General features: G+C 71.2%; 77 protein-coding genes (2 of these 77 only partly in view). 11 read left to right on the forward strand and 66 right to left on the reverse strand.

Features of this window, described 5'->3' with window-relative positions; translation table 11 throughout:
* The 4 genes in view from I4I82_RS26465 to I4I82_RS26480 are tightly spaced (at most 50 nt apart) and all read left to right on the forward strand, a layout consistent with a single transcriptional unit that may run on beyond the window.
* A protein-coding gene (locus tag I4I82_RS26465) for an FAD-binding oxidoreductase (protein WP_218591760.1) crosses the window boundary here: on the forward strand, positions 1-257 show its final stretch. 1,138 nt of this gene lie to the left of the window's left edge; only the last 257 of its 1,395 coding nucleotides appear in the window; the start codon falls outside the window, past its left edge; the stop codon is at positions 255-257.
* Positions 257-1,483, forward strand: a complete 1,227-nt coding sequence (locus tag I4I82_RS26470; RefSeq protein WP_218591769.1) for an SAM-dependent methyltransferase — start codon at positions 257-259, stop codon at positions 1,481-1,483. Before I4I82_RS26465 ends, I4I82_RS26470 begins: the two co-directional genes overlap by 1 nt.
* Before the next feature lie 24 nt (positions 1,484-1,507).
* Positions 1,508-2,902, forward strand: coding sequence for a WS/DGAT/MGAT family O-acyltransferase (locus I4I82_RS26475; RefSeq protein ID WP_218591759.1), 1,395 nt, complete (start codon positions 1,508-1,510; stop codon positions 2,900-2,902).
* A gap of 50 nt (positions 2,903-2,952) precedes the next feature.
* Positions 2,953-3,873 carry a GNAT family N-acetyltransferase gene (locus tag I4I82_RS26480; protein WP_218591758.1) on the forward strand — a complete coding sequence of 307 codons (921 nt, stop codon included), beginning with the start codon at positions 2,953-2,955 and terminating at the stop codon, positions 3,871-3,873.
* Positions 3,874-4,011: 138 nt separating this feature from the next.
* On the opposite strand, the gene I4I82_RS26485 is transcribed toward I4I82_RS26480, so the two are convergent.
* From I4I82_RS26485 to I4I82_RS26520, 8 genes are read right to left on the reverse strand one after another with little or no spacing between them, the layout of a single operon-like run.
* Positions 4,012-4,506, reverse strand: coding sequence for a low molecular weight protein-tyrosine-phosphatase (locus tag I4I82_RS26485; protein WP_218596103.1), 495 nt, complete (start codon positions 4,504-4,506; stop codon positions 4,012-4,014).
* A 37-nt stretch (positions 4,507-4,543) separates the two neighbouring features.
* Positions 4,544-4,693: a hypothetical protein gene (locus I4I82_RS26490; protein WP_218596104.1), complete on the reverse strand. Its 150-nt coding sequence runs from the start codon at positions 4,691-4,693 to the stop codon at positions 4,544-4,546.
* Positions 4,694-4,716: 23 nt separating this feature from the next.
* A complete protein-coding gene (locus I4I82_RS26495; protein WP_218596105.1) occupies positions 4,717-5,079 on the reverse strand; it encodes a hypothetical protein in 363 nt (120 codons plus the stop codon).
* The gene (locus tag I4I82_RS26500) at positions 5,076-5,423 is read right to left on the reverse strand and encodes a hypothetical protein (RefSeq protein WP_218596106.1); all 348 of its coding nucleotides are present in this window, start codon (positions 5,421-5,423) and stop codon (positions 5,076-5,078) included. Before I4I82_RS26500 ends, I4I82_RS26495 begins: the two co-directional genes overlap by 4 nt.
* Positions 5,420-5,584, reverse strand: coding sequence for a DUF2283 domain-containing protein (locus tag I4I82_RS26505; protein WP_218596107.1), 165 nt, complete (start codon positions 5,582-5,584; stop codon positions 5,420-5,422). Before I4I82_RS26505 ends, I4I82_RS26500 begins: the two co-directional genes overlap by 4 nt.
* Positions 5,581-5,835: a hypothetical protein gene (locus I4I82_RS26510; RefSeq protein WP_218596108.1), complete on the reverse strand. Its 255-nt coding sequence runs from the start codon at positions 5,833-5,835 to the stop codon at positions 5,581-5,583. Before I4I82_RS26510 ends, I4I82_RS26505 begins: the two co-directional genes overlap by 4 nt.
* Complete coding sequence (locus I4I82_RS26515; protein ID WP_226370259.1) at positions 5,832-6,101, reverse strand: hypothetical protein; 270 nt, start codon at positions 6,099-6,101, stop codon at positions 5,832-5,834. Before I4I82_RS26515 ends, I4I82_RS26510 begins: the two co-directional genes overlap by 4 nt.
* Positions 6,029-6,283, reverse strand: a complete 255-nt coding sequence (locus I4I82_RS26520; protein ID WP_218596109.1) for a hypothetical protein — start codon at positions 6,281-6,283, stop codon at positions 6,029-6,031. The genes I4I82_RS26515 and I4I82_RS26520 overlap by 73 nt, the downstream gene beginning before the upstream one ends.
* 95 nt (positions 6,284-6,378) lie before the next feature.
* Here I4I82_RS26520 and I4I82_RS26525 point away from each other — a divergent pair, with 95 nt between their 5' ends.
* From I4I82_RS26525 to I4I82_RS26555, 7 genes are all read left to right on the forward strand, one after another.
* A complete protein-coding gene (locus I4I82_RS26525; protein ID WP_218596110.1) occupies positions 6,379-6,561 on the forward strand; it encodes a hypothetical protein in 183 nt (60 codons plus the stop codon).
* A complete protein-coding gene (locus I4I82_RS26530; RefSeq protein ID WP_218596111.1) occupies positions 6,561-6,746 on the forward strand; it encodes a DUF4236 domain-containing protein in 186 nt (61 codons plus the stop codon). The genes I4I82_RS26525 and I4I82_RS26530 overlap by 1 nt, the downstream gene beginning before the upstream one ends.
* 499 nt (positions 6,747-7,245) lie before the next feature.
* On the forward strand, positions 7,246-7,860 hold the full coding sequence (locus tag I4I82_RS26535; RefSeq protein WP_218596112.1) for a DUF2637 domain-containing protein: 615 nt from the start codon (positions 7,246-7,248) through the stop codon (positions 7,858-7,860).
* A complete protein-coding gene (locus tag I4I82_RS26540) occupies positions 7,857-9,959 on the forward strand; it encodes a hypothetical protein (protein ID WP_218596113.1) in 2,103 nt (700 codons plus the stop codon). The genes I4I82_RS26535 and I4I82_RS26540 overlap by 4 nt, the downstream gene beginning before the upstream one ends.
* Before the next feature lie 114 nt (positions 9,960-10,073).
* Positions 10,074-10,283 (forward strand): hypothetical protein, encoded by a 210-nt coding sequence (locus I4I82_RS26545; protein WP_218596114.1) that lies wholly within the window; start codon positions 10,074-10,076, stop codon positions 10,281-10,283.
* Between the two features lie 120 nt (positions 10,284-10,403).
* Positions 10,404-10,634 carry a hypothetical protein gene (locus I4I82_RS26550; RefSeq protein WP_218596115.1) on the forward strand — a complete coding sequence of 77 codons (231 nt, stop codon included), beginning with the start codon at positions 10,404-10,406 and terminating at the stop codon, positions 10,632-10,634.
* 140 nt (positions 10,635-10,774) lie between these two features.
* Positions 10,775-11,431 (forward strand): class I SAM-dependent methyltransferase, encoded by a 657-nt coding sequence (locus I4I82_RS26555; RefSeq protein ID WP_225920690.1) that lies wholly within the window; start codon positions 10,775-10,777, stop codon positions 11,429-11,431.
* 7 nt (positions 11,432-11,438) lie between these two features.
* Here I4I82_RS26555 and I4I82_RS26560 read toward each other — a convergent pair whose 3' ends face one another.
* The 58 genes from I4I82_RS26560 to I4I82_RS26845 all read right to left on the reverse strand — a co-directional run.
* Positions 11,439-12,872 (reverse strand): right-handed parallel beta-helix repeat-containing protein, encoded by a 1,434-nt coding sequence (locus I4I82_RS26560; protein WP_218596116.1) that lies wholly within the window; start codon positions 12,870-12,872, stop codon positions 11,439-11,441.
* The gene (locus I4I82_RS26565; RefSeq protein ID WP_226370260.1) at positions 12,869-13,648 is read right to left on the reverse strand and encodes a hypothetical protein; all 780 of its coding nucleotides are present in this window, start codon (positions 13,646-13,648) and stop codon (positions 12,869-12,871) included. The genes I4I82_RS26560 and I4I82_RS26565 overlap by 4 nt, the downstream gene beginning before the upstream one ends.
* A 206-nt stretch (positions 13,649-13,854) precedes the next feature.
* Positions 13,855-14,157 carry a hypothetical protein gene (locus I4I82_RS26570; RefSeq protein WP_218596118.1) on the reverse strand — a complete coding sequence of 101 codons (303 nt, stop codon included), beginning with the start codon at positions 14,155-14,157 and terminating at the stop codon, positions 13,855-13,857.
* Positions 14,158-14,422: 265 nt separating this feature from the next.
* A complete protein-coding gene (locus I4I82_RS26575; RefSeq protein ID WP_218596119.1) occupies positions 14,423-14,773 on the reverse strand; it encodes a hypothetical protein in 351 nt (116 codons plus the stop codon).
* 55 nt (positions 14,774-14,828) lie between these two features.
* Positions 14,829-15,599, reverse strand: a complete 771-nt coding sequence (locus I4I82_RS26580) for a hypothetical protein (RefSeq protein ID WP_218596120.1) — start codon at positions 15,597-15,599, stop codon at positions 14,829-14,831.
* Positions 15,592-15,894, reverse strand: a complete 303-nt coding sequence (locus tag I4I82_RS26585; RefSeq protein ID WP_218596121.1) for a hypothetical protein — start codon at positions 15,892-15,894, stop codon at positions 15,592-15,594. Before I4I82_RS26585 ends, I4I82_RS26580 begins: the two co-directional genes overlap by 8 nt.
* 302 nt (positions 15,895-16,196) lie before the next feature.
* A complete protein-coding gene (locus I4I82_RS26590; protein WP_218596122.1) occupies positions 16,197-16,658 on the reverse strand; it encodes a hypothetical protein in 462 nt (153 codons plus the stop codon).
* Positions 16,659-16,670: 12 nt separating this feature from the next.
* A complete protein-coding gene (locus I4I82_RS26595; protein ID WP_218596123.1) occupies positions 16,671-17,072 on the reverse strand; it encodes a hypothetical protein in 402 nt (133 codons plus the stop codon).
* Positions 17,069-17,656 carry a class F sortase gene (locus I4I82_RS26600; protein WP_218596124.1) on the reverse strand — a complete coding sequence of 196 codons (588 nt, stop codon included), beginning with the start codon at positions 17,654-17,656 and terminating at the stop codon, positions 17,069-17,071. Before I4I82_RS26600 ends, I4I82_RS26595 begins: the two co-directional genes overlap by 4 nt.
* Positions 17,653-17,952: a hypothetical protein gene (locus I4I82_RS26605; RefSeq protein WP_218596125.1), complete on the reverse strand. Its 300-nt coding sequence runs from the start codon at positions 17,950-17,952 to the stop codon at positions 17,653-17,655. The genes I4I82_RS26600 and I4I82_RS26605 overlap by 4 nt, the downstream gene beginning before the upstream one ends.
* Positions 17,945-18,481, reverse strand: coding sequence for a hypothetical protein (locus I4I82_RS26610; RefSeq protein WP_218596126.1), 537 nt, complete (start codon positions 18,479-18,481; stop codon positions 17,945-17,947). Before I4I82_RS26610 ends, I4I82_RS26605 begins: the two co-directional genes overlap by 8 nt.
* Before the next feature lie 178 nt (positions 18,482-18,659).
* Positions 18,660-19,133: a collagen-like triple helix repeat-containing protein gene (locus I4I82_RS26615; protein ID WP_218596127.1), complete on the reverse strand. Its 474-nt coding sequence runs from the start codon at positions 19,131-19,133 to the stop codon at positions 18,660-18,662.
* Positions 19,130-19,783, reverse strand: coding sequence for a collagen-like protein (locus I4I82_RS26620; protein ID WP_218596128.1), 654 nt, complete (start codon positions 19,781-19,783; stop codon positions 19,130-19,132). Before I4I82_RS26620 ends, I4I82_RS26615 begins: the two co-directional genes overlap by 4 nt.
* Positions 19,773-20,093, reverse strand: a complete 321-nt coding sequence (locus I4I82_RS26625) for a hypothetical protein (RefSeq protein WP_218596129.1) — start codon at positions 20,091-20,093, stop codon at positions 19,773-19,775. The genes I4I82_RS26620 and I4I82_RS26625 overlap by 11 nt, the downstream gene beginning before the upstream one ends.
* Before the next feature lie 26 nt (positions 20,094-20,119).
* Positions 20,120-20,398 carry a hypothetical protein gene (locus tag I4I82_RS26630; protein ID WP_218596130.1) on the reverse strand — a complete coding sequence of 93 codons (279 nt, stop codon included), beginning with the start codon at positions 20,396-20,398 and terminating at the stop codon, positions 20,120-20,122.
* 15 nt (positions 20,399-20,413) lie between these two features.
* Positions 20,414-20,731: a hypothetical protein gene (locus I4I82_RS26635; RefSeq protein WP_218597400.1), complete on the reverse strand. Its 318-nt coding sequence runs from the start codon at positions 20,729-20,731 to the stop codon at positions 20,414-20,416.
* 7 nt (positions 20,732-20,738) lie between these two features.
* Positions 20,739-21,431: a tail fiber protein gene (locus I4I82_RS34550; RefSeq protein ID WP_218596132.1), complete on the reverse strand. Its 693-nt coding sequence runs from the start codon at positions 21,429-21,431 to the stop codon at positions 20,739-20,741.
* 8 nt (positions 21,432-21,439) lie between these two features.
* Positions 21,440-23,854, reverse strand: coding sequence for a hypothetical protein (locus I4I82_RS26645; RefSeq protein ID WP_218596133.1), 2,415 nt, complete (start codon positions 23,852-23,854; stop codon positions 21,440-21,442).
* Between the two features lie 3 nt (positions 23,855-23,857).
* Complete coding sequence (locus I4I82_RS26650; protein ID WP_218596134.1) at positions 23,858-24,184, reverse strand: hypothetical protein; 327 nt, start codon at positions 24,182-24,184, stop codon at positions 23,858-23,860.
* On the reverse strand, positions 24,181-24,336 hold the full coding sequence (locus I4I82_RS26655; RefSeq protein WP_218596135.1) for a hypothetical protein: 156 nt from the start codon (positions 24,334-24,336) through the stop codon (positions 24,181-24,183). The genes I4I82_RS26650 and I4I82_RS26655 overlap by 4 nt, the downstream gene beginning before the upstream one ends.
* Positions 24,336-24,743 carry a hypothetical protein gene (locus I4I82_RS26660; RefSeq protein WP_218596136.1) on the reverse strand — a complete coding sequence of 136 codons (408 nt, stop codon included), beginning with the start codon at positions 24,741-24,743 and terminating at the stop codon, positions 24,336-24,338. Before I4I82_RS26660 ends, I4I82_RS26655 begins: the two co-directional genes overlap by 1 nt.
* Before the next feature lie 604 nt (positions 24,744-25,347).
* Positions 25,348-25,674, reverse strand: coding sequence for a hypothetical protein (locus tag I4I82_RS26665; RefSeq protein WP_218596137.1), 327 nt, complete (start codon positions 25,672-25,674; stop codon positions 25,348-25,350).
* A 43-nt stretch (positions 25,675-25,717) separates the two neighbouring features.
* Entirely contained in the window at positions 25,718-27,370 is a 1,653-nt protein-coding gene (locus I4I82_RS26670; protein ID WP_218596138.1) for a hypothetical protein, read from the reverse strand.
* Positions 27,370-27,777, reverse strand: coding sequence for a phage tail fiber protein (locus I4I82_RS26675; RefSeq protein WP_218596139.1), 408 nt, complete (start codon positions 27,775-27,777; stop codon positions 27,370-27,372). Before I4I82_RS26675 ends, I4I82_RS26670 begins: the two co-directional genes overlap by 1 nt.
* Before the next feature lie 22 nt (positions 27,778-27,799).
* Positions 27,800-32,674 carry a VldE C-terminal domain-containing protein gene (locus I4I82_RS26680; protein ID WP_218596140.1) on the reverse strand — a complete coding sequence of 1,625 codons (4,875 nt, stop codon included), beginning with the start codon at positions 32,672-32,674 and terminating at the stop codon, positions 27,800-27,802.
* A 68-nt stretch (positions 32,675-32,742) separates the two neighbouring features.
* On the reverse strand, positions 32,743-33,099 hold the full coding sequence (locus I4I82_RS26685; RefSeq protein ID WP_218596141.1) for a hypothetical protein: 357 nt from the start codon (positions 33,097-33,099) through the stop codon (positions 32,743-32,745).
* A 10-nt stretch (positions 33,100-33,109) separates the two neighbouring features.
* A complete protein-coding gene (locus tag I4I82_RS26690) occupies positions 33,110-33,634 on the reverse strand; it encodes a hypothetical protein (protein ID WP_218596142.1) in 525 nt (174 codons plus the stop codon).
* A 316-nt stretch (positions 33,635-33,950) separates the two neighbouring features.
* The gene (locus I4I82_RS26695; RefSeq protein WP_218596143.1) at positions 33,951-34,325 is read right to left on the reverse strand and encodes a hypothetical protein; all 375 of its coding nucleotides are present in this window, start codon (positions 34,323-34,325) and stop codon (positions 33,951-33,953) included.
* Entirely contained in the window at positions 34,322-34,810 is a 489-nt protein-coding gene (locus tag I4I82_RS26700) for a phage tail tube protein (RefSeq protein ID WP_218596144.1), read from the reverse strand. The genes I4I82_RS26695 and I4I82_RS26700 overlap by 4 nt, the downstream gene beginning before the upstream one ends.
* A gap of 1 nt (position 34,811) precedes the next feature.
* Positions 34,812-34,991, reverse strand: coding sequence for a hypothetical protein (locus tag I4I82_RS26705; RefSeq protein ID WP_218596145.1), 180 nt, complete (start codon positions 34,989-34,991; stop codon positions 34,812-34,814).
* 68 nt (positions 34,992-35,059) lie between these two features.
* Complete coding sequence (locus tag I4I82_RS26710) at positions 35,060-35,503, reverse strand: hypothetical protein (protein ID WP_218596146.1); 444 nt, start codon at positions 35,501-35,503, stop codon at positions 35,060-35,062.
* A complete protein-coding gene (locus tag I4I82_RS26715; RefSeq protein ID WP_218596147.1) occupies positions 35,500-36,036 on the reverse strand; it encodes a head-tail connector protein in 537 nt (178 codons plus the stop codon). Before I4I82_RS26715 ends, I4I82_RS26710 begins: the two co-directional genes overlap by 4 nt.
* A 6-nt stretch (positions 36,037-36,042) precedes the next feature.
* Positions 36,043-36,297 carry a hypothetical protein gene (locus tag I4I82_RS26720; RefSeq protein ID WP_218596148.1) on the reverse strand — a complete coding sequence of 85 codons (255 nt, stop codon included), beginning with the start codon at positions 36,295-36,297 and terminating at the stop codon, positions 36,043-36,045.
* Between the two features lie 171 nt (positions 36,298-36,468).
* Positions 36,469-37,062 (reverse strand): HNH endonuclease signature motif containing protein, encoded by a 594-nt coding sequence (locus I4I82_RS26725; protein WP_218596149.1) that lies wholly within the window; start codon positions 37,060-37,062, stop codon positions 36,469-36,471.
* A 14-nt stretch (positions 37,063-37,076) separates the two neighbouring features.
* Positions 37,077-38,432: a phage major capsid protein gene (locus I4I82_RS26730; RefSeq protein ID WP_218596150.1), complete on the reverse strand. Its 1,356-nt coding sequence runs from the start codon at positions 38,430-38,432 to the stop codon at positions 37,077-37,079.
* Between the two features lie 10 nt (positions 38,433-38,442).
* Complete coding sequence (locus tag I4I82_RS26735) at positions 38,443-39,363, reverse strand: HK97 family phage prohead protease (RefSeq protein ID WP_218596151.1); 921 nt, start codon at positions 39,361-39,363, stop codon at positions 38,443-38,445.
* Positions 39,364-39,452: 89 nt separating this feature from the next.
* On the reverse strand, positions 39,453-40,070 hold the full coding sequence (locus tag I4I82_RS26740) for an HNH endonuclease signature motif containing protein (protein ID WP_226370261.1): 618 nt from the start codon (positions 40,068-40,070) through the stop codon (positions 39,453-39,455).
* 29 nt (positions 40,071-40,099) lie between these two features.
* Positions 40,100-40,426, reverse strand: coding sequence for a helix-turn-helix transcriptional regulator (locus I4I82_RS26745; protein ID WP_218596153.1), 327 nt, complete (start codon positions 40,424-40,426; stop codon positions 40,100-40,102).
* A 51-nt stretch (positions 40,427-40,477) separates the two neighbouring features.
* On the reverse strand, positions 40,478-41,728 hold the full coding sequence (locus I4I82_RS26750) for a phage portal protein (protein ID WP_218596154.1): 1,251 nt from the start codon (positions 41,726-41,728) through the stop codon (positions 40,478-40,480).
* Positions 41,728-42,009 (reverse strand): hypothetical protein, encoded by a 282-nt coding sequence (locus tag I4I82_RS26755; RefSeq protein WP_218596155.1) that lies wholly within the window; start codon positions 42,007-42,009, stop codon positions 41,728-41,730. Before I4I82_RS26755 ends, I4I82_RS26750 begins: the two co-directional genes overlap by 1 nt.
* Positions 42,010-42,020: 11 nt before the next feature.
* Positions 42,021-43,388: a terminase large subunit domain-containing protein gene (locus I4I82_RS26760; protein WP_218596156.1), complete on the reverse strand. Its 1,368-nt coding sequence runs from the start codon at positions 43,386-43,388 to the stop codon at positions 42,021-42,023.
* Between the two features lie 16 nt (positions 43,389-43,404).
* Positions 43,405-43,710, reverse strand: coding sequence for a hypothetical protein (locus I4I82_RS26765; protein ID WP_218596157.1), 306 nt, complete (start codon positions 43,708-43,710; stop codon positions 43,405-43,407).
* Positions 43,710-44,057, reverse strand: a complete 348-nt coding sequence (locus I4I82_RS26770; protein ID WP_225920692.1) for an endonuclease VII domain-containing protein — start codon at positions 44,055-44,057, stop codon at positions 43,710-43,712. The genes I4I82_RS26765 and I4I82_RS26770 overlap by 1 nt, the downstream gene beginning before the upstream one ends.
* 542 nt (positions 44,058-44,599) lie before the next feature.
* The gene (locus tag I4I82_RS26775) at positions 44,600-44,926 is read right to left on the reverse strand and encodes a hypothetical protein (RefSeq protein WP_225920693.1); all 327 of its coding nucleotides are present in this window, start codon (positions 44,924-44,926) and stop codon (positions 44,600-44,602) included.
* Between the two features lie 132 nt (positions 44,927-45,058).
* Positions 45,059-45,451 (reverse strand): hypothetical protein, encoded by a 393-nt coding sequence (locus I4I82_RS26780; RefSeq protein WP_218596159.1) that lies wholly within the window; start codon positions 45,449-45,451, stop codon positions 45,059-45,061.
* 67 nt (positions 45,452-45,518) lie between these two features.
* On the reverse strand, positions 45,519-45,725 hold the full coding sequence (locus I4I82_RS26785) for a hypothetical protein (protein ID WP_218596160.1): 207 nt from the start codon (positions 45,723-45,725) through the stop codon (positions 45,519-45,521).
* A 106-nt stretch (positions 45,726-45,831) separates the two neighbouring features.
* Positions 45,832-46,047 (reverse strand): hypothetical protein, encoded by a 216-nt coding sequence (locus tag I4I82_RS26790; protein ID WP_218596161.1) that lies wholly within the window; start codon positions 46,045-46,047, stop codon positions 45,832-45,834.
* The gene (locus I4I82_RS26795) at positions 46,044-46,865 is read right to left on the reverse strand and encodes a hypothetical protein (protein ID WP_218596162.1); all 822 of its coding nucleotides are present in this window, start codon (positions 46,863-46,865) and stop codon (positions 46,044-46,046) included. The genes I4I82_RS26790 and I4I82_RS26795 overlap by 4 nt, the downstream gene beginning before the upstream one ends.
* A gap of 173 nt (positions 46,866-47,038) precedes the next feature.
* Complete coding sequence (locus I4I82_RS26800; RefSeq protein ID WP_218596163.1) at positions 47,039-47,305, reverse strand: hypothetical protein; 267 nt, start codon at positions 47,303-47,305, stop codon at positions 47,039-47,041.
* Between the two features lie 82 nt (positions 47,306-47,387).
* Positions 47,388-47,564, reverse strand: coding sequence for a hypothetical protein (locus tag I4I82_RS26805; protein ID WP_218596164.1), 177 nt, complete (start codon positions 47,562-47,564; stop codon positions 47,388-47,390).
* An 8-nt stretch (positions 47,565-47,572) separates the two neighbouring features.
* Positions 47,573-48,019 carry a hypothetical protein gene (locus tag I4I82_RS26810; protein ID WP_218596165.1) on the reverse strand — a complete coding sequence of 149 codons (447 nt, stop codon included), beginning with the start codon at positions 48,017-48,019 and terminating at the stop codon, positions 47,573-47,575.
* Positions 48,016-48,243 (reverse strand): hypothetical protein, encoded by a 228-nt coding sequence (locus I4I82_RS26815; RefSeq protein ID WP_218596166.1) that lies wholly within the window; start codon positions 48,241-48,243, stop codon positions 48,016-48,018. The genes I4I82_RS26810 and I4I82_RS26815 overlap by 4 nt, the downstream gene beginning before the upstream one ends.
* Positions 48,236-48,610, reverse strand: coding sequence for a hypothetical protein (locus I4I82_RS26820; protein WP_218596167.1), 375 nt, complete (start codon positions 48,608-48,610; stop codon positions 48,236-48,238). Before I4I82_RS26820 ends, I4I82_RS26815 begins: the two co-directional genes overlap by 8 nt.
* The gene (locus I4I82_RS26825) at positions 48,607-48,840 is read right to left on the reverse strand and encodes a hypothetical protein (protein ID WP_218596168.1); all 234 of its coding nucleotides are present in this window, start codon (positions 48,838-48,840) and stop codon (positions 48,607-48,609) included. The genes I4I82_RS26820 and I4I82_RS26825 overlap by 4 nt, the downstream gene beginning before the upstream one ends.
* Positions 48,837-49,370, reverse strand: a complete 534-nt coding sequence (locus I4I82_RS26830) for a RusA family crossover junction endodeoxyribonuclease (RefSeq protein WP_218596169.1) — start codon at positions 49,368-49,370, stop codon at positions 48,837-48,839. The genes I4I82_RS26825 and I4I82_RS26830 overlap by 4 nt, the downstream gene beginning before the upstream one ends.
* Positions 49,367-50,248 carry an adenine nucleotide alpha hydrolase family protein gene (locus tag I4I82_RS26835; RefSeq protein WP_226370262.1) on the reverse strand — a complete coding sequence of 294 codons (882 nt, stop codon included), beginning with the start codon at positions 50,246-50,248 and terminating at the stop codon, positions 49,367-49,369. The genes I4I82_RS26830 and I4I82_RS26835 overlap by 4 nt, the downstream gene beginning before the upstream one ends.
* Entirely contained in the window at positions 50,245-50,448 is a 204-nt protein-coding gene (locus tag I4I82_RS26840) for a hypothetical protein (protein WP_218596170.1), read from the reverse strand. Before I4I82_RS26840 ends, I4I82_RS26835 begins: the two co-directional genes overlap by 4 nt.
* Positions 50,445-51,223, reverse strand: partial view of an AAA family ATPase gene (locus tag I4I82_RS26845; protein ID WP_218596171.1) — the 3' portion only. Its footprint extends 517 nt past the window's final position; the window shows 779 of its 1,296 coding nt (coding positions 518-1,296); its start codon lies beyond the right edge, outside the window; it ends in the stop codon at positions 50,445-50,447. The genes I4I82_RS26840 and I4I82_RS26845 overlap by 4 nt, the downstream gene beginning before the upstream one ends.

Below are 51,223 nucleotides of genomic sequence, written 5' to 3' on the forward strand. Positions count from 1 at the left end.
CCGGTGAACTCTACGTGAACGTGGGTTTCTGGTCGACTGTCCCGGAGGTTCCGGGGGACCCCGAGGGGCACAACAAGCGCGTGGAGCAGCTGGTCGCCGGACTGGGTGGGCACAAGTCGCTGTACTCCACGGTGCACTACGACGAGCCCGAGTTCTGGGAGCACTACAACGGGCGGGCCTACCGGGAGCTGAAGGGCCGCTACGACCCGGACGGCAGGCTGCCCGATCTCTACAGCAAGGTCACGGGGAGGGCATGATGCAGGTCGCAGAGATCATCTCGAGTGTCATCGGGCCGGACGTACCGGTGCGCATCATCGGGTACGACGGCAGCAAGGCGGGCCCGGACAGCGCCGAGGCCGCCATCCGGATCGCCTCCCCGAGAGCCATGGCCAGACTCGTCACCGCCCCGGGCACGCTCGGCCTGGCGCGGGGGTACGTCACCGGCGAGATCGAGGTCGAGGGCGAGCTGTACGGCGTCCTCGCCGCGATGCCCGACGTGATCCTGCACGACATCCCGCGCGCCCAGCGGCTCAGGCTGGCCCGCCAGCTCGTGCCGGTGTGGGCGCGCCACCGCCAGCCGCCGCCGGAGTTCGAGTACCGCCCGCCTGGCCGCCTGCACTCCAAGGCGCGCGACAGCAGGGCGATCTCGCACCACTACGACGTCTCCAACACCTTCTACGAGTGGGTGCTCGGGCCGTCGATGGCCTACACCTGCGCGGTGTACCCGAGCGCCACGGCCACCCTCGAGGAGGCGCAGGCCGAGAAGTTCGAGCTCGTCGCGCAGAAGCTCGGGCTGCAGCCGGGGCAGCGCCTGCTCGACGTCGGCTGCGGCTGGGGCGGCATGGTCATGCACGCCGCCGCCGAGCACGGCGTCAAGGCGCTCGGGGTGACGCTCTCGGCCAACCAGGCCGCGTGGGCGCAGGCCGAGATCACCCGCCGCGGCCTCGACGGGCTCGCCGAGGTGCGCCACGTCGACTACCGCGACGCACCGGAGTCGGAGTTCGACGCCGTCAGCTCGATCGGGCTCACCGAGCACATCGGACGCGCCCAGCTGCCCGCCTACTTCGCCTCGCTGCACGCGCGGCTGCGGCCCGGCGGCCGGCTGCTCAACCACTGCATCACCGAGTCGCGCACGCCCGCCCGGCGGCTCGACCCGTTCATCGGCCGCTACATCTTCCCCGACGGCGAGCTGCACACCGTCGGGCACGTGATCGGCACGATGAACGACGCCGGGTTCGAGATCCGCCACGAGGAGAACTTCCGCGAGCACTACGCGCGGACGCTCGCGGCGTGGGGCGCCAACCTCGAGGAGCACTGGGACGAGGCCGTGGCGGAGGTCGGGCTGGGCAGGGCGAAGGTCTGGCGGCTCTACATGGCCGCGTGCCGACTGGGGTTCGAGCGCGACAACATCCAGCTCCACCAGGTGCTGGGGGAGCGGGTCCACGGCGACGGCCGTTCCGGGTTCCCGCTGCGGGGGTGGTGACCGCAGGACTGGTAGACCTTCCCCGTGCCTGACCGCCTCTCGCCGCTGGACGCCTCGTTCCTGTTCGCCGAGCACGAGAACGCGGGGATGCACGTCGGGGGCGTCATGACGTTCGAGCCGAGCGAGGGGTTCGACGTCGACGCCCTCGTCGCGCTCATCGGGCACCGCCTCGGGCTGGTGCCGCGCTACCGCCAGAAGGTGCGCGAGGTGCCGGCCCGGCTCGGGTTGCCCGTGTGGGTCGACGACCCGGACTTCGACCTGGAGTACCACGTCCGGCGCTCCGCGCTCGCCGCGCCGGGCACCGAGGAGGTCCTGCACGAGCTGGTCGGCCGGCTGCTCTCGCGCCGGCTCGACCGCTCGCGCCCACTGTGGGAGATCTACCTGGTCGAGGGCCTGGCCGACGGGCGGCTGGCGGTCGTCACCAAGACCCACCACGCGATGGTCGACGGGCTGGCGTCGGTCGACATCGGCTCCGTCCTGCTCGACCTCACGCCCGAGCCGCGCGAGACGCCCGACGACGACTGGGCGCCCGCGCGGGAGCCGTGGGGCCTGGAGCTGGCCGCGTCGGCGGTGCTGGACACGCTGCGCCGCCCCCAGCTCGCCCTCGACGCCACCGGCCGCATCCTCGGCGACATCGGGTACGCGGCGTCGGCGATCGGGCGCACCGCGCAGGCCGCCCTGGACACCGGGCGCAGCGCGGCGGGCACCCGTCCGGTGCACCCGCTCACCGCCGTCACCGGCTCGCAGCGCCGCTACGGCACCGCGCGCACCCCGCTCGCCGACCACCGCGCGGTCCGCAAGGCCCACGGCGGCACCGTCAACGACGTCGTGCTGGCCGTCGTTGCGGGCGGCCTGCGGCGCTGGATGATCACCCGCGGCGAGCCGCTGACGCACGACACGACCGTCCGCGCGCTGGTGCCGGTGTCGGTGCGGGCGCGGTCCGGGGGCCCGGGGTCGGCGGCGGGCAACAGCATCTCCGCGTACTTCGTCGACCTGCCGGTGGCCGAGGAGGACCCGGTCGCCCGGCTCACCGCGGTGCGCGGGGCGATGGAGGCCCACAAGCGCGGCGGCCGAGCGGTGGGCGCGGCCCGGCTGATCGGGCTGGTCGGGCTCGCGCCGCCGGTCGTGCACAGCATCGCCGCCCGTCTCACCAGCCAGTACTCGAGCCGGCTCTACAACGTGCTGATCACCAACGTGCCCGGCCCGCCCCGTCCGCTGTACGCGCTGGGTGCCCGGATGCGTGACATGTTCCCCGTGGTTCCGCTGGCCGGCGGGCAGGCCGTGGCGATCGGCGTCACGTCCTACGACGGCGGGATGCACTACGGGCTCACCGCCGACCGCGACGCGATGCCCGACGTCGCCGTCCTGGCCGACGCGCTGCGTGACTCGCTCGCCGAGCTGGTGGTCACGACCGCCTGAGCCGTCGCGCGTTCTGCCGTTCGGAGCAGTCGGTGCGGCACACTGCGCGCATGGACCTCGACGTTCGCGCGCTGGACGCCGCCGACCTCGACGTCGCCGACGAGATCGTCCGCGACGCCTTCGGCACGTTCCTGGGCACGGACCCCTTCGGCGACACCGAGCTGCTGCGGACCCGCTTCCGCGCCGGCCACACCACGGTCCTGGGCGCCTACTCCGGCAGCGACGTCGTGGGCTCCACGGTCGTGACGCGCTGGGGCGACGTCGGCTGGCTCGGGCCGCTGTCGGTCACCCCGAAGCTGTGGGACGCCGGGGTCGGATCGCGGCTGCTGACCGCCACGCTCGACGTCTTCGCCGGCTGGGGCGTCGGACACCAGGGCCTGTTCACGTTCGCGCACAGCCCGCGCCACCACGGGCTCTACCAGAAGTTCGGCTTCTGGCCGCGCTTCCTCACCGCGATCATGTCCCGGCCGGTGGCGCCGTTCGAGTCGCCGTCGGGGTTGCTGGGCTCGGCCTGGACCGACCGCGCCGCGCTGCGGGCCGCCTGCGCCGCCGTCACCGCCGCGGTGCATCCCGGCCTCGACGTGGGCGGGGAGGTCGACGCCGTGCTCGACCAGTCGCTGGGCGACGTCGTGCTGGTGGGGGAGCCCGATGCGCCGTCGGGGTTCGCCGTCGGCCACACCGGGGCGGGCACCGAGGCCGGTACCGGCGTCGCGTTCGTGAAGTTCGCGGCCGTCGCACCCGGCCCGCACGCCCGCGGCACGTTCGAGCGGCTGCTGCTGGCGTGCGGGGGCTGGGCGGCGGCGGCCGGGGCGCAGCGGCTGGTCGTCGGCGTCAGCACCGCCCGCCACGACGCCTACCGGCACCTGCTCGGCGCCGGGTTCCGCACCGACACCCCCGGCGTGACGATGCACCGCCCGAACACCCCGGGCTACGACCACCCCGACGTGCTGGTGCTCGACGACTGGCGCTGAACCCACGACGTGCCTGTGAGTGGCGATCGTGGCCCCGGCCACGATCGCCACTCACGACCGGTCCCCGGCGGCTACCGGTCCCCGGTGGCTACCGGTCCCCGGTGGCTACCGGTCCCCGGCGGCCACCGGGCCTCGCGGCTACCGGTGCTCGCGGCCACCGGTGCTCGGTGGCTGACGGTGCTCGCGCACCCAGTCGAGAAGGCCGGGCACCGCGGCGCGGACCATGTCCAGCACGCGCTCGAAGCCCTCCTCGTCGCCCCAGTAGGGGTCGGGGACCTCGGCGTCGGCGGGGGCGGCGGGGTCGAACGAGCGCAGCAGCCGCACGCGGGAGGGGTCGGCGACCATCGCGCGCAGCGCGTGGAAGTGGGAGCGGTCCAGCGCCACGACGAGGTCGGCGGCGAGCTGCTCCTCGTCGATCAGGCGGGCGCTGTGGGCGTCGGGGTAGCCGTGCGCGCGCAGCAGCGCCACCGACCGCTCGTCGGCCGGGGAGCCGATGTGCCAGCCCCCGGTGCCGGCGCTGCTGACCGTCACGCCGTCGCCGAGACCGGCCCGCTCCAGCTCCCGGGCGACGACCTTCTCGGCGATGGGCGAGCGGCAGATGTTGCCGGTACACACGAAAACCAGTGACAGCACCACTGGATAGTATGCGGGTGCGCCGTATAGCAGCAGGTCAGGCCTCGTGGATGACGATGCGCGCGGGCTTCGGCGCAGGCTGATCGAGCGCCGTGGCCGGGTCCCCGTCGACGCGCAGGACGCCGTCGGCGAAGTGCGCGTCGATCGAGGTCTGAGAGATCCCGGCCGCGCGGAGTCGGTCGTTCACGGTGGGGACGTGCTCGGGCTCGGTCACTGACACCGGGCATCCACGTCGCCCGCAACAGACACCGAGAGCACCCACGGCTCTTGCCACGGAGGGCAGACCGGGACTTGCTCGGGGTACGGGTAGGACGGGTCGAGCTGGTGCTGCCGCACCTCCCAGTCGACCTGTTCCTGCAGCGCGGACCTGCGCTCCAGTGCTTCGGTGTGCTCAACGACGACGCGCCACTGTTCCTCCTGGCGCTGCTCCACCCACTCATTCCCCCAGGCCAGAACCAGCCACAGCCCTCCCAGTAGTAGGCCCGCGACGATGAGGGGATGCGTCATGGCGGAGATCGTCCTGCAGGCGGTGCGTATCAGCAGGGGGATGCCGAGTGCCTTGAGCGTGCTCATCCGCGGAACGCCTCCACGTCGAGGTCCCCGCGCTCGTGCGCGGGCGTGGCCGGCGCGGGCTGTGCGGCGGCGAGTGTCCAGGGCGCGGACACGGCGTAGGCGGGGACGACGGGCCAGCTCGCCACCTCGTCGTCGTAGAACCAGGTGATGTCGCGGGCTCCTGAGATGAGGACCCACCGCTGCCCCGCCGGCCTCGTCTGCGCCGTCTTCACGGCACGGCGCGCGTCGCGGTCGAACAGGTGCGCGTGCTGGTCCGTGGGGTCGGCGTCGACGCGGACGGTGCCGGGCGGGTCGGCGGCGGGGTCGCCGAGGTCGCGGACGGGCGCCGCGTAGAACCCACTCACTGGGCCACCTCGACCCCGTCGACCTCGACAGCGGACGCTGCGAGCAGCTCGACGCCTACGACCTCACCGTCCTCGTCCAGGTCCACGGTGATGCCTGCGCGGGTGTCCTCCAAGGTGCGGGCTACCGGCTTGTCCTGATAGCGCACGTAGACGTCGCTCATCGGTCCTCCCCGTAGGCGGCGGCGAGCCGGTCGAGAGCGGCGGTCAGATCGCGCGGGTCGTTCTTGTCGGCCGCGACCCACAGCCGGGCCACTTCGCGGGCGAGGTCGTCGCGCACCGCCATGTCCGCGGCCGCCCGGTCGAGCGCGGCCTGGTCGTCGCTGACGGGCACGGGTAGGCACACGCACCGGTCGACGAACACGAGCCCAGTAGCGTCGTACTGGCAGCCGCATCCAGCGGTGGTGTCGGTCATCGTTCCTCCAGGCTGCGCAGCTTCACGACGGCGGGGGTGCCGGTGGCGTACAGCCGCACCACCACCTCGTCGTAGGGCACCGCATCCCCGACACCGGGGGCGGCGAGGACGGTGACGGTTTGGCGCCACGGCCGGTGCCAGTAGGTGCGGCCGATGACGGGGGCGTGGTAGTCGGGGGCGTAGGGGTCGAACGCTACGGCGCCTTGCTCGCGCGCCGGTCGAGCGTCGCCTTCGGGACGCCTGTCGCCTCTTCGACCTTCGACCACGAGACGTTCGGCCTCCGTCGCACCTCGGCCACGAGCCGCCCCGTCCAGACCTGTGCCTGGTCGAACACCAGCTCGGATTCCTTGATCCCTTGGTACAGCTCGTCGAGGGACACCTTCGACAGGTCGCGGGCGAGGAGTTCCTGCAGATTCATCAACGCTTCGCTCTCCTCGCGGCTGGTCACAGCGGGTCAGGTTAGTGCTCGGTCTTCCCACATGTAGGAAGGTATCGTAGGCTCCCACTTCTGGGAAGCGCGAAACCGACCACGAGGAGACCCCGATGGGACTGTTCAGCAGCAAGAGCGACCGCGACGTACCGCGGCGCGCGCTCGACCCGCAGCCCGACGTCAAGGTGAAGCACACCGCCGGGTGCGAACTCGACGGCCGCACCGACCAGCACACCCACCCGCAGGCCGAGTGGCGGGCGCACATCGACAAGCAGGACCCGTGGGGTGGTCGGTGATGGGCTTCCGCCTACGCAAGACCATCCCCCTCGGCCCGCTCCGGCTGCACCTCAACCAGGCGGGCCGGATCACCTGGGGCCTCAAGATCGGGCCGTGGACCTGGTCGGCGACGACCCGCCGCCACACCCTCAACACCCCAGGACCGGGATCCGTGAGCTGGCCGGGACGACGAGGTGAGCGGTGAGCGTGGCCATCTGCTGCGTTGACGGATGCCTGCGGCCACTGAGGGCGCACGGGTACTGCGGCGGGCACTGGAGACGGTGGCGCAAGCACGGAGACCCAGGTCCGGCAACCTTCCGGGCCAAGGCCCCCGGCCGCACCTGCTCCGTGAACGACTGCGGCCGACCCCACAGTGGACGCGGCCTGTGCGGCGCCCACCTCCAGCGGGTGCTGGCCGGCAAAGCTGTCGGCGACGCGACAGTTCAGGCCACACGAGGGCACCGAAGTGGAGTGCCCAGCTACAGCACCACGCACCGCTGGCTCAGGCAGGCGCGGGGACGTCCGAGCACGCACACCTGTGTGGAGTGCGGGGGCTGCGCCGAGGAGTGGGCGTACGACCATGCCGACCCCAACGAACTGACCTCCTCCAAGGGGCCATACAGCCCGCAGTACGGGCACTACCAGCCGATGTGCAGGCGGTGCCACCGCCTGTTCGACGCGTCGCATGCGAAGAAGGGCGAGGCATGAGGCCTCAGCGGTTCCTACTGTTTGGGCTTCTCCTGATCGTGGCTGGCGCTGCGGCCGTGCTGTCGTTCGCGGCCCTCCGCGATCTCGCGCTGCTGTGCGGTTTCGCCCCTTCGCTGGCGTGGCTCCTGCCGGTCGTCGTTGACGCTGGCGCAGCCGCCGGGTCACTGGTGTGGCTGGGCCAGTGGTCGCCACCCGACGCCGATCGGTACGCCCGCGCGCTCGCCCTGCTGCTGCTAGGCGGCTCGGTTGCGGGTAACGCGCTCGGTCACGGCCTGGAGGCGTATGGAGTCCAGCCCCACTGGCTCGTCGTAGTTGCGGTGTCGGCGATCGCCCCGACGGTGCTGGGTGCCCTCGTCCACTTGATGGTGCTCGTCGGCCGGCCGGAGGCAGCACCGGCGGAACCTCCAACCGAGCTGCCAGTTGCTCCAGCCCTTGGAGATGAGCAGGAGCCGAATCTCCAAGGGCTGGAGGGCGAGCCGGAGACGGTGGAGGAGCGGGCCGCCCGACTGATCGCAGAGGGGGCTGGGCGCAAGCGGCTTGTTGACGAGCTGGAGATCAGCGAGTGGAAGGCCCGCCAGCTTCTCGCCACCACCAACGGAGCGACAGCGTGACGATCGACATGCGCAAGAGGCCCGACCCCGACGAGCCGGGCACCGAACTCGCGCTGCACGACGCGCTCGACGGGGAGGTCGTGTCGCTGCCTGCGCGGCCCGAGCCTGAGCTGGCGCTGCGACCGTCGCCAGCGGTGGCGATGCCGTGGGAGGCCGAGCCACCGGAGCGGCGGCCGATCATCGCGCCGTGGCTGCGTCAGGCCGAGCAGCGCCGGGCCGCCGCCTGGTGGGTGGCGCGCCGGGCGGGCTACCACCTGGCGTGGCACGCCGTGCGCCTGCACCTCTACGTCGCGCTCACGCTGTGGTGGGCGCCGCGGGGGCTGGTGCGCGTGCTCGGGCAGGTGCGCGACTTCGTCGACGACGGGGACGCCCGCCCGCTGCGCAAAGCCGCGAAGACCCGGGGCGATGACGCGCTGTACTTGCGGTACCGCTCGGAGCAGAAGTTCGTGCGCGCCGCGCACCAGCGCCACGTCATCGCGCTCGGCGTGCTCGTCGCGGCGGCCAGCGCCGCGGTGTGGTGGTGGTTCGCCTGGCTGTGGCCGGTCGCCGTCGTGGTGGTCGCGCTGCTGGGCTGGCGCGGGCAGTCGCCCGACAGGCCCATCTTCACCCCGGCCGTCGTGCCGGGCCGCTTCCGCAAGCTGTCCCCGGGCGTGGTGGTCCGGGCGTTCGAGGCGGCGAAGCTGTGCACCGAGGCCGACCCGCTCACCTTCGCCACCCCGATCCACCGCGACGCCAACGGCTGGCGGGCGGTGCTCGACCTGCCCTACGGCAAGACCGCCGACGAGGCGATCCGCCGCCGCGACGAGATCGCCTCGGGCATCGACGTCGACGAGCGGCAGGTCTTCCTCTCCCGCGTCCGCGGGTCGGCCGGGTCGATCCGCCGCGTCGACATGTGGGTCTGCGAGGTCGACCCGCTGTCGATCGCAGCCGGGCCGTCCGAGCTGCTGACCAGGCCCAACGTGAACTTCTGGCACCCGTGGCCGTTCGGGAAGAACGAGCGCGGCGAGACCGTGTGGCTGTGCGTGCTGTGGGCGGCCATGCTCATCGGCGCCATCCCGCGGCGGGGCAAGACGTTCGTGCTGCGCCTGGTCGCGCTGGCCGCCGCGCTCGACCCGCACGTGCGCATCATCGTGTTCGACCTCAAGGGCGGGCCGGACTGGACACCGTTCGAGCACGTCGCCGAACGGATCTTCTACGGGGACCGCGCCGACCCGGACACGGGTGTGCACCCGCTCGCGGCGCTGCGCGACACCATCGACGACCTGCTCGCCGAGGTCGACCGCCGCAACCGCCTGCTCCGCACCCTGCCCAAGGCGGTGTGCCCCGAGGGGAAGCTCACCGAGGAGCTCTCCCGCACCAAGCACCTCGGCCTGCAGCTCATCGTGCTGGTCATCGACGAGGTGCAACGGGCGTTCCTGAGCAAGGAGTACGGGCCCGACATGGAGGACAAGCTCACCGACCTGGCGAAGGTCGGCCCGTCGGCCGGCATCATCACCCTCGCCGCGACGCAGAAGCCCGACGCGAAGTCGACGCCCACCGGGTTCCGCGACCAGTTCGGTATCCGCTTCGCCCTGTACGTAACGACGCGCGACGCCTCCGAGGCGGTGCTCGGTGCAGGCGCAGGCGGCGAGGGGATGCACGCGCACAAGCTGCCGCCCGACGCGCTCGGCGCGGGGATCCTGCGCGGCACCGGCGACGCGAAGGTCAACGGCGGGACCGTGCGCACCGGCTACGCCGACGCCGTCGCGGCCGAGGCCATCTGCCTGCGCGGCCGCGCGCTGCGCGAGAAGGCCGGCACGCTCGAGGGGATGGCGCTCGGGCACACGGTGTCGGCGACGCCGGTGAGCTACTCGGTCACCGAGGATCTGGCGGTCGTGTTCGGCTCCGACGAGAAGGCGCACAGCGACGTCCTCTGCTCGCGCCTGGCGGACCGCTGGCCCGACCGGTACGCCGGCTGGACACCGATCCAGCTGGCCGCCGCGCTCAAGCCGAGCGACGTCCGGCCGCGCCAGGTCTGGGCGGTGAGCCTCGAGGACGAGGTGCCGCGCAACAGGCAGGGCATCCTCCGCAGCGACCTTCTCGGGGCCCTCGATGGCTGAGCTCCTAGACCCTAAGCCGCAGGTCAACGCGGGGGTTCGGCCCCTAGGGCTAGTCCTAGGATCTAGGCGCCGGGCCTGCGCGGCGGCGTCTCCTCCTAGCGCGGGAGGCCGGTGATGGACTCGCTCATGCTGGTCGGTCTGGTCCTCGCCGCGCTCTACCTCGGGTCGTGCTGGCTGTTCCCGTTCCGCGCCTGCTGGGCGTGCTCGGGCCGCACGAAGACGGGCGACGGGCGCGGCAACTTCCGGATGCGGCGGGCGTGCTGGCTGTGCGGTGGCCAGCCCTACCGGAGGTTCGGCGCGCGCCTGCTCGGGCGCGGCCGCTGACCGTCGTGGCATCATCGCCGGGCCGTGCTTCCCCCGCGGCGGACCGCAAACCCCAACAGAGCTGCCGGTTGCTCCAGAACTTGGAGATTAGGCCTGTCGTCCGAGCGAGGGAGCACGCCCATGAACGTCGGTCGCCCGGGTTGCCCGGTCGCGGTGATCCGGTGGAAGCAGCGCCGGGCCTGGGTGCGGGTCTACCCGTGCGTCTTGCATCACGGCGAGGTGCCGGGTGCGGAGCCGATGACCGACCGGCACCGGGAGCTGCTCGCCGCCCGCCGCGCCGACTGGGAGTCCGGCCTGGCCGGGCGCGGGTACGTGGGCCCGCCGACGAGCTCGAGCCGCGACGGGGTGTGAACGACGAAGAAGCTCCCCCGCCCCTGCCGTGAGGCAAGGACGGGGGTGCGGCGTTGTGAAGTGGAAGGGCGCGTCATCAGAGTTGATGAGATGCCGTCGCCACCTGTAACCGTGCGACGGCCCAGCTCGGATGAGCAGGCATGCCGAAGTCGAACGAGCTCACCCACCGCATCACCTACGCACTGAACAACCCGTACAGCACCCGCTCCATCGGCGGACGCGCACGACAGAAGCGCTGGGGCAAGCTCCTCGACACGTTCCCCGACCTTGACCGGATGCGGGTCCTCGACCTCGGCGGCACCGTCGAGTTCTGGCAGAGCGCGCCAGCACAGCCCAAGGACCTCACCGTGGTGAACCTCGAGCCCGCTCGTGACGGGCAGGTCCACGGCGACGCCTGCGCCCCGCCCGCCGAGATCCGCGCCGGCAGCTACGACATCGTGATCTCCAACAGCCTGATCGAGCACGTCGGCGGGCACCTGCGCCGGCAGGCCCTTGCGGAGGTCATCGCCGACCGGGCGCCGCGGCACTGGGTGCAGACTCCGTACCGGTACTTCCCGGTGGAGCCGCACTGGATGTTCCCCGGCATGCAGTTCCTGCCGTTCCGGGCGCGGCTGGCGATCACCCAGCATTGGCCGCTCGGCCACTACTGGACCGACGACCCCGCCCTGGCCATGGAGCGCACCCACGAGGTGGAGCTGGTGTCGGCGACGGAGATGCGCTCCTACTTCCCCGACTCGGACATCTGGTTCGAGCGGATGGCCGGCCTCCCGAAGTCGCTGGTAGCGATCCGGGCCTGACCGCAGGTCAGCCGGGTTCGGGCCATTCGACGGACGGACCGGGGATGACTCGGACACCGCCAGTGGTGGCGATGACGCGGCCGGACCAGGCGAGGTCGGCAAGATATGTCTCCGCCGCCGTGCGGTCGGTGAACCATGTGGTGCCCTGCTCGTGCCCGGTCGCCGCCACGTACGCGGCGGCCTCCTCGATCGTCTCCGGACGCTTCCCTGCTGGAATCAACGAATCCTGAATCAGTGTGCCCGGTTCCAGGTACACGTGGTTGTTCCGCACGGTCACCCCCACCGGGATACCGTCCAAGGCGAAAATGTGGTTGGTCGTCGCCCCGAAGAACACGTTGCGTTCACACACGAGATCCGTTGGCAACGCGTACCGGTAGAACAGCAGGTGGCAGCCGCGACCGGCCGGATCGGGACGGTACTGCCAACCCCACCCGTTGCCCGCACCGAAGCAGAAGTTGTCGGTGAACGAGCAGTCGACGAACCCAACACCGTCACCCGCGACCTCGGAACCGCCGAGCTCGAACGACTGCGAGTTGTTGAAGATGATATTCCGGCGCGCATGCAACCGGCGGTAGCCCTGATTGGTCGGAACCTGCACGCCAGGGGAGCCCTGGTAGGTGACGGCTACGTCGTAGCAGTGCCAAATGCGGTTGCCTTCGATCAGCCAATCCTCGCACCCGATCCACGCCTGGATACCGTTCCCGGCGCGGGTCGGCACGGTGTAGACGTAGTCGCCCCACGTGTAGGAACCGCCGAGGTCGTGGATGTCGCAGTTCAGGATTTGGATGTTGCTCGGTGACCAGTAGGCGGATGCGACGACCCCAGCGTCGGCACCGCAAATGTCGAGGTCGCGAATCGTCCAGTGGTCTCGGGCGAGGTGGAAAACGTCGGCGTTGACCGCGATCTCCACGGTGCGACCCGTCGACGGGTTCCCCACGTGGTAGACGTGCAGAAACTCGCTCACATCGGTTCGGGCGTAGTCGCCGGAGTAGAAGTCCCACGGCTGAGCCAAGGCGGCGGAAGAGTCCTTCTTGGCGCCGTACACGGTCCCGTCGACCCGCAGGTGCCCGACCTCGGTTGCGCCGAGCATCGTGGCGCCGGTGTGCCCGGCCGCGCCGGCGGCAAGGTTGATTCGCCACACGTTGCCGCCAACGTTAGTCCACCCACCGACAGCGGCGATCTTGTAGCAGGAGATCCGTGGTTTCGCCCCGGCCCCGTACGCGCCGAATGTGACGGGGTTGGCGTTCGGGTACGGATGCCAACCCTCCTGCGCCGGCTGGCCATAGAAGGTGTCCCCTCGCCGGAACAGCACGAAGTCCCCCCCGACGATCTGCTGGGCGGCGAGGGCGTCGTTGAGCCGCGCGATCGTGGCCCACGGCGCAGCCTCGGATGTGCCCGTGTTCCCGTCGCTGCCCGTGCTGGCGAGGTAGTAGCTGGTCACACCACTCGCTGCGCGATCATCGAAGTTCCGGGGCCGGACTGATAGTTCCCCGCTCCGGTCATGTAGGCGGCTAGCTCAAGGGTGTAGTTGCCCGGGCTGAGCCCGGTCAGCACCCACGCCATCGGAACCGACAGCCGGATGCCGTTGTCGACCAGCTTGATCGGGTAGGTGATGGGGTTGCCTGCCCCGTTCACGACCAGGTTCCAAATCATGGTCGCAGTGTTGGCGAAGTAGGACGCTAGGTCGACGAGCACGTCGACGCGGAACACGTCCGCCGTCGAGGTTGAGGCGATAGTGATGGCGAGGCCGCCAACAACGGTCCAGTTCGTTGTGGTGAAGTTTGTTTCCGATCCCGTGTCCTGGACCGGCGCCCACGGACCGTTGCCGCCGCCGACACCGGCGAGGAGACCGTCGACCTCGTCCTGGGTGTAGGCGGGGGGGGACAGCTCGCCGGGCGCGACCGGCGAGCTGTCGAGGTTGTAGGCGCTGACCGGGGTGCCGTCAACCGAGAGGGCCGTCTTGGCGTCGAGCGCGGTCTGCAGCCCGGTCGTTTTCGCGATGGTGAAGCTGCCGTTGGGAACGACGGGCGCATCGGAGAAGGTCTTGATCCCGGCGATCGTCTCCGCGCCGGACTTCGACACCTTCCCTGATAGCGCCGAGGTGACCGATGCGGCGAAGGATGCGTCGTCGTTGACCGCGGCGGCCAGTTCGTTGAGGGTGTCGAGCGCGCCGGGGGCGCCGTCGAGCAGCGCGTCGATCGCCGCGGTGATGGCCACGGCCAGCTCGGAGTCGCGGGTGATCCCGGCGGGGATGCGGGCGTCGGCGATCGTCCCGGTCAACGCTGCGGCGGGGACGGTCGGGTTGTCGGCAGTGCCCCCCAGCAGTCGGGCGACACCCTTGGTGTCAGTGGTGGCGTCGACAACCTCCCCCCCGCCGCCTCCGGCGCCGCTGGGTCGGATCGGGTACCGGATGACTCCCATGGTCAGCCCCTCCCAACCGACACGACAGCCGACGCGGCCGAGATCAGCCGAACCACCGTGTCACCCGCAGTCGGCACATCCACCCCCACCGCTGTCCCCGGCTGCACCGACCAGCAGTCCGTGCCCTTCACTGTCGCCGCCCCCGACGGCCCGAACCGGAAGTACACCGGCGCAGTCCCCTCGAGCACCTGCACCTCGACACGGGCCAGGTCGTACTGCGACGGGAGATCCCCGCCGAACGTCACCGTCGACTCGGTGTTCGCGGCGAGCTCGATCTCGTGGATTCCGATGTGCCCGGTCGGCACGTCATGCGCTGCCATGGCGCTGCCCTTCAGTTGCGGTCGAAGACGAGGAACGAGGTTTGGGTGGGCGCCGGGAGCCGAGCGTGATGGCGCGGCCGACGTAGCGGGCCACCACCACCGAGGCGGCGACCCAGGCTGCGGCGGCGGCCCACGCCCACCCCGGCATCAGCTGCTCACCGCACGAACCCGAACAGGCAGAACGCCCACACCCGCGCGGTCACCGCAGTCGCATAGCGCCACGGGATGAGCGCCACAGCGAGGGCCGATGTCACGCGTGAACCTGCACGGGCGGGGCAGCGGCGGTGACCCGGTCCCGCACGACCACGGCGGCGATCGCACCGAGGGCGACGACGAGGCTGGCCTGCTGCGCGGAGTCGAGCTGCAGCCCCAGCGCCGCACCGACCGACACCACCGCGGAGATGGCGCCGACGATGGCCGGGAGAAGGTTGTCCGACTTCACCACGAACGCGGTGATCGCGCCGGCCACAGCAAGAGCGGCAGCGTTGACGACGGTCTGCGTCTCGGGGTTGGCGGCGAAGACGAACGCGGCGAGGCAGGCGACGACGGGGGCGATGAGGCCGATGTAGAGGGCGGCCGGTTCGCGACTGGCGGGGTTCACGGTGACTCCTGGTGGTTGGTCGGGGTGGTCGTCGGGGAGCCGGTGCCGGCCCACATCAGGCGGCGGTGCGCTTGGACAGCAGGTCGAGGACGCGAGCAGCGATCCGGTCCACGTCGGCGTCGGCGAGCGCGAACGTCCCACCGGACGGGGCGGCGACCGTCCCGCTGCCGAGGCGGGCGGTGAGCGCTTCGACCGCGGCGCGGGCGTCGGCGGCTTCGGCCCACGCGTTGAGCGACGACCCGTACTCGTCGTCGGTGGCGGGCCGGCAGTTCTTGGACCGGGCCGGCAGGACCAGGCCGGGCTTCATCTTGCGGATGCCTTCGAGCACTTCGCGCTGCTCGGCGTCGGTCAAGGCCATGAGAAACCCCTCCTGCGGGCGGGCGACGGTGGTGGCGGTGGTGATGCCCCAGGGCGCGGTCGAGTCGAACGCGCCGGGGTCCCGGGTGAACGACACGTGCCCGTGGGAGGTGTGCGGGTTCGTGCCGGTGTAGACGCGCCACCCGGTGAAGTCGGGGGTGGTGATGCGCCGGTTGAAGATGAGGTAGCCGCCGCCGTTGAGGCGGACGTCGCCGCGCTGCCCGAGCTGGCGCAGGTGTTCCATGAGCCAGGCCATGTCGACGCCGTCGACGTCGATGTCACGGGCGCGGACGATGCCCATGTTCGGCGGCGGCGGCTTCTTCACAAACGGGTTGTGATCGCTCGTGCGCGCAGCGTGAGCAGTGTCCCCCACGGTGCCATCGGATGCCTTGTCACGGCGCGGCCAGCGGGCGTTGATCTCGGCGACCAGCGTCAGGGAGCAGGCGCAGTTGCGCCACGGGTCACTCATCGGCCGGCCTGCCGGTGTCGGCGGGCGGGTCTGCGTCCTCGCCGGCGTAGCGCCACGGGTCGGAGTGGTCCTCCTGCCCGGCGGTCATCGACGGCGGGTCAGGCTGCGGCGTCGGTCGCGGGTTCGCGTAGTCGACGTGGCCGGCGTACTCGACCCGGCCGGCGGTGACGACGGGGATGTCGACGCGGGTCGCGGACGGGTCGTAGTCGGCCACGGTGATCGGGGTCGGCGCCGTCTCGTCGTAAAGCCACCGGTCGGGGCTGGACGGGTCGGGGTTCTCGCGCCAGTCGCCCATGCCGGTCTCCTGTCTGCAGGTTGGGACGGGAGGGTGTGACGTGCTGCCACACTCAGGGCATGACGGACTTGATCCGCCCAGGTGGGGCACCGCACCGCTGCGACCATCCGGACCTGAATCTCCGGATTCGGCACGGGGCTCGGTGGCGCTGCGAGTGCGGTCGCCGGTGGCAGCTGCACGTGAATCAGTTGAGCCGGACCTCGTGGAGCGGGCAGTGGAAGCGCTACGGCTGGCGCTGGCCGCTCTGAGACGGGGCGGCCCCGTGTCCCGGGGAGCTGGACACGGGGCCGCGTGCGACCTCGTCAGGCCGCGGGCGGGGGCGTGTTGTCGTCGTCCTGGACGGGCTCGGCCGGGGCCGGCTCGGCGGGGGTCTCGGGGTCGGCGGGCGCCTCGGGCTCGGGCAGCGGCTCCACGTCCGGGGCCTCGGGCTCGGTGCGGAACATCTCCGCGACGTCGTCGAACGCGTCCTTCACCAGGGACGCGGCCTCGAGGTCACCGGCCTCGTCGGCGGCGGCCGCACCCTTGAGGTCGGCGACCTCCGCCCGGAGGGCGGCCTCGGAGGCGATCAGGTCGGACACGGGGGTGGCGAGAGCGGTGAGGCCCTCGGCGATCTTGGCGAGCAGTTCGCGGTCGGCGGCCATGTTCTTCTCCATTCGGGTCAGGCGGGTGGGGATCTGCAGCACGGCCATACGCACAGCCAGGAGGTCGCGCTGCAGATCCGAGAGGGCCGTCAACGGCCAGGTGAAGCGGTCATGCCAGGCCATGCGGACCTCCGGTCAGGGGACGGGCGGGTAACGGCGATGGCGGCGCGCGTAGGCCGCGACAGTTGCGGGCCGACCTGCGGCTTCGCGGCGGCGGGCTTCGGCAGTGATGTCGTCGAGCCGCTTCTCGTCGGGGCTGGCGCGTCGCTGCGACGGCACCACCGGCCGGGTCTTCGCGGACCTCGACGAAACCAGGAAGGGGCGCATGTGCGTGATGAGCCGTGCCACCCGGACTTCTTCCACGAGTGCGTCGAACCGCTCGGACACCGAGGACACCAGGTAGGGCTGCATGTGCGCGATGAGCCGCGCCACCCGCACTTCTTCCATCATCGCGTCGAGCCGTTCGGACATCGACAAGCCGCATACCGCGGTGAGCAGAAGTCGAGCCTGCGCTTCACTCGTGTCCGGCCCGTTCATGCCGGCACCGCGTAGGCGACGACGTTCGACTCGTAGCTGCGGGCGGCCGCGTCGAACCGGCCACCGCAGGTGACCAGGCGCAGTTCGGGGCCGTCGGTGTCGCCATAGACAGATGCCGACGGGAACCGGGACTTGTCATAAGTCTCCACCACGGTCACCTCCCATCGCAGAGTCACGCCGTCGGAGCGGTCGGTCTCGATCAGGTCGCCCGGCCCGAGCCCGGCGAGGCGAGCGAACACCCCGGGCACCGAAGCACCGCCGTCCCGGCCGGAGACGTGGCCGTAGATGACGGCCGGCCCGACGTCGCCGGGTTCGACCCCGGGCTCGAACCACGACGCCTGCCTGGGCTGGTCCACCGGCGGCACCTCCGCGGTCCCGTCCGGGTTGAAACCGGTCGCGACGAGGGAGCTCTCCGCGGCGATGGACGGGACGCGTACCGCGATCGGGGTGAGAGTGGGCACGGCCGGGGTCGAGGTGCGCGGCGGGTAGGTGACCGTCACCGTGGGTGGCGCTGTCGGCGGCACCGGCGCACCGCACCCGACCAGCGCAGCCAGGAGAACGGCCGCGGCGAGCGCGCGGATCATCGCGTGTCGGCCTGGTCGAGCAGCTCGGTGACCAGCCGGGCCGGGAGGCTGCCCTGGTTGACTCGGTAGCCGTTGCTCATGTGGAACTGGAGCTCCCCGATCAGGAGGTCCCGGACGGCGCCGGAGTAGAGCCGGCGGGCCACGGCCATCGCGTCCCGGATCCGGGCGGCCTCGGTGAGCTCCCGGCGCTGCGGGGGCAGCGGCACCGGTTCGGGCTGGGCGTCGGCGAGGTAGGTGGCCTGGAAGTCACGGGCCTCCGCCGCCCGCACCGGCCCCATCAGCTGCTGCTCACCCACCGGTCGCGACCCCCCCGACGGGGGCCCGGCCCACCTGGTCGAAGTCGTCGTCGTCGGGGGTCGGCGCGGGAGCGGAGGTGGTCGGCGGCGCCGTCGTCTCCGTTGTTGCCGGCGGGGTGGTCGGCGGCGTGGTGACGTCGACGGGCGGCTCACAGTCGGTGTCGACCAAACCGAGGTCGAGGAACGCCTGCCGGTGCGTGTTCGGGCCGTACGACACCCCGAGCGTGACGAACCCCTGCCCGTCGAACGAGTCCTCCGGCAGCCGCACCGTGTGCGTCACCGTCTCCCCGGCGGGGACGACGATGAGACCCTGCGCCCCGATGGGGCCGCCCGCGAACGGGCCGGTGGAGAACGTGAACCCGTACTCGCCCACGTCGGCGTTGACGAGGTTGAACGTCACCGTCCCGCACGCCTTCTGCGGGGTGATCGCGACGACCTGCGGGTCCGGGGCCGGGTCCTGGGCCAGCGCGTACGGCGCGGACAGGGTCAGTGCTGCCAGGACGAGCCCGGGCAGGACGTAGCGCTTCACAAGTTCTCCTCGGCAGAGCGAAGTAGGGGTCTGTCCAGCCAAGCCCACGCGAAGTTCGCGCAGCTGCAGCGCAGCGCGTTGCAGACGCGCCAGCCGGCGATGTCACCGGTGTGGATCGAACGGGGATGTGCGCAGGTGCACTGCCGTTCCCGCCACCGGCGCAGGATGCGGAGCGGCATCAGCACGTCCTGGCCGGCAGGACGGGGGTGGCGGCGCGGTCAGCTTCGCCGTCGGCGAGGAGCTGCAGGTACTTCTCCAGGTCGGCGGAACGTTGAGCCCCGGTCCGTTCCGGGTCGGTCAGCGACTCCAGCAACGTCTTGAGCCCGCCCCGGTCGCGCGCCGCTGCGGCGACCGTGACCACGAGAGCACGGTTCGTCTCCTCGAAGGCCTGCCGGTAGCACTCCGACAGCAGCCGCTGCTCCTGCACGTAGGTGACCAGGTAGAAGATGAGGAACGCGACGACGATGACCAGGAGGCCGAGGACGGACAGCGTCAGCTTCCGGATGAAGTCCATGGCCAGCGGCCCGGAGACGTCGGCGGGTTCGCTACCCAGGGTGTCGATCCCCCGCGGGCCGCGCATGCCTGTGGACCCGGCTTCGCCCCGGGCGCCGGTGTCCCCCTTCGGCCCCTGCTCGCCGGTCGGACCGGTCATGTTCCGTCCTCCGGGATAGTCGGGGCCGGCTGTTCGTCGAGGACGCAGCCGAGCCCGGTGCGGCCGTCGCCGTAGGTGACCTGCTGCTGTGTGGATCCGGGGGGGCACGGGGCCCCGTCGCGTCCGGGCGTGCCCGGTGCACCATCGGCGCCGTCTTCGCCGTCCTGCCCGTCGACGCCGTCGACGCCTGCAGGGCCTGTCTTGCCCGGCTCGCCCGGCTCGCCCGGTACGCCCGGTACGCCCGGCTCACCCGGGGTACCTGGGGAGCCAGCGGGACCGCGCGGGCCCACCACAGACGCACCAGGGGCGCCCGCCGGACCAGCCGGGCCGGGGGGACCGGCGATCGGGGACGACTGCACCTGCGCGGCACGGTCACAGGCGCCGGCAGCGGCCAGCGCAGCGGCGGTGTCGTCACCGGCCGCGCACAACGCGGCGACCGGGTCGGCGAGCTCGGTGGCCTGGTCGGCAGTGGCGTTGCGCTGCTGCTCCAAGATCCCGTTGTCGACCGTGAGCCCGGTGTTCGCCGCCTGCGTGTCCGCGGTGGTCCGCCCGATACCGAGACCGAGCACGACGGCGGCAACAGCGGCCGCGACGATCGCCAGCGGCACCCAGCGGGGGATACCCGCGTCGGCGCGACGCTTACCCGGCATCGGGTCCACCCCCACGGGGGGCAGGTGCGGGAGAAGCCGGACGGGGGAAGTCATCGTCGTCGTCGTCCTCCAGGATCCGGGGACGTGGGGGGATGGCGAGGCCACGCTCGGCGAGTTCCTCACGGAGCAGCCAGGTGTAGGCGAGGAGCGCCTCGTAGCGGTCGCGGTAGTGGCGCAGCTGCTGCTTGCGTAGCCGCTGGTCCTCCGCCATCCGGCGCGATCGGTTCGCCGTGTAGGTCGACAGCGCCGCGATGAGCGCGGCCAACCCGACGAACACCGCACTCACGAACTCCGGGGAGATCGCACTCACCCCCGTCGGTCATCGTGCACAGTGACTCATCGCTCGAGAGCACGCCGACGGTCCTTCACCAGGAACCGGACAGCCCCGATCGTGAAGAGGACGAGCGCGACGAGCAGCACCGGCATCCGCCAGTTCCCCGGGCCGCCGAGGGTGTCGAGCTGGCCGGCGACCACGACCAGCGCGATCAGCGCGGTCGACCCGAACCGCAGACGCTGGTCGGCGTCCCGGGAGCGGAACATCGCGTAGATGCAAGCCGCCATCAGCATGATCGCCACGGCGGCGCAGGCGATACGCAGCAGGTCAGGTACGGGCATGGCAGGGCCCTTCGATCAGGCCTTACCGGCGGGAGCATGCGCTGGCGACTCGCTGCGCACCGGCCGCCGGCCGATGCGCAGGTCGGCCGGGTCCTTGAACCGCTTGCTCACCCGCTGCACCGCGTCGTCGTAGCCGTCGCCCGCGTCCTCGATGACCAGCCACACCTTGCCGCAACGGCGGCAGTTGAGGTGCGGCTGCAGGTCGCCGGGCCCGGCGACCTGCGCGGTCCGGCCTTCGATAGAGATGACGCTTTCAGTGGCCAGCATGTGACCGAGCTGTTCGCAGTCTTCTTCGTGCACGGCCCTGCGCATCTCATCGGTGATGATCACCATCAGCTCCTCAGGTCCAGACGGCGACGTTGACGCCGAGGTAGGGCGGTCGGTTGTCGAACGCTTCGCCAGAGCCGGTGTTGTTGATCGTCACGGTGTGGGTGTGCGCGCCGCCGGAGGTGATGTCGAAGGTGAAGAAGTGGCCGTGGTCGCCGCGCGTCGCGCCACCGGACTGCCAGTCCGAAAGGCCGAAGTCGGCGCCGGCCGCTGCGTTGTACCGGGTGCCGGGGAAGTGGCCGCTGTGCCCGCCGTTGTTGTCGAGCTGGCCGTTGGTCGAGTCGTGGTTGTGCGTGCCGGCCGACGCCGCCGTGCCGGTGTGCCCGTGCGCCGGCAGATTCGCCACGGTCAGCGTGCGGGTCGCCGAACCGCCAGTGCCGCCGAGGGTGACGGTGCCGCCCGCACCGACGAGGGCCCGGTCGCGGGCGTCGGGCAGCGTGAACGTGGTCGACCCGTCACCCACACCGAACCCCGCCGCGGCCGTGTCCTGCACCCACTGCCACAACCGCGCATACGTGGTCCGCGACACCACCTGCCCCTGCAGCAGCAACGTCCCCACCGGCGGGACCGAAGCCAGCGTCGGGAGCATCGTGCCCGTCGGTAGAGCAGCGACCCGCGCGAGCATCGTCGACTTGAAGTCCTCCAGGTCGGCGGACAAACGGGCGATGACCTGTCCAGGTTCCTCGAACGCGCGATCCTCAGACACCGGGCCTCCTACACGAACTCGAGGTCAACAGATTCCGGTTCGTTCTTCACGACCTCCACGAACCGGGACCGCAACCGGTAGGGCCCGCCCACCCCCAGCAGGGTGTCGAGCTCGTAGCTGACGGTGTCCCCGACGTCGTAGCGGTCCAGGTCGGTGTCAGGGGTGACGCGGATCTTCCGTCCGGGAGCGCGCAGCGGCTGGTCCTTCGCATCGCGCAGCGCCGCGACGTGATCGTCGAGAGTGCCCTGCTCGGACACGTCCGACCACGATCCCCAGGTGGCGGTGCGCCCGTACACCGCGCGCAAATCCACGTTGGGCTGCTCCGACCACAGCGCCGCCTGCCCACCCGACGCCGACCCCACCCCGAACGCGTCGGAGGCGAAATCGTCCGGGGACAGGCTGAACACCCCGTCGAGGCCGTCGACGGCGCGACCACCGAACACGACCGCGTCCTCGCCGCTGCTGCGGTCCACACCCTTCGCCGGGTACGTCAGCTGCAGCCGCCGGGTGACCGGGTCGATCTCGGCGTCGAACCCGTCGCGGCGCGCCCCGAGTTCCTCCAGGCGCCGCGACACCTGATGGATCTCGTTTCGCTCGTAGGTCTGATCCCGCAGCCGCCCCGACACCCCGACCGCGGTGGTGTCGATGCCGAAGTGGCCGAAGTTGCTGGCCTGCCACTGGTCGATCAGCCACGCCGCGATCGTGAACTGGTCGACCTGGTCGAACCGCTTGTCGGCCAGCACGATCATCCACCGCAGATAGGCCATGAGCCCGCCCGCTTCGACGGTGAGTTCCCCGCCGCGCTTCGCCCCGCCCAGCAGCGGCCCAGCGCACACCGTCTTCCCGTTGCGCAGCACGTGCAGCTCGGCGGGGTTGCGGTCCGGTGCGCGCAGCAGCTGCTTCACCGGCTCGGTCAGCGACGCGATGCTGCACGTGACGCTGGACGACTGCCCCTTCGACAGCACCGTTCCCCACCGGACCCGCGACCACGGGATGCGGTCGGCGATGAAGAACGACGGCGGCCCGGCCGGTTGCGGCACCCGGCGGACGGCGAGGACCTCGTAGAGCGGGACGAGCCGCACGATCGGGCGCAACGTCCGGACCGCGGAGTCCAGCGTGGTCGTGAGCGCGGGCGTGCCGACCGCCTCACCGGACGGAACACCGGTCAGGAAGATCGCGACGGCGCCCACCGTGAGCATCGGCGCCCCGACCGCCTCACCGGAGGCGACACCGACGGCGAACAGGCTCATCGACACCCGCGGAACACCGACCGCCTCCGCCGACGGGACACCCACCGTGGACAACCCGACCGGCCCGGCGGTGACCGCGGGGGCCGGGACGACCTCCCCCGACACAACACCGGCAGTCGACACCGCCGCCGCACCCAACGTCAGGGTGGGCGTGCCGACGGTTTCCGCGGTGGGCACCCCTGCCGGGGCGACCGTCAGCGACAGCGTCGGCGCGCCGACTGCCTCACCGGAGGCGACACCGGTGGCGGTGACCGACGCCGGCCCGGGTGCCACCGTGGGGGTGCCTACCGCTTCCGCGGTCGGCACGGCGGCGGCCACGACGACGCCGCCGATGGTGATCGTGGGCGCGCCGACCGCCTCACCGGAGGCGACACCGGTGGCTGTGACACCCACGGACGCGGTGACCTGCGGTGTGCCGACGGCCTCGGTCGACGCGACCCCGGCAGGAGCCGCGGCGACAGCGCCCGCGGTCAGGGTGGGCGTGCCGACGGCCTCGGCCGACGCGACACCGGGCGGGGTGACCGTCAGGGCCAGCTCGGCGACGATCTCCACACCGACGTAGTGCCAGTCGCACACGGTCGTGCCGGCGGCGTCGATCGTGTACGTCGTCTCGGCGGCGACCGCGCCCATCGGTTTGTGACCCGAACCGCCCGCGACCTGCGCGGAGATGAACACCGGGTCGAACGCGGACTCGCCGCTGGTCGGGGTGGCCGACGAAGACTCGTCCTGCGCTGCGGCGTAGAACCCGAGCGAGGCCGCGCGAGTAGCAACAAGCCCGGGAACTGCGACCGTGTTCGTGCTGACGTTCCCGGACGTCACATCACCGACCGGGCCGGCCGGGTCGGCGCCCTGCACCACGTAGACCTTCAGCGACTTGTTGTCGCTGTTCGACGTCGTGAACGTGACCGTCCGGGCCGCCGACGTCGGGGCCGCCGCCACGAACAGCGCGGACCCGACCGCGCCGCCGGTGACGCGCTCGGCGACCTTCGTCCACGTCAGCGCGGTCCCGCTGTTGCTCACCGTCAGCGTCGGCGCCGGGGCCGGGCCGGCGTCGATGACCACCGCCGCGACCAGCACCGACCCGGCCGGGGCGGTGAACGACGCCGTCGTGACAGACGCCGCCGCCGAAGCCGCCTCGACCCGGGCCGGGCTACTGGAGTGGACGGTGGGCATCGGCTACGGGCCAGCGGTGATCTGCAGAGCGGTGACGACCTCGATGGTGCGCAGCCCGTTGCGGCGCAGCTGGTTGGCGCTGACGCTCGTCGTCCCGGCCGGGACCGGGACCACGTCGGGTGTCGAGTCGGGTGCGCCGTCGGGGCCGAGCCCGATGTACACGCGCCGGTACTGGCAGTCCGCGTCCCGGAACGCGACCGCGCCGGTGAGGGCGCGGGTCGCCTCGTTGAAGTTCACCGTGAGCCGGATGACCTTGCCCACGTAGTCGCGGAACTCCACGACGAACGGGTTCGGCGGAACGTAGGGCTCCTCGATCTCAGGTGTGGTCATCGGCTGCGGATCCCTCCGAGGTTGGCGCACACGCAGCAGTCTCCCGACGCGGTGCGGTGGATGTTGCCGGCGGTGATGGGCACGAACACCGAGAAGCAGGTGCGGCAGCGCCACGGGATGAACAAGGCGAGGAAGTCGAGCAGGGCGCGCATCACAAGCGGTAGATCTTGTTACTGCCGTTGTCGAAGATCAGATTCACGTCGCCTGTGTTCGGAGTGACTGGCAGCCCGGTCGCCGTGTCGATGTAGACGATGAGCTGCGATGTGGCCGCCGAACCCGTGTCCTTGTAGATCACGATCGCTTCGGCCTGATCACCCGTCGCGCCGACGAACGTCGGGTCCGCGGCGTCGGCGACGCCCGCGACCGTGGTCTTCCCGGTGAACGCCGCCGTGGTCGCAACCCGCGCGGCGACCGGGATGTCGGACAGGAACGCGTGCGTCGACAGCGACGGCGTGTAGTCGGCGAGGTCGACCAGCACCGCCCTGATGGCGTCGGTCTGCCACGCGATCTCGCCGCGCAGGTGCGCGTTCCTGCCGGAATCGAACAGGCTATTCACCATAACTAACGCTCCTCTTTACTATAGGATGGCGAGGTGGAGAAACCATGCGAGCGGTGCGGGAAGCTACTGATCACGACAGCGAAGCGGCTCGCGGCGGGCCGCGGCCGTTTCTGCTCGCAGTCCTGCGCGAAGACCGCTCAGTGGGCAGCCACGCCCCGCACAACACCGCGGTACCGGTACATCCGGGCAGTCGGTCATCCGCTGGCCAACGCCAACGGCACGGCGCTGGAGCACCGCCTTGCGCTGTACGGCCGGATCGGCCCCGGCCCTCACCGTTGCCACTGGTGTTCGATTCCCGTGGACTGGGCGCCCGGCAGGCGCACCGCACCTGGAGCGTTGGTGGTCGACCACCTCGATGGGGACGGCCGGAACAACCAGCCCACGAACCTGCTGCCGTCCTGCCACCGGTGCAACGCGGCTCGTGGACGGAAGGACCTCGTCGGCGATGACGAGCCATACGTTCTGATGACGGGGAGCCGAGGGCGCCACCGGGCCGTGCAGCGGGTCTGTCCGTGCGGCAAGGAGTTCCTCGCGCTGGCTGCCGACAAGCGACTGAACGGGGGCCGGTTCTGCTCCCGCTCCTGCGCTCGTCGGAAGCACCCCGTCAGGACGTAGGGGGCGGAGACCAGTCGAACCCGGCACCCTCGCCCTCGTGCTCCTTGGGCTGGTACTCCGCCTGCCGACCGGCCATCCGGAACCCGGCCTTGCGCCGGGCCTCCCGCTCGGCCAACGACTTCTTCGCCGTCGTCGGGCCGTGGCCGTCACCGGCGTGCTGGGCCTGGAAACCGGCCAGCTGCGGCAGCACGTGCGACACGGGGTCGACGAACCTGCGCACGTCGCCGCACTCGCAGTACATCTCCAGGAGCACGGTCGGGTTGTCGTCGGGTGTGTGGACCGCCGGGTCATACGGCGGGGGCAGGGCATCGCTCACGGCGACCTCTCTCTGTTGGGATGGTGCTCCGGCGCAGGGGGGCCTATCCGGCCCACGTATCGCGGTACTCCAGGGCACACGTCACCGCGGCCCCGGCAGGTGTGGTCCGCAGGTACAGCGCGTTCACACCGCCCACGGCGTCGGGGGCCGGGGAGAGGAAGAACGGCTCGCGGGGCGGAACCCACGCCCCTAGCTTCGACTGGCCGCCGATCGTGATCGTGGAACGCGGCTGCGCGGTCACCTCGGCCGGCATGTCCGCGACCAGCTGCGCACCAGCGGGGAGGACACCGGCCATCTCGAAGGAGCAGTTGCCGGTGATGTTGACCAGCTCCAGGCCGGTCACGTCGACGTCCGGTGCGCCCGTCACCCGGATCACCGGGAAGGCCTGCGCGTTCCCCGCGTTGATCGCCGACACGGCCGTGACGACCGTGCCCGTGCTCGGCGACGCCGGTACCAGAACCTCCCGGGCGCGGGCCGAGTAGATCCGCGGGTCCGCCGCGCGCAACAGGAACGCCTGCTTCGTGAGGATCATCTGCTCGGCGGTCATCTCCCGGATCAGGGACCCCGGGCGGCACCGGATGGTCCGTAGCGGCATCCCCGGCAGCCGGAAGTACAGGTCGAAGTCCTCCGAGCGGCGCGGCCGCAACGCCATCAGCAGCCGCTGCGCCGCCTGCTCCAACTCCACCGGCGGGCCGTCCCAGTTGACCCGCCCCAGGATCGTGCGGGCGTTCTGCCGGTCCACCCCGCGCTGGTCGCCGTCGAACCGCGGGAACGGCGTGTCGGACGACTCGACGTCCCACCCGCCGAGCCCCTCGAGCGACTCGATGCGGTAGTCGGTTCCGGCGCCGATCATCAGACCGTTCGCGCCGCGGCCGCCGAGGAGCAGCTGGTGGTTCGCCGGCCCGATCCATCCGCTGCCGCTGAACGTCATCACCGGCGAGGCGTTGAGACTGGAGAACCGGCCGAACACCGTCAGCGCCCCGCGCCCGCCGAAGGTCATCAGCGGCGGCGCGGACAGCGACGTCATCTTCAGCGGCCCGAGGGTGCCGCCCCGGAACGACAGCAGCACCCCGATCCAGTCGCGCGGGGTGGAGAGCCGGCCGCCGAGCTGGTAGGACCCGACGGTGTTCGTGATGGCGGCGTGCACCGTGAGGCGGTGCCGTTCCCCGTCGAGGTCGCTGCTCGGACTGGTCGTGTCGCTCAGCTTCGCCAGGCCGCCGGTGAAGCTGCCCTGCGTGGTCGACGCGTTCTGGTTGACGATCGCGCCGATCAGCAGCTCGTCGGCCTGCGCGATCGTCCCGGTCGCACCGGTGGACACGGTGCTGGGCTCCCCACCGAGGATCGCGACCCGGTCCAGCGCCGCCGCCTGCGCTAGACCGCGGGTCTCCAGTACCCGCACCTGCAGCGACTCGTGTACCGCCTGCACGGTCACCGACGAGATCGGTGTGGCGTTGGGCTTCTCCCACACCGCGATCGCGATGTCGTCGCGCAGGCTCTGCGAGCCGAGCGCGACCCGGAACCCGGAGAACCCTGCCGGGTCCGACGGGAACGGGTTCTTGTGCCCGCGGGGGATACGGGCGGTGGCGATGACGGTGAGGTGGCTGCCCTGCTGCGTCGCCCGGTCCAGGGTGACCCGGCAGGACGACGAGTCCGATGCGGTGGTGTTGCCCGCGTGCTGGGCGATCACCGGGGGCATCAGGCCACCTGCAGCTCAGCGGTGTTCGCGTCGATCTGCACCGGGGACAGCCCGGCCTTCGGGTTGAACGTGTCGTCGAGCTTGTTCCAGTAGTCCGGTACGCCACCGGTGGAGGCCTGGAACAGCACGTACCAGCCGCACGCGCCCCAGTCCCCGGTCGGGTTGGGCCAGGTCACGTCGGTGCCGTTGCGCTTCACGGTCCGCCCGCCCGCCGTGACCGCCGCCGGGAAGTTCGTGGCGTTGTTCGTCTTCAGCACCCGGGCGTACCCGGCGCCGACGGGCTCGCTCACCCCGGACCCGTCCTCGTTCGGCTCGGTCCGGGACAGCCCCCAGTACCAGTTCGTGGGCGTGCCGGACCCGAAGTCCTGGTCGAGCTTGGTTCGCTTCCGAGCATCGCTCAGCCCCATCGTGGCTCCTCCTTCTGAGCGCTCACCCGAGCGCGAGCTTGATCCCGAGCGCCGCGTCGCGGCTCCCGCTCGTCGTGCCCTGGCCGCCGGGGAACGTCTGGTTCACCACGACCGGCGGGCGACCGCGAGATTCCGCGCGCATCTGCGCCAGCTCCCGCACCACCACACCGAGGTCGATCCGCGGGCCGCCGCCGGTCATCACCGGGCGGGGCGCCAGCATCGCGGCCTGCAGCTGCGTCGCCATCGGGTTGCTGCCGATCGGTGTCGCGACCGGCAGCGGCCCGAGACGCGCCTCGAAGTTCCCGCGGCGACTGCTGATCGCCGCGACGAGCCGCTCGAACACCTCGGTCTGGCGGGGCGACAGCATCCGCTCCGCGCGGCCGGACAGGTTCAGCGCGGCGGTGCCGGACGGGATCATCCCACCGCGGTCGGCGAGCGAGGTGCGCGGGGGGCGCGACAGATCCGACGGCAGAACTCCGCCGCGGGCCCGAGCGACGAACGAGACGTGCGGATGGTCCATGTGGTTTGCGGTCGGCGATCCGCGGTCTTCCATGCCTCGCCAGCCGCCACCAGAGTTGATCCTCTGACGCCAGATGACGTACTTGGTTGCGAGACGCCCGAAGTTGCTCAGGAAGTGATCGCTGACCCGGTTGCCGAGCCCGACGTTGGACATCGTCATGAAGTCGAGCGCGAGTCCCACCGGGTGATCCGACGCGTTCGCACGCGCACCCACACCGCCGATGCCGCCGGGCATCGGGCCGAACAGCCGGAGGATTTCATGCCCGGCTGCCGCGACGTGCGGCTTCACGCCGCCGAAGTTGGACCCACCCGGCGTCAAGGCGGGACCCGCCGCCGCTGCTGCCGCCGCTTCCTCGTACCGCTTGATCGCGGCCGCGACCACGGGCGCCATACGGCGGGCCGCTTCCTCGGCGGTGCCGCGATGGTCCTGCGACACCCTGGTGCTGTACGGGGGCGGCGGGCGGACGATCCCGCCGAACGCGAAACGCTGCACCGGGCCCGTGTAGCGGGTCGGGATGATGCCGCCGGACGCGAACCGATAGGCCGGGTCAGGGATGCCTTCCCCGGCGGCGAGCGCCGCCGGATCGGTGCGCGAGGTGACGAATCGACGCACCCCTGCGGTCCCGCCCTCTCGGGCTGCCCTGTTCGCCTGCGCGACATAGGCCGGGCCGACAGCGCGGGTCCACTCGGGGCGCATGACGGCCTCGCCGCCGGACAGTTCGAGCCGGCCACCGGTGGGGGAGGCGAACGAGTGGACGTCCCGGCCTGGGGTGTAGCCGGGGAGCACCGCGCCGGTCGCGGCGCGGATCACCTTCCCGGGGCCGGCCCACACGCCGCCGGTCGCCATGCGGCCTGCGGAGCCCTTGAATGACCCGTCCGGGTTGAACATGGGCCCGAGCTGGCCGTTCGCGGTGACGTTGAACGACCCGGACGGAAGGTTCCGGATCTGGTCGGCCATCCGGTTGAGCTCGGTGCGGAGGGTGCCCGATGCGGTCGCGGCCATGTCCCGCAGCGCCTTCTCCTGCAGGCGGGCCTTCTCCTCGGCCGACGCCGACGCACCACCGAGGGTGTCGAAGTTCCCGGCCAGGGTCCGCATCGCGTCGGCGGTCCGCCCGGTGGCGGTGTCGGCGAGCCGGCCCAGCTCGTCCTTCTGCTGCCGGGCCAGGATTTCCGCGCGCGAGGACGCACCCGCGGAGATGTCGATCGCAGCGGCCGCGGCGAGCAGCGAGTCCCGCACCGGTCCGGTGTTGGCGTCGGCCAGGCGGAGCAGCTCCTCCTTCTGCGCGCGCGCTGCGAGCTCGTCGACGTTCGCCGCCTCCGACGCGATCCCGTCGGCGCGGGCCTTCTCACCGGCGGCCGTAGCCGTGGCGAGCAGCTGACCCTCGAGCGCGAAGTTCGCTTCCCGCGCCTCCAGGCTGCCGGCGCCGTGGTCCCGGGTCGCCTCCGCGGCCCGGATCTGCGCGCGCTCCAGGTTGAGCAGCGCGCCCTCGTAGCCGCGGCCTGCGTTCGTCGCGGCCATCGCCTGGTCGGACTGCTGGATCATGGCCGCGGTGTGCAGGTCTGTCGCGTTCCGGGCGGCGATCTGCTCGATCTGCACCCGACGGGTCGCATCGGCCAGCGCGGACGCCGCAGCCTGTACCCGTGGCGAGCTGGCAGGGAAGCGGTCGAGCGCCGCTTGGTATTCGCCCTGCGCGATCGTGACGTCCTGCTGCGCCCGCTGCAGCGCGGTCATCTCCGACCGCTGCCGCGACATCGCCTCGGTCGTCGACTCGACCGAGGCCATGCCGAAGACGTTGCTGTTCACCCAGCCGTTGATGCTGGTCGCCCAGTCGTCGAACCCGGACCGGCCGGCCTGCGATGCGCCCTGCTGCTCGAGCAGCGCGGCTCGCATGTTGTCCGCGGCGACGCCACCGGCGGCCATCGCGGTGACCGCACTGTCCGTTGACGTGGACATCGAGGACAGCGCGAGGCCCAGCCCGACCGCGGCGACGCCGACGATCGGGAGAGCGCGACCCACCGCGGCCACCGCGGTGCCGAGGGCCAGCGTCGAGGTGCCGGCGGCGAGGGCCACCGGGGCGAGGCCTGTCATTCGGCCGGCGAACGCGGCAGCCGACGCTGCAGCGACCTGCGTCGACACACCGAGGGCGGCGACCGAGGGCGCCACCAATCCGAGGCCCTTGAACGCGATGACCGCGGCCAGGACGGCCGGGGCGACCGGGCCCAGGACGTCGATCAGCCCGCCGGTCAGGGAGATGACCGGCGTCAGTGCGGTGACCGCGAGCTCCGCACCACCAGCGAGCGCGCCGAGTGTTCCGCCCGCGAGCTCTCCCAGCTCCGAGATGAGCGGGGACACCGCCGACGCGGTCTGCGACACCAGGGAAGCGAACCGCTCTAGCCCGTCGGTGCGGGCGAACGCGCCGGTGGTCTCGAGTGTGGCTCCAGCGAGTTCCTTCACTCCGGGCAGGAGCGTGTTGATGGCGTCGCGGGACTCCGCGAACGTGTCGACCAGCGCCCGACGACCCGACTGCGACGACATCAGAATGTCGATCTCGGCGGTGAGTCGCTCGACCGTCCCGAGGAAGCTGAACCCAGCCTCGTCCGCGGCCGAGAACAGCGATCCGAGGGCGCTGCCGGTGTTGATCGCGATGCGCCCGAGGGACTCGACGGCGTCGATGCCGCCGCGAATCCACTCCGCAAGCTCTCCCGACTTCCGAGCCTCGGCGATGAACTCGCGGAACTGCTCCGTCGCGCGGGTGGCGCCAGTGGCGAGCTCCGGCATCACGGCGGCGCCGACGACCGCGATGTCGGTCAGCGCGGCGGCGACGTTCGTGCCGGCCGGCGCCAGCTCGCGCATCGTCGTGCGCGTCAGCCCCAAGATGGTGTTGACGTCGGTGATCGTGCGGCCCTGCTGGATCCAGTCGACGAACCCCTTCGCGCCGAGGTTGAGCTCCTCGGCGATGCCGGACAGCCCCGTCTTCATCACCGGCAGGTAGGTGCCGGCGACTGTCTTGATCTCCTCGCCGACCCCGCGGAACAGCTGCTGCTGCACCTCGAGGCGCATGTCGGAGAAGGCGGGCCCTAGCCCGCGGATCGTGGCGACGGCCTCGCGCGCGTTCGGCGACAGCGCCGCGACCGCCTCGTTCACCTTCTTGACCTGCGCGGCCGTACCTGTCGGGCCGAGCGCGTCTGCGACGTGCGACAAGCCTAGGGCGAACGTCGCCATCGCGGCGCCGCCGGCCGCGCCAGCCGCCGGGACCAGGCCGAGCACGCCGGTCAGATCGAGGACAGCGCTACCGACCGCGGCGATCTGGCCCGCCGCGGCGAACGCGCCGGGGATGGCCAGCGGGACGGCGGCGATCTTGCCGAGCGTCTCGAGGGCGTCCCACGTGCCTTCGATGGCGTCGGTCAGGCCTTCGAGGGCGGATGCGGCGACGCTGGTCTCGACGTGCAGGTTCGCGATGTGCTGGCGCCCGGCGACCTGCGCGAGGTGGTTCTCGAGGTCGCGGATCTGCCGGCGGGCGGTCTCGGTTTCGGCCCGTACCTCGACGGTCTGCTCGGACGCCTGCAGCTCGGCCAGCTGCACGCGCAGCGCCGCGAGCTCCATCATCGCCTGGCGGGTGTCGGCACTAACCTCGAACTTGCCGCCGGACAGGGTGCTCAGCTCGGTCTGGATCCGCGACAGCTGCGACAGGACCGAAGTCTCTTCGAGCCGGATCCTGATCTGGTGCTCAGGCTCCGAAAGGCGGCGCACCGACGCGAGTAGCGCCGTCATCTGCGCGAGCGCGCCAGCGGTGTCGGCGGTGACCCGGACGTTCGGGCGTTCGGTGGCCAGCCCGCGCGCGGCGACCACCAACGCGCGGATGCGGTTGAGCGCGACGTCGTCGTGGTCGACGCGGACCTCGATCTTGACCGGCGACATCATCTTCAACGCCATGAGGCGTGTGTCGATGCTCTCGACGCGCGTCTCGGCCTGCCCGGTCGTGACGTTCAGCGTGACATTCTTGTCACCGAGCGTGGCGAACTTCGCGGCGATCGTCGTGAGGTCGGCCTTGGCGGTGCCGGTCTGGATGTCGAGCTTGGCTCGGGTGTCGCGGACCTTCCGCATCTCCACGACCAGCGCGGTGACCTCGCCGCGAGCCTCGGCGGCGCCGACGACCTCGACCGTGGCCCGCACGTTGCGCAGCGCGTCGAGCCGGGTCTTGAGCTGGTTGGCCTTGAGCGTGGCCGGGGTGATGTTGAGGTCGACCTTGGGCTCGACCTTGAGCCGGTCGAGGTCCTTGAGCTTGGTCTCCAGGCGCTCCGCCGCAGCGGCGATCGCACGGAACTCCTGCTCCGCCGTCGCGTTCGCGGTGACGTCAAAGTTCATGGATCGGGACACGGCGAATCACCCCCGTCTCCCGTGAGTACTTCCGTGCAGGTGGACGAGGTGCGGGGGGGTACTGCAGGTCAGGCGGGGGCAGGCTCCTCCGCGGGCGCGGGCGCCGCGGCGGTCTTGCGGGTGCGGGTCTTCGCCGGCTTCGCGTCACTGGCGTCGGCCGCTCGAGTGGCGCTCAGGATCGACATGAGGTCGAACTCGTCGAGGTCGAGCTTGGCCGCATCCTCGGTGCTCATCCCGATGCGCGTGCGCGCGATCACCAGTGCCGCGATCCACGCGTCGCCGTCGAGATCGTCGAGGCGGGCCCGCTCGGCGGCGTTGGGCGACAGGCCGGCGGTGAGACGCTTCTGCAGCCGGGCCTCCGTCGCCGTCAGCCGGGCGTCGTCGAACTCGTACACCTCGCCCGCATAAGGGATCTTCCACTTCATAGGTCGCTCCTCAGCGCATGATCTGGCGGGCGGTCCGATCCATGGCGGCCTCGACGGCGGCACGGAACCGCGGCTCGCCGTCGTTGATCGCCTGGTCGAACCAGGGGTCAGGCATCTGGTTGAACCACGACCTGGGGTTGCTGGGGTCGTGGCCGAAGGCCCGGTGGCGCCAGCGGCGCCGGTGTGACCCGTCGGAGTACAGCGCCACCCGGTGGCCTTGTGACGGGTTCGCCGGGAGCACCACCGCGCCGTCGACGGTGAACCGCACCCCCGCCGGGGTGGCGAGCGCCTGGGTCTTCGTCGCTGCGGCGAGCCGGGCACGGAACCCGGTGGTCTGCCGGGCGCCGCCCTTCGGGATCTGTGCGGGGAAGTTCGCGCGCGCCACTCGGGCCCGCACCTGCGACAGCACCGGGGGGGCGGCCATCTGGATGCCCTGCCCCAGTTCGCGGCGCAGGCCGCCGTCGGCGGCCGCGCGGAGCCTGTCCGCGAGCCGGCCGAACTGGCGGTAGTTGGACACCCGAACGCGGATCTTCACATGGCACCCCCCGCTACCTGCCGTCGCAACGTCACCGACGTACCGGGCGGCGCCTCCCGCATCAGTTGCTCCCTACGGGTTTCCACGACACCGCAGCCCCTGCAGGTGTGCGTCGCGGCCACGTACGCCCGCGGGTGTCCGCCGTGCTTCTCGTCCCAGTCGTGCGGGTGGGTCCCGCAGCTCGGGCACTTCTCGTTCTCGCGGAGCTGCCACAGGATCGCGGCGTCCCGACTGACCTTCGACCACGCCAGGAACTCCTCCCAGGCGATGCCCCTCGGCCCGCAGTACGCCATCTCTGCGGCGAACTGGGCATCCCCTAAGAGTCTTTTCCCAGCTCGGCCGCCGGGGCGCGGTCGTTGAGCGCGAGCGCGGTGTCGAACAGTTCCCGCACCTCACCGAACGGCAGCAGCGTCATCAGCTGCGCCCAATCCTCCCAGCTCAGCGACTCCTCGCCGTCGAGCGGCACCTCTGACCGGGACAGCAGCGCCGGCCGGAACGTGGCCTCGTTCCAGATGGCGCCATCTTCGCGCTGCTGGTCGGTCGGCGGGTGCTCGGCCATGAGCTGCTCGAACTCGTCGGCCGGCAGCGCCCGGAGCTTGAGCTCCTCCGGGTCGCCGTCGGCGTCGGTCGAGGCCAGCAGCACCGTCGCCGACGGGAGCTGCCGCGCGAGCAGCCGCTCCCGCCGGGTCACGTCGCGGCGGGGATGACGAGGTCGTACGTCGGGATGCGGGTCATCGAGCAGTCGACCCGCAGCATCGTTGCGGCGTCCATCGACCGCACCTTCTCGCAGGACAGCACCTGGATCGGGTAGAGGTCCATCTTGGAGGTCGGGGTGTCGCCCTCGTCCATGAACGCCAGGAAGCCGAGCGTGTCGCGGGGCAGGACGTCGCGGACGTCGTCACCGCCGCGGTCGGCGTAGATGTTGAGCGAGGAGTCCTCCGCCGACACCCGGCCGGCGATCTTCCCGACGAACCGGGTGAGGTCCGGCGTCTCGATCGTCTCCGAGGTGGTGGTGAAACCCGACCAGCTCTCGATCTCGGTCGTGAGGTCGGTGCCGGCGTCGATCTCGATGCGGGTCGGCGCGTCCGGGTAGGCGGCCACGACGGGGATGAACACGACCTCGAGGCCGTTCAGAGCGGAGAACCGCTCGGCGGCGTTCAGGGGGGTGGCAGCCATGTCAGCTCTCCGATCCAGCGGCGCGGGTCTGCGCCGGCTTCTTCGTCACGGGCTTCCACCCGCGCGTCTCCCAGTGCGCGACCGCGCGCGGCGACACCCGGTGGGTGCCGTCGATGTCCTTGTGCTCGAGCTCCACCCACTCCTCGGGGACGGCGCGAACACGGGGGGTCTGCTGAGCCACGGGGCTCCTCCTAGACATGCGAACGAGCCCCGCGGCAGGTGCCGGGAGCGAGGGGGGAACTGAGGGGGTCAGGCGAGGTGGGTGATCTCGACCGGGAACATCACGTCGACGATCAGCTGACCCTGTTCGTTGACCGTCGCCGAGTACGTGTAGCCGGCGCATCGCGCCGCCAGCACCAGCCCGCCCAGGGTCCGATCAGCCCGAAGGGCGTCACGGGCGCTGGTGAGGATGGCGAAGGTGTCTCGGCGCTGCGCCGCGACGTCTGCCGAGCCCGACCATGACCGGGCCACGCACGGAACCTGCGCGATGGCCTCGCGCTCCACGCGGAGCCCGGCCGTGGTGAACGTGCCCTGCGTCTGCTCGACGAGCGGGGTCCACCCGACCAGCAGCGCCGCGCCGCGGACATCCACCGTCGGGGGACCATCGACGACCTGCACCTGCGGCGGCAACCCGGCCCGCCACAGCACGACCAGTGCGTCGATGACGTCCGGGAGGACGCAGCCGCCGCTCACGGGCAGTTAGGGGCGCGCGCCCCCAGGAGCTCGGCGGCGCGGTTGGGTAGGGCGTAACCCATCCCCATCACTGCCGGCACATCGGAAGATCCGTACGCCGGCGCCGAGGTGAAGCCGTTGGCGCGCTGGGTCGACCACAGGTGCTGGCAGATGATCAGCGTCGCCTCTTGGTAGGCCGAGGGCACCTCGTTGACACCGGCCACGTACGTGACCACCGCGGTGCCCGCCAGGCCGTACAGCAGGCCCGTCACGGGGTTGAGCGCCAGCGAGGTGACGTCCGAGGCGGTTCCGCCGACCGAGACCGAGACCAACTCCGTCACCGGAGTGCGCAGCAGCGCCGGATGCCCCGAGGTGACGACGTGGGTCTCGACGATCGTGCGGCGCACCAGCACCTCGCCGACGTGACGCTCGACGACCTCTGTGGCCGCCTCGGCGAACCGCATCAACTCGGCGTCGTCGGTGTTGTCCCCGTCGCGCGCGTTGATGAACTGCCGGGCCTCCTGCAACGACACCAGCGAGTAACCGCCCGGCACAGCGCGCTACTTCTGCGAGGTGGAGGCGGTGCGGGCCTTGTTGCGCGGGGCCGGGGCCTGCTTCTCCGCCGGGACCGGCTCGGCGTCGTCCGAGTCGTCCGTGGCGTACGGCGGGCGCGGCACCGGCTGCGGCTCCACCTGGGCGGCCGGGCCGACCCTCTTCGCGCGGTCGCCGTAGAGCGCCTCCGCCTCGTCCTCGGACAGCTTGAGGGTGGCGGTGTGCCCGCGGTGGGGCACCTCGTACAGGTCCAGCTTGGCCATGGAGAGCCTCCGAGCGGTGGGTGGCACATCGACGATGTGCTGCGGGTTCGACGGCACACACGCGGTGTGCGCGGCATTGCAGATCGGGCAGACGAGCACTAGCGCCTCCAGACATGCCGAACCCCCGCAATGGGGAGCTGTGCGGGGGTTCGGACAAGCAGGGGACGTGGGTTAGAGCAGCGGCCAACGATCACGCTTGCGCGTGTTGCACGGAGTGCAGACCGGCCGAAGGTTCGCCAGCATGTGTGGCCCCTGCTTCGCAAGGGGCTTCACGTGATCGATCGCGTCATACGGCGCCGAGCACATCCAGCACCGGGCGCCCCAGTACGCGACCTTCGCCTCGAGCTGAGCCGAGGTGAAGGGGTACACCGAGCAACCGCGCTTGATGGCTGCGTGGCGACGGCGCCAGACTTCGCGCTTCCGCTCCGGATCGATGGCGTAGCGACGAGCCTGCGACTCCAGGCGGATCTGACGCCGACGCTCCGGGTTGTCCTCAGCCCACTCGCGAGCTCGTCGTTTCACGACATTGCGATCCGCGTGGTACGCCGCCGTTGCCCGCGCGATGTAGGCGGAGCGGTTCGCAAGGTAGTGCTCGTGGCGGACGGGTTTGCGACGGTCTCTGTGCTTCGCGTAAGACCGATTGTCGGATGCTCGCTTGCAAGGGCGGCAGTAGCGGAACAAGCCATCGGCGGTCTGCTTGCTCGGGCCGAACTGGTCAATCGGCTTCGGCTCTTGGCAGCGCGAGCAGGTCTTACACTGGGTCACAGTCGGGCTCCTGATTACAGCAGGGTCAGGTCGATTTCCACGAAGGCGCTCGGCTGGAGCACTCCGAAGGCTGCACGCATCTCTGCCAGGATGGCCACGAGGTTTCTCACGAAGAAGTCCGCGTGACTGTCCGTAGTCGTGATGGTGCTCTGCTGGCGGTCCCACAGCACTGCCTTGGTGAAATCGCCGACGTAGGCGGTGCCCGCGGCGACGGCCTCGGACTCGACGACCGGCAGGCCCCACAGCGTGGTGGCGCCGCCCGCGGCGGCCGGGCCGCCGAACATGAACGCACCGGTGGCGCCGTCCTCACGGATGAGGTCGATCGTCTCCAGGTCCGCCGGGTTGATGACGTAGGCGTTGGGGACCGAGCGGCCGGTGGTCCGGACCTTGGTCTTCGCCATGCGGGTCGTGGTGAGCAGGTCGGTGGTGTAGGCCTGCGCCTGGACACCGGAGACGTTGCCCAGGCCCTCGAAGTTCTCGCCGGTGCCGTCACCGGCGATCATCTGGTCTTCGAGTTCCTCCTCGAGGCCGTACTCGAGGAACCCGTCGATCAGGGTGACCATCTGCGCGGCGTCGGCCAGGGCCCGCTTGGTGACGGGGATCCAGTGCGCGATCGTGCGGACCGGGGTCGTCACCCGTGCCACGGCCAGGCCGGACTCGGGCTTGTACCCGCCGCCGGCCGCGTTGACCAGCGGGCCGGTGGTGGCGCTCTGCGTCGGCGCCGCCGAGGTCGTGGCCTCCGCGACGGGCGCGGCGTTGTTGGTGATCGAGGTGACGCGCACGTACTCGATCGAGTCCGACGTGGTCGTGCCGGACGTGACCAGGTCGCGCAGGGTCAGCGGCCGCTGGAACGGCTCCGTGCCGACCTGCAGGCCGAGGTCGTCGCCACGGACGAACGCGCCGCCGGAGGTGTCCGAGGCGCCGGTGACCAGCGCCTTCTCGCCCCGCTTGGGGGCGACGAGCCGCTCGAACCCGACCGGGTTGGCCTGCACGCGGTGCTGCTTGGTGAACTGGCCACCGGGGACCGAGTCCAGCATGGCCTTGTACTCGGGCGAGCCGACGTAGTGCTGGCCGATGGACTTGCGCCCGCCGGGGACGATCAGGCCGGCGGGGGTACGGCGCTCGCCCGACTTCTCGTTGAGGCCGATGCCGTCGCCGAGGTCGACGATGGCGGCCTTGATCGCGGCGTCGCCCTTGGCCTTGGCCGCGCGGTTCTTGGCGTCGGAGGCCTTGCCGAGCAGCTCGGTGAGCTGGGTGCGCTCGTCGTCGGTGTACTCGCGGTCCGCGGCGTCGACGGTGGCGGCGATGGCGCGGGCGGCCTTGAGATGCGTCTGCATCTCCTCGACCGGGTCGATGGTGGTGCTACTCATGGTGATCTCCTCAGATCGTGTACGAATCGGCCTCGAGCTCGAGCAGCTCCAGGTCGGTGCGCAGACGCTCGGAGGCGGTTCCGGGCCGGGCGGGCTCGGCACCCTTCGACTCCGCGGCGGCCTCGGGGGCGACCTGGGTGTCGGGGGTGTCGGCGGGCTGGGCTGGCGTGGCCTTCTCGGCGTTGCTCAGGTCGTTCTTGCTGGTGTCCGGCTCGACGGCGTCGAGCAGGGCCTGCGCAGCCGCGACGAGCTTGCGGATGCGCGCGATGATGGGCTTCGGGGTGAAGCCGGGAGGGGCTGCCTTGACCTCGACGACGGCGTACTCGGCGTCGAGCTGGTCGAGGGTCTTCGCCAGGCGGTCCAGCGCCTTCGCCTGCAGGTCGTCGTCGCCACCGGTGGGGTGGCCGACGTTGACGGTCACCGCGGGCTGGTCCGACTTCACGTCGAGGGTGGCGGTGTTCTGGTTGCAGCCGATCGGAGTGGGGCCGACCTCGTAGACCTTGAGGCGGTGCAGCTCCTTGCGGGCGCCGCTCAGGGCCTTCTCGCCGGGGGGGCGGGCGTCGGTCTCGTCGTACGCGAAGCTGTACTGACGCACTCGGCGGCCCTTGAGGAGCTTGTAGATCCGCCGGGGGCCGGGCTCGTCCATGTCGATGCGAGCCTTGACCCAGAGGCCGACGCCGGGGCGCTCCTCTGCTTCTTCCACGACGCCGATGTGGGCGTTCGGGTCGTTGCTCTGGTGCGACCACAGGAACGGCAGCGGGTCGCCCGACGCCTTCCACTCAGCGAGGGTGTCGGCGAAAGCGCCAGGGATGATCTGGTCGCCGACACTGTCGACGTCGTACGTGGCGACGATGGCCTCGACTACGCCCTCTTCCAGGCCGTCTTCCGGCCCTGCGGCCTTGACTGTGACCGAGCAAGTCTTGGTCTGCATCCGCTGTATCCCTTCGTGTGGCTGGCATGCGAAAGGCCCCCGTCGAATCGACGAGGGCCTTCGCGCGTCTAGCCACCAGGGGCGACTAGTTAGGTATGGGGACTGGCCTTGGGCTGGAACGGCCACCGGCCAGCCTTACCGCTGTTGCACGGAGGGCAGGCCGGTCTGAGGTTGGCCAGCATGTTCGGGCCACCGGCCACGATCGGCTTGACGTGGTCGACCGTGCCGGCAGGTGCACCACACATCCAGCATCGGTTGCCGTAGTAGGCGAGTCGCTGCGCGAGCTGAGCCGCAGTGAACGGCACCTGCTGGACCTTGCGGAACCGGGCGCGCCGGACGGTCGTGGACGCAGCGCTGACCAGTCGGTAGTACTCGGGCTTCTTAGCCTTCGCCCTGGCGATGATGTCCAGGCAGCGACGCGGGTCGCGGCGGTAGTAGTCCGCCATGTAGGCGGCATGCCTACCGCGGTTCTCCTGGTAGTAGCGCCGCTTGTTCGCTCGAACCATCTGCGCGTTGCGCTTCGTGTACTGGCGGACGCGCTTGCGGGCTGGTTCGGGATCAGCGGCGTACTGCGCCTTGCGCTTCGCGCTGATCGCTTCGCGGTTGGCCTGGCCGTGACGGCGGGCGTTCGCGGCGTTGCATGCCTTGCACCAGGGGTTCAGGCCGTCTCGACGGTTCTTGTCGCGCCCGAACCGGTCGAGCGGCATGGTCTCGGCGCACTTGGGGCAAGTCTTGTTCACTTCTCATCGCTCACGTCAGCCAGTGCTTGGTCGAGACGACGCAGCTCAGTGCGGAGGAGTTGCACCTGCGCGCGCAGGCCTCGACCAAGGCCGGATGATGCGCCCGAGGGGAAGTCTTCGACGAGGTCAGAAACTGTCACGTTGAGGACCGTCGCCATCTCTACCAGCTCGGCTACGCCGAACGCGCGCTGACCCTTCTCTGCGCTCGATACGGCCTGTCGCGACCAGTTGCCAGGGAGTAGTTGGCCAAGCTGCGCCTGCGTCAGACCTGCGGAATCACGCAACGCTCGGATTCGAGCGCCGACCTTCTTCTCGATATGCATAACCTAGTATGACATGTAACGCTACAGCGTGACAAAGCCGCGCGGCGTGGGTCAGCCCTCGACGGCTCGCAACGCGCGTGCGCTGCCGGCTTCGATCGGGGGCGGTGCGGAATCGGTCGGCGAGGCCTGCCCGCCCGCGGTGACGTTCAGCGGGGTGACGAGCTCGTCGCCGCCGTCGACCTGGGGCAGGTTCACCCGGGCGCGAGCCTCGTTGCGGGTCATCCACGGCGACCCGACCGCGGTCTGTAGCTGCGCAGCCTGCTCCTCGAAGCTGCCGCGCAGCTTCTCCGACAGGTTGAACTCGATGTAGAGATCGTCGGAGTCGGGGAAGTCGGGCATCAGCTGCAGCGCCAGCTCCTGCTGGATCATCTGCAGATACGGCCCGAGGCAGTCCTGATACAGCATCTTGTGCTGCTCGACGATGTTGGAGTAGGTGGCGTGGTCGAGGATCCCGACCAGCGGCAGCGGCACGTGGTAGGCCGCGGTCACTTCCTCGCGGGTCAGCTTCCGCGACTCGATGTACTGCGCGTCGCGCGGTGAGGTAGCGGCCGGGACATAGGTCATGCCGTCCTCGAGGATCGGCGTCCCACCCGGCCGGGACCCGTCGCCGGAGTACTGGGCCTGCCACTGCGAGCGGAACCGTTCCTTGGCTGGTGAGGTCCACGACGGCGCGTCGGCGGGACGCTGCAGGTACCCGGAGATGCGGGCGCCGTTGCGCCACAACTGCTCGCGGTACAGCGTCGCCTGGTGCTCCTCGGACAGGAGGTTGCGCAGCGTCTCCATCGGCGACATCCCCCAGCGGGCGTCGACGGGGGAGTAGCCGCGGAAGTGGATGATGTCCTCGGGCTTGAACGACTGCTTGCCCAGCAGGTAGCCGGTCGGGACAAACGGGTTGGTGCCCGTCGGCGTGACCCGCGCCGGGTCCAGGCGCAGCAGCGCCATCGGCTGCTCGGGCAGCTTCACCTTGAGCAGGATCGCGTTGTCGTAGATCGCGAGGTCGGACACGAGCGCCTCGGTGAACCGGTACGGGGTGGTGTACGGGTTCGGCTGGGCCAGCAGCTGCGCGAGCGGGTGGTCGGTGACGCGCTCGCGGTCGAGATCCGACACCCGCCGGTAGGTGTGCAGGCCGAGCTGGGCGACATTGCGGGCCAGGAACGACACGACCGTGCGGATGTGCGGCTGGGTCTTCCACAGATCCTGGTACGCCACCGTCGCGGTGTCGGTCAGCCGCAGCGACGTCGACACCGCACCAGTGGGCTTGTAGGCGTCGTTGACGCGGCCACCCGAGATCGCGAACGCCATCAGATGACCACCTGAACGTATTCGACCTGGGCCCGATCGAGCACCACGTCACCGTCGACGACGACCGCCTGCGCGCCGGGCTCGAGGAGTTCCGCGGACTTGAGAACCAGCTGCCGGCCGCGGCGGGCCCACAGCAGGCCGGTGAACGCCCGACCCGAGGACAGCGACACCAGAACCTGGCGGCGCACCATCAGCCGGCGGGCCCACAGCGTGTCGATGGCGTGCCACACCACGCCGGCCGCGACGACCAGCACGCCGAGCGAGAGGACGACGAGCTCCATGTACGTCCTCCTCACACGACCATCAGGTCGCCATCGTCTTCTTCGTAAGCGGACTGCTTCGGGGAGCCGAACTGGGCGAACCCGTGCCAGGCCAGCGTCGCCGCGACCAGGGGGCTGATGTCGACCTCGGAGTTGCGGCGGTGCCACGCCCACGCGTCACCGAGCGGACGCTTCTTCGCCCCAGTGAGGGCGGCGTTGAGCGGAGACTGGTTGAGGTGGCGCAGCGACCCGGCCTCGACGACCGACTCGTACAGCGACCCGCACGCCTGCGCGAGCTCGCGGCCGGTCACCAGCACCGGCTCGATCCCGGCGTTCTGCATGCCGTTGATGAACGAACCGGCGGTCGACGCGGGGTCGACCAGCCACGCCGCGGCCTGGTGACGCTGCTGCAGCTCAACCATCCGGGACAGCACCCAACCGGTGCCCGGGCGCGACTCGACGATCTCGACGTGACCGACCCCGTCGGCGCGCCGGCCGGCCACCGCGATCGCGGCGGCGGTGCGCTCCGGGGTCGCGTCGATCGCGAACACCTTCGGGCCGACGATGCGCGAGGCCTCGTCGGCGAGCGCCGACCACTTCTTGCCGTCGATGACCATCTGCGTGGCTGGGTCGAACCACACGCCGAGACGCTCGCGGGCGAACCCCTCGTCGTCCATCGCGTCCCGCTCGGACTCGACGAACTCCTCGGTTATGCGCCGGCCCAGCGCCGGGTTGGCCTGCGCCCACGCCTCACGGTCGTCCAGCGACGCATCCGAGGGGGCGGACCACTCGAAGAACGCCAGCCGCTTCGACGTGCCCGCCACACCGCGCTCACGGACCCGCCGCAGCTGGTCCGACGACGACATGCCCGCCGAGCTCGTGTACCAGATCTGCGGGTTCGGGCGGGCCGACAGCGTCGGCAGCAGCGCCGCCATGCCCTCCGACGCCAGGTTGTAGGCCTCGTCGAGGATCACCGTGTCACCGGAGAAGCCACGACCCGACCCGGTCGAGCGGGCCACGAACCGCAGCCGCGCACCCGACTTGAGCTCGATGCCCTCCTCGCCGTGCGAGGTCCGGACCCGCGCCACGCGCTTCTCCAGCGACGGCGAGTTCTGCACGTGCATCAGCACGCGGCGGAACGCCTCCTGCGCGGTCTTGAACTCGTGCGCGCTGTGCAGGATCAGCTGCTCGCCGAACAGGAACAGCCCGGCCAGCTCGCGCGCCTCAAGCAGTGCGCCCTTGCCGTTCTGCCGGGGCACCAGCGCCGCCACCTCGAACGCGGCCCACCGGCCGTCTGCGCGCTCGCCCAGGGCCTCGGTGAGCACGTACTGCTGCCACGGGTCGAGGTGCAGCCCGAACGAGGCGCAGAAGTCGACGGCCTCCTCGCCGGCCGAGGACACGTAGGAGGGGAGGCTGCTAACCCGTGGACGCTGCGCGCCGACGAGCGGCCCTGCGTGCGTTGAGGTCGTCAACGGAGTCTCCCTCCGCCTTCGGCGGCGCCATCTCGCGCAGCTCCGACATGCAGGACATGAGCTGCCCGACGAGCGCGGACTGGAACCGGTAGGTCTCCGGGCCGACATCGATCGACTCCGCCAGCGCACGAGCTGCCAGCGCGGTCGCTGAGTGCTGCATGCGCTCGGGCAGGTCGGCGAGGTCACGCAGCACGGCGTCGAGCACGGTGGTGGGGACGGCAGGAGCGGGAGGATTGACGCGGCGAGCCATCAGTGGCCTTCCCCTTTCCATCGCTGCAGGTACAGGACCGCGTTGATGAGGCGATCCACGTCGTCCGCGAGCAAGCCGATTCCGGTGTTACAGCCCTGGCACAGCAATCCACGCAGCGCGCCTGTCGAGTGGCAGTGGTCGATGGCAAGCCGCTTGGGCGCGCCCGACTTCCCCCGGGCGATCTCCGGCTGCTCACAGATGGCACAGCGACCGCCTTGCGCGATCAGCATTGCCTCGTACTCGCGCTCAGTTACCGCAGGAGGCGGTGGCGACGCTTCCGGACGACACGCATCCGAGCAATAGACGGGTCGGCGGCCCCTGCGGTAGTAGGACGGCCGCTGCGGCATTGGACCCTTGCAGCGCCTGCACGCCTCGGGGCTTGGGATCACGCTCGGGCTCGCCTGTCGACATTCTGTGCACCGGACGCGCCAGCGACCCCGCGTTCCTGGCGGCCGCGGCGGCAGCTCTACCCCGCAGCAATCGCACGCAATTGGCCGAGGCTTAGGCGGCTGCCCTTTTCGACTTCGACATTCGGCAGAACAGTATTTCGGATTGCGCCCTCTCGCTGAGGGTGCTTTGTGGATAGTGGCGCCACACGGACATTGAAGTACCGGAGAGGTTTTCAACGCCCCTCCAAGAATCTTTGCTAAAAACCTTGCATTTGTGGTCAAAACCCGTCAAAAACGGTCATTTCGGCCCGAAACGGGACTCATTTGCCACTTTCAATGCCCCAAACGGCCCAGCCGTGGGGAGGGAAGGCCCGGAGGGGTCGGGGTGACCGTGCCGGCGGCGGCGGCGACGGCGACGCCCCTACCCCCCTGGCGGGGCTGCGGAGAGGCCATCCGGGCCTGATCGGAGCGGCTCCTGTCAAGGGGCGGAGCCGACCTCGTCACCACTGCTGGGAGGTGCGGAAGTCGCGGGCCGGGCGTTGGCCGGCGGCGAGCTTGGCGCGCAGGGTGTTGGATCGGCCTGCATTGCACCTGTTGTGCGCCAGGTGCAGCACGGCGCCGTCGCGGACGAGCTCGGGGCCGCCGAGCATGAGCGGCACCTCGTGGTCGGCGGTCGGCCCCCAGGGGTGGGTGCCGGGCAGGTCGCGGTCGACGGGGCGACGGCAGAGCCAGCAGTCGCGCTCGTGGGTGGAGGCGAGGAAGCGGGCGCGGTCGACGCGCCATGCTCGGCCGCCGACTCGGGCTCGGGCGGGCGAGCCGACCTTCACTGGACCGGCGACCTGAGCGGGGGCAGCGACCGCAGTGGGACGGAGGCGTGGCCGGTGACGAACTCATGCGCGATGTAGTGGCTGGCCTGAGTGTCATCGCGGGGAGCGGTCACCGGAGTCGCGCTCCTCCCGTTACTGCTCGGCTGTCGCCACCTCGCGCACCAACTGCTCGAGCTCGTCGGTGCCGTAGAGAGTCAGGCTGAACGCCTCGTCGCAGCTCATGCCGGCCGAGGGCGAGCGGTCGCCGCTGGGGTAGCACTCGTCCTCCCAGTGGGTGTACGCGAGGTTGGCCCGGTCAGCGAGGGATGCAACGCCGCGGTAGCGGTCGCCGCCTTCGCGGGCGTCGGCGGCGAGTTCGGCGGTGAGCTCGGCTCGGCGTTCGCTGGTGTCGCACACGCTCTGCTGGCAGATGAACGCGTTCTCTTCCATCAAGCGGGGGAGCCACTTCTCGGCGACGGTGCCGTTGTTGCCGGCACAGGCGGCGAGCGCGAGGAGCAGGGCTGCGAGAGCGAGGGGGCGGCGCATACCCGGATCATCGTCGGGTTGGTGCGGGGTGTTGCGACCCGTCATCTGATCGTGGCCAACCCGCCGGTCAGCCGTGGCGGATCTCGTGGCGGCAGTCGAGGAGGTCGTCGACGTCGAGCCGCATCAGCTCGTACTGGTGCGCAGTCGTCGTGCTGGCCGCCATCTTGCGGCGCAGGTCGGCGAGCGCCTTGTCGATCTGGGGGACGGTGGCGGCGAGCCACGAGCCGGTGCGGCCGACGTGGTAGTGGCCGCGGGTGCGCTGCGGTGCCGTCATGCGCGCCTCCCCGAAGGGGTTCCGGTGAGGTGTGATCGCAGAGGTGGGAGGCGGAGCCTCGACCGACAGCTAGTGCGATCTTGACAGAAGATACGTTCGCCGCTGGTCAAGCGCAAGCTGCCTTCTCCTCGGCGCGTCGGCGCCGTTCCTCGCGTTCGTCGACGGACTGCTGCGCCTGGGCGAGGGACCACAGCCGGTGCCGGCGGGTGCCGTAGCGGTGCCAGCCCTCCTCGCTGGCCCAGCGTCGGACGGTGCCGGGCGCGACGGAGTAGTGGAAGGCGATCGCCTCGGTGTCGAGCAGGCACAGGCGTGGCTTGTTCACGACGCCTCCTTGAGCATCGAGCCCAGGCGAAGCCACTCGGACCGCGGCCACACCCGCTTGCACACCCGGCACGAGATCGAATCTCCGCGCACTGGAGCGAACAGCGTCGCCTTGCACACCCGCGTGGTGGGGCCTTCGTCGATGACGTTGGGGCAGACCCCGACGCGGCGGCGGGGGTCGGTGACGCCGCGGATCTGGGAGGCGAGGCGGTGGAGCTCGCCGGCTGGTTCGGCGACCCAGTCCTGCCGGGTCAGCCAGTCAAGCTGCGCGTCGAGCCAGCGGATCAGGTCGGCGACGCTACCGCCGGGCGGGGGCAGGTCGCGCATCCCGGCGATGCCAGCAGCGATGCCGGCGAGGGTGGCGGGGACGGATAGGACGCCGTGGTCGGACTCCTGGTGTGGGCGGCCATCGGCGCCGTACCAGACGTCGCGCTTCTCGACGTACTCGCCGCGGGCCGGGCCCAGCTGGCCGGGTTGGAGGTTGTGGTCGGCGGTGGGGTCGAAGACGTAGACGGCGGCGTCGCGGGCGAGGGCGTAGGGGAGGGTGCGGCGGTCGCGCATGGCGACGACGTTGAGGGCGGCGGCGGGCTTGGACCCGAACCCGGGTGCGCCTCGGCCGCCGTGTTCGCCGCCTGACATGGGGGTGGCGTCCAGGGCCGCGTAGAGGTTGGCGACGTCCTGGAGCGTCGAGCGCAACCTATTCAGGCAGCCGGAGCAGGTCCGATACCCCTGGTCGGCGGGGGCCCACTGCTTCCCCTCGGCGGGCGGGGAATGCAGGTGACAGGCCCAGGACGGGTAGTCGATGGCAGTGAATGACATGGGTGTCAGTCCTTCCGGCTACGCTGTGTGAGCCGTACCGGTTGCGCTCCCCGACAGAGGCTCGCGGGTGCTGGCACATGTGGCGTCCCTCCGGCGATGGGGGACGCCACAGCCATGTCAGGAGCTCGGCTCGCGCGCGCAGGAGCCGCAGCTGGCGTCCGAGCATCGGCGGGTCACAGTGGCCACTCGATCGGCGGGAGCTGCGCCCGCATCTCCCGGCAGCGTTTCGCGGTGTGCGGCGTCCATGACCTGCAATGGCCGCCGCCAGCCGTAGAGCAGCCGCGGACGAGGTTGTCCTCCACGCAGCGGCCGTGTGAGAAGCCGACGCGGGTACCGCAGCACTCGCACGGCTCGTAAGGCTCGGCCTCGTCGGGGCAGTCGCAGTGCATGGTGAAGCCGTGCGCCGCGAACAGCGCTTCAAGCTCGGCCTTGGTGGTCACGTCTCCTCCTCCGTGGCCAGGCATGAGCCGTCGCACAGCTCGGCCTGCCCGGTGTAGATGCAGGCCAGGGAGTGCCGCGCGGTCACGGCTGCCTCACGGTGTGCATCCGTGTCGTCTCCTCGGGGAGCCACTGCGGGCCCTCGGCGACGAGTTGGCGGGTGCGGGCGTACGCGGCCCGCCAGGTGACGGCGGCGCCGTGGACGAGGTCGAACGCGAACGGGACGCTGTAGCGCCACAGGCCGACGTGGTCGCGCCACACGCGGGCCTTCACTGCTTCCGCCCGGTGACGGCGAGGAAGTGGTGTTCGACGGCGGTCTTCGCGTCCTCGACCTGGTCGGGGGTGAGCGCGGGCAACCGGGTCCGGAAGTCGGCGCGGATGGCTTCCCGCATGCCGACGAGGTGGCCGTGGGCGACGTGTTCGCGGGCGATGACGACGGCGGTGTCTGCGTCGGGGCCGGCGAACGGGACCCCGGCTTCGGCGAGCTCGGCGAGGTAGATCCGTTCGGCGTTGGTCAGCGGCAGCGTGGGCGCGGCGGGGGCTGCGGCAACGGTGATCGCGGTCGCCGGTGGCGGGCCGGTGGTGGCGGCGGCGCCGATGCCGGCGATGAGGGCAGCCCCGATGACGGCGGTGACGAGGTGGGCGGGTCGGCGGCGTCGGAGGGTGCGGGCGCGGTGCCGGCCCCGGGCGGGTTGTGGGCGGTAGCTGCCGGTCATCGGGTCTCCTCGGTGGCGGTCGAGTGGGTGGCGGTGGCGAGCCAGTAGCGGCGGCGCGCGGACGGCTGCGGATCCCACCCCTCGTCGGCCCGGACCGACGCTCGCCGGGTCCACCCCGCGTGCATCGGGTCGGCGTCGTCGTGCGGGATGAGGAAGGTGGCGAACACGTCGTCGATCAGCGCGAGCGCGGCGTCGACCTGCTCTCGGTCTGAAGCGTCAGCCATGGAAGTCCCTGTTCGTTCGGACCGCTGCGATCAGCGCGGCCAGCTCAACGGAAGTGCTTGGGTTGCCGCAGAGTCCCGCCATCACGTAGGCCGCAGCGGCCTTCTCGACTGCGCCTCGGCGGTCGTACTCGGCGAGAAGTCGCTGGTCCTGGTTGATCTCGACGGTGACGTGCTCGTTGTCCCAGGCGAGCTGGATACCGCTGTACTCGTGGCGGAGGGCGGAGTGCATCCGGTCCAGCTCGTCACGCAGGGCGCGCACCTCGGCGGCGAAGGTCCGCTCGTCTTCAGTGGCGTAGCGCAGTTCGGCTCGGTGCAGCGCGGCGTCGACCTGCTCTCCGGTGGGTCGGCCCGTGTCTGTGTCGCTCATCGGGTGTTCCTCTCGGTCGGGGTGGAGCTGGCGAACCCGGCACGCCGCAGCTCCGGCGCGTCCGGGTCGGTCGCGGACGCGGGCGGGGGCGGGGTCCAGTTCGCCCAGTCCGTCGTCGACGGATGCGGGATGCCGCCGAGCGTCCGGTAGGAGTGGGCCTGGTCGAGCTCGGCGCGCACCGACGCCAGCTCGTCGGCGAGGCGGGCGCAGCCGGGACACGAGGCGGTCACGTCCGGGCCCCCTGTCGGGCCGTAGGCGGCCGATCAGCGGCCCGGGGGTGGACGGTGCGCCTTGCGTCGGCAGCGGGGCTCACAGAGGCGCTGAGCGGGTCGAGGCGGAACCGGAGGCCGACGTCGAGCCACATCCCCGCCGCCGTGGGTGGCGGCTCGATCCGCGGCGCGCGCTTCTCCATCCACGTCGGGGTGTCGTCCGGGACGAGGTCGAGCCCGACCCAGTCCTGCCTGCCCCGGGCGAGCGCGTCGCAGCACGCCTTGAGCAGGGGCCACAGGTTGTCGGCGTCGCGGCGGCGGCGATCCCCGGGCGCCCAGGTGAGCGTCACGGTCACGTGCTCGACGGGCCGGTCGAGGCGATGCAGGCCAGCCGCCTGGGCGAGGCGCAGCACGTCGGCCCGGACCTGCTTCGTATCGGCGGAGCGGCGACGCCAGTGGGCCCGGCTGTTCCCGACCAGCGCGGCCGGCGGGCGCTTGTAGGGCAGGTCGAGGCGGACCAGCGCGCCCTCGGCAACGATCGGGCCGGTCATGCCGCAGTCCCCGATCGGCACCCGTACGGCGAGCAGCCGTCGGGGTCGCCGTCCTCGACGAGGTCGAACAGGTCGCCCTGCACCTCGGCCTGGGCTTCGGCCTTGTCGCCGCGAGTCCACCGGTCGATCGGTGCGATGGACAGCGGGATCCGGGAGCGGTGCAGGAACGCCTCACCGCGGAGGTGTTCACCTCGCGCGCCGCCCTTGCGGATGGCCGCGTCGAACGCGACGGCGTCGGCCCACTCGGCGGGGTGCTCGTCGCGAAGTTCTCGCCACGCCCGGTTGCCGTGGTACGGGCAGCCGATGCAGGCGCTCTTGGCGGTGTCGCCCCACCCGGCCTGCTCGAGGTAGCGGCCGCAGTCGCGGCGGGACATGCCGAGATCGAGCAGCGGGTGCCGGGCGGTGAGGTACTGGACGCGGGACGGGCTGACGCGGCCGACCTCGTCGGTGGAGAACCCGATCCACTGCTCCGCCCGACGACCCTTCGGGACCCGGCGGAACTTCGGGGCGGCCGCGCCCAGCAGCTCGCGGACCTTCCGGTTGATCGGGGCGAGCTTGTACTCGCTGGTGCACTGGCGGCGGCCCATGCCGTCGGAGCCGTCGGGGTTGCGCACGAAGTACGGCACGGACGCGAACCGGTGCTCGGGGTCGATGGCGTCGGCGCGGAGGTTGCCCTGCGACACGCGGTGCAACGGGATGCCGAGCTCGTCGAACAGGACGGCGAGGCGATCCACCTGCGCGTAGACGCTGGCCGGCTCCCACCCGGTGTCGGCGAAGATGACGTGGTCGACGAGCGGGAGCGTGCCGTCGCGCATGAGCAGGGCGATCGCCGTCGACTGCACGCCGGCGCCGCAGGAGAAGATCCGGAGGTCGCTCACGTCGCCGGCCATTCCTGCTCGGGCTCGGAGCCGTGCGGGCCGCTGTGCCCGTCGAGGTGGCGGCACAGGATTGCGTCGTCGAGCGGGTGGACCTCGGCGCAGAACACGGCGAGCGGCAGCCGCTCGCGGGCCGGAGCTGCCCAGGTGTCGAGCGCGGCGCAGAGACCGTCGAGCAGCCGCTGCGGTTCGGTGGTGGTCATGCGACGCCTCTCTCAGCGAGCATCTGGAAGTAGTCCCCGGTGGGCTCCCACGGCAGGTGCGCGCCGTGACGGAGCACCTGCGGCCAGGCGCGCTCGTCGCGCGAACCTCGCCAGTGCTTGACCTCGACCATCGAGGGGTGTTCCTCGGTGGCGCAGTCGCGGTGCGGTGCGATGCCGAACCCGAACTCGGGCCAGCGCAGGAACAGCGACGAGCCGATAGGCCGGACGCGGCGGGCGCCGCCGCCGTCGTTGGAGTGGCCGGCGTGCGCCTCGGCGATGAGCGTGAACTGGTGCCGGACGCGGAGCAGGTCGAGCGTGTCGGTGAGCTCCTTCGCGGCCTGCTCGTCCTTCACGTCGAGCTTGGACATCTTGTAGAGCGGGCCGGCGACGACGAGGTCGGGCGCGGACAGCGAGACGTTCTGCTCGATGCGGGCGAGTTCGCGCGGCTCGGTGAGCGCGACGCCCTCGGGCCGGGACACGATGCGCACGGCCCGGTGCCAGTCCACCGGGCCCATGTCGTGCTTGCGTCGCAGCGCGTCGACCTGGGCGGCGATCCGCCGGTAGCGGCGCTTCATCTGCCGCTTCGAGTTCTCGCAGTCGAACACGAGCGTGCGGTACTCGCGCTCGGGCAGCGGGTCGCCGGTGAACGGGTGCAGGCCGGCCGCGACGCAGAGGGCGAACTGCGCCAGGAGGAACGACTTCCCGGTGCCCTCGAAGCCGGTGAGGATGAGCCGGTCGGTGCGCTCGAGCAGGCCGGGCACCAGCCAGTCGTAGG

The sequence above is a fragment of the Pseudonocardia oceani genome, assembly GCF_019263585.2.
Classification (GTDB): domain Bacteria; phylum Actinomycetota; class Actinomycetes; order Mycobacteriales; family Pseudonocardiaceae; genus Pseudonocardia; species Pseudonocardia oceani.

What these genes read in the sequence shown, in the direction of transcription:
- I4I82_RS26470 (WP_218591769.1), top strand. Translation starts at nt 257, where the DNA reads ATGCAGGTCGCAGAGATCATCTCGAGTGTCATCGGGCCGGACGTACCG.
- I4I82_RS26480 (WP_218591758.1), top strand. Translation starts at nt 2,953, where the DNA reads ATGGACCTCGACGTTCGCGCGCTGGACGCCGCCGACCTCGACGTCGCC.
- I4I82_RS26495 (WP_218596105.1), bottom strand. Translation starts at nt 5,079, where the DNA reads ATGAGCACGCTCAAGGCACTCGGCATCCCCCTGCTGATACGCACCGCC.
- I4I82_RS26505 (WP_218596107.1), bottom strand. Translation starts at nt 5,584, where the DNA reads ATGAGCGACGTCTACGTGCGCTATCAGGACAAGCCGGTAGCCCGCACC.
- I4I82_RS26510 (WP_218596108.1), bottom strand. Translation starts at nt 5,835, where the DNA reads ATGACCGACACCACCGCTGGATGCGGCTGCCAGTACGACGCTACTGGG.
- I4I82_RS26525 (WP_218596110.1), top strand. Translation starts at nt 6,379, where the DNA reads ATGGGACTGTTCAGCAGCAAGAGCGACCGCGACGTACCGCGGCGCGCG.
- I4I82_RS26530 (WP_218596111.1), top strand. Translation starts at nt 6,561, where the DNA reads ATGGGCTTCCGCCTACGCAAGACCATCCCCCTCGGCCCGCTCCGGCTG.
- I4I82_RS26535 (WP_218596112.1), top strand. Translation starts at nt 7,246, where the DNA reads ATGAGGCCTCAGCGGTTCCTACTGTTTGGGCTTCTCCTGATCGTGGCT.
- I4I82_RS26545 (WP_218596114.1), top strand. Translation starts at nt 10,074, where the DNA reads ATGGACTCGCTCATGCTGGTCGGTCTGGTCCTCGCCGCGCTCTACCTC.
- I4I82_RS26550 (WP_218596115.1), top strand. Translation starts at nt 10,404, where the DNA reads ATGAACGTCGGTCGCCCGGGTTGCCCGGTCGCGGTGATCCGGTGGAAG.
- I4I82_RS26555 (WP_225920690.1), top strand. Translation starts at nt 10,775, where the DNA reads ATGCCGAAGTCGAACGAGCTCACCCACCGCATCACCTACGCACTGAAC.
- I4I82_RS26580 (WP_218596120.1), bottom strand. Translation starts at nt 15,599, where the DNA reads ATGAGTGACCCGTGGCGCAACTGCGCCTGCTCCCTGACGCTGGTCGCC.
- I4I82_RS26585 (WP_218596121.1), bottom strand. Translation starts at nt 15,894, where the DNA reads ATGGGCGACTGGCGCGAGAACCCCGACCCGTCCAGCCCCGACCGGTGG.
- I4I82_RS26590 (WP_218596122.1), bottom strand. Translation starts at nt 16,658, where the DNA reads ATGGCCTGGCATGACCGCTTCACCTGGCCGTTGACGGCCCTCTCGGAT.
- I4I82_RS26595 (WP_218596123.1), bottom strand. Translation starts at nt 17,072, where the DNA reads ATGAACGGGCCGGACACGAGTGAAGCGCAGGCTCGACTTCTGCTCACC.
- I4I82_RS26600 (WP_218596124.1), bottom strand. Translation starts at nt 17,656, where the DNA reads ATGATCCGCGCGCTCGCCGCGGCCGTTCTCCTGGCTGCGCTGGTCGGG.
- I4I82_RS26615 (WP_218596127.1), bottom strand. Translation starts at nt 19,133, where the DNA reads ATGACCGGTCCGACCGGCGAGCAGGGGCCGAAGGGGGACACCGGCGCC.
- I4I82_RS26620 (WP_218596128.1), bottom strand. Translation starts at nt 19,783, where the DNA reads ATGCCGGGTAAGCGTCGCGCCGACGCGGGTATCCCCCGCTGGGTGCCG.
- I4I82_RS26630 (WP_218596130.1), bottom strand. Translation starts at nt 20,398, where the DNA reads ATGCCCGTACCTGACCTGCTGCGTATCGCCTGCGCCGCCGTGGCGATC.
- I4I82_RS26635 (WP_218597400.1), bottom strand. Translation starts at nt 20,731, where the DNA reads ATGGTGATCATCACCGATGAGATGCGCAGGGCCGTGCACGAAGAAGAC.
- I4I82_RS26645 (WP_218596133.1), bottom strand. Translation starts at nt 23,854, where the DNA reads ATGCCCACCGTCCACTCCAGTAGCCCGGCCCGGGTCGAGGCGGCTTCG.
- I4I82_RS26650 (WP_218596134.1), bottom strand. Translation starts at nt 24,184, where the DNA reads ATGACCACACCTGAGATCGAGGAGCCCTACGTTCCGCCGAACCCGTTC.
- I4I82_RS26655 (WP_218596135.1), bottom strand. Translation starts at nt 24,336, where the DNA reads ATGCGCGCCCTGCTCGACTTCCTCGCCTTGTTCATCCCGTGGCGCTGC.
- I4I82_RS26660 (WP_218596136.1), bottom strand. Translation starts at nt 24,743, where the DNA reads ATGGTGAATAGCCTGTTCGATTCCGGCAGGAACGCGCACCTGCGCGGC.
- I4I82_RS26670 (WP_218596138.1), bottom strand. Translation starts at nt 27,370, where the DNA reads ATGCCCCCGGTGATCGCCCAGCACGCGGGCAACACCACCGCATCGGAC.
- I4I82_RS26675 (WP_218596139.1), bottom strand. Translation starts at nt 27,777, where the DNA reads ATGGGGCTGAGCGATGCTCGGAAGCGAACCAAGCTCGACCAGGACTTC.
- I4I82_RS26685 (WP_218596141.1), bottom strand. Translation starts at nt 33,099, where the DNA reads ATGAAGTGGAAGATCCCTTATGCGGGCGAGGTGTACGAGTTCGACGAC.
- I4I82_RS26700 (WP_218596144.1), bottom strand. Translation starts at nt 34,810, where the DNA reads ATGGCTGCCACCCCCCTGAACGCCGCCGAGCGGTTCTCCGCTCTGAAC.
- I4I82_RS26720 (WP_218596148.1), bottom strand. Translation starts at nt 36,297, where the DNA reads ATGGCCAAGCTGGACCTGTACGAGGTGCCCCACCGCGGGCACACCGCC.
- I4I82_RS26730 (WP_218596150.1), bottom strand. Translation starts at nt 38,432, where the DNA reads ATGAGTAGCACCACCATCGACCCGGTCGAGGAGATGCAGACGCATCTC.
- I4I82_RS26735 (WP_218596151.1), bottom strand. Translation starts at nt 39,363, where the DNA reads ATGCAGACCAAGACTTGCTCGGTCACAGTCAAGGCCGCAGGGCCGGAA.
- I4I82_RS26740 (WP_226370261.1), bottom strand. Translation starts at nt 40,070, where the DNA reads ATGCCGCTCGACCGGTTCGGGCGCGACAAGAACCGTCGAGACGGCCTG.
- I4I82_RS26745 (WP_218596153.1), bottom strand. Translation starts at nt 40,426, where the DNA reads ATGCATATCGAGAAGAAGGTCGGCGCTCGAATCCGAGCGTTGCGTGAT.
- I4I82_RS26750 (WP_218596154.1), bottom strand. Translation starts at nt 41,728, where the DNA reads ATGGCGTTCGCGATCTCGGGTGGCCGCGTCAACGACGCCTACAAGCCC.
- I4I82_RS26755 (WP_218596155.1), bottom strand. Translation starts at nt 42,009, where the DNA reads ATGGAGCTCGTCGTCCTCTCGCTCGGCGTGCTGGTCGTCGCGGCCGGC.
- I4I82_RS26765 (WP_218596157.1), bottom strand. Translation starts at nt 43,710, where the DNA reads ATGGCTCGCCGCGTCAATCCTCCCGCTCCTGCCGTCCCCACCACCGTG.
- I4I82_RS26770 (WP_225920692.1), bottom strand. Translation starts at nt 44,057, where the DNA reads ATGCCGCAGCGGCCGTCCTACTACCGCAGGGGCCGCCGACCCGTCTAT.
- I4I82_RS26780 (WP_218596159.1), bottom strand. Translation starts at nt 45,451, where the DNA reads ATGCGCCGCCCCCTCGCTCTCGCAGCCCTGCTCCTCGCGCTCGCCGCC.
- I4I82_RS26785 (WP_218596160.1), bottom strand. Translation starts at nt 45,725, where the DNA reads ATGACGGCACCGCAGCGCACCCGCGGCCACTACCACGTCGGCCGCACC.
- I4I82_RS26795 (WP_218596162.1), bottom strand. Translation starts at nt 46,865, where the DNA reads ATGTCATTCACTGCCATCGACTACCCGTCCTGGGCCTGTCACCTGCAT.
- I4I82_RS26810 (WP_218596165.1), bottom strand. Translation starts at nt 48,019, where the DNA reads ATGACCGGCAGCTACCGCCCACAACCCGCCCGGGGCCGGCACCGCGCC.
- I4I82_RS26815 (WP_218596166.1), bottom strand. Translation starts at nt 48,243, where the DNA reads ATGGCTGACGCTTCAGACCGAGAGCAGGTCGACGCCGCGCTCGCGCTG.
- I4I82_RS26820 (WP_218596167.1), bottom strand. Translation starts at nt 48,610, where the DNA reads ATGAGCGACACAGACACGGGCCGACCCACCGGAGAGCAGGTCGACGCC.
- I4I82_RS26830 (WP_218596169.1), bottom strand. Translation starts at nt 49,370, where the DNA reads ATGACCGGCCCGATCGTTGCCGAGGGCGCGCTGGTCCGCCTCGACCTG.
- I4I82_RS26840 (WP_218596170.1), bottom strand. Translation starts at nt 50,448, where the DNA reads ATGACCACCACCGAACCGCAGCGGCTGCTCGACGGTCTCTGCGCCGCG.